General features: G+C 57.1%; 57 protein-coding genes. 24 read left to right on the top strand and 33 right to left on the bottom strand.

Going from position 1 to position 56,124, the window contains the following annotated elements:
• Positions 1-59: 59 nt before the first annotated feature.
• The 6 genes from QRN85_RS23745 to mmsB are packed head-to-tail and all read left to right on the top strand — an operon-like array spanning position 60 to position 7,048.
• Positions 60-1,187, top strand: a complete 1,128-nt coding sequence (locus tag QRN85_RS23745) for an acyl-CoA dehydrogenase family protein (RefSeq protein ID WP_284760395.1) — start codon at positions 60-62, stop codon at positions 1,185-1,187.
• A 50-nt stretch (positions 1,188-1,237) separates the two neighbouring features.
• Positions 1,238-2,473, top strand: coding sequence for a 3-methyl-2-oxobutanoate dehydrogenase (2-methylpropanoyl-transferring) subunit alpha (locus QRN85_RS23740; protein ID WP_113094083.1), 1,236 nt, complete (start codon positions 1,238-1,240; stop codon positions 2,471-2,473).
• 1 nt (position 2,474) lies between these two features.
• Positions 2,475-3,488 carry an alpha-ketoacid dehydrogenase subunit beta gene (locus QRN85_RS23735; RefSeq protein ID WP_062588675.1) on the top strand — a complete coding sequence of 338 codons (1,014 nt, stop codon included), beginning with the start codon at positions 2,475-2,477 and terminating at the stop codon, positions 3,486-3,488.
• Between the two features lie 2 nt (positions 3,489-3,490).
• Positions 3,491-4,735, top strand: a complete 1,245-nt coding sequence (locus tag QRN85_RS23730) for a dihydrolipoamide acetyltransferase family protein (RefSeq protein ID WP_112963040.1) — start codon at positions 3,491-3,493, stop codon at positions 4,733-4,735.
• Positions 4,736-4,742: 7 nt separating this feature from the next.
• The gene (gene lpdA / locus QRN85_RS23725; RefSeq protein WP_113094081.1) at positions 4,743-6,140 is read left to right on the top strand and encodes a dihydrolipoyl dehydrogenase; all 1,398 of its coding nucleotides are present in this window, start codon (positions 4,743-4,745) and stop codon (positions 6,138-6,140) included.
• Between the two features lie 29 nt (positions 6,141-6,169).
• Positions 6,170-7,048 (top strand): 3-hydroxyisobutyrate dehydrogenase, encoded by an 879-nt coding sequence (mmsB, locus tag QRN85_RS23720; RefSeq protein ID WP_113094080.1) that lies wholly within the window; start codon positions 6,170-6,172, stop codon positions 7,046-7,048.
• A gap of 63 nt (positions 7,049-7,111) precedes the next feature.
• Here the strand turns inward: mmsB and QRN85_RS23715 are convergent, their stop codons facing one another.
• The 8 genes from QRN85_RS23715 to rpmB all read right to left on the bottom strand — a co-directional run bounded on the left by QRN85_RS23715 (position 7,112) and on the right by rpmB (position 13,057).
• Complete coding sequence (locus tag QRN85_RS23715) at positions 7,112-7,348, bottom strand: hypothetical protein (RefSeq protein ID WP_062588681.1); 237 nt, start codon at positions 7,346-7,348, stop codon at positions 7,112-7,114.
• Between the two features lie 125 nt (positions 7,349-7,473).
• Positions 7,474-8,163, bottom strand: a complete 690-nt coding sequence (locus QRN85_RS23710; RefSeq protein ID WP_113094079.1) for a TfuA-like protein — start codon at positions 8,161-8,163, stop codon at positions 7,474-7,476.
• Entirely contained in the window at positions 8,163-9,341 is a 1,179-nt protein-coding gene (locus tag QRN85_RS23705) for a YcaO-like family protein (protein WP_113094078.1), read from the bottom strand. The genes QRN85_RS23710 and QRN85_RS23705 overlap by 1 nt, the downstream gene beginning before the upstream one ends.
• A gap of 2 nt (positions 9,342-9,343) precedes the next feature.
• Positions 9,344-9,568, bottom strand: a complete 225-nt coding sequence (locus QRN85_RS23700) for a hypothetical protein (protein WP_062588686.1) — start codon at positions 9,566-9,568, stop codon at positions 9,344-9,346.
• A gap of 12 nt (positions 9,569-9,580) precedes the next feature.
• Entirely contained in the window at positions 9,581-10,546 is a 966-nt protein-coding gene (locus QRN85_RS23695; RefSeq protein ID WP_284760392.1) for a tetratricopeptide repeat protein, read from the bottom strand.
• Positions 10,547-11,397: 851 nt separating this feature from the next.
• Entirely contained in the window at positions 11,398-11,832 is a 435-nt protein-coding gene (locus QRN85_RS23690; RefSeq protein WP_062588690.1) for a helix-turn-helix domain-containing protein, read from the bottom strand.
• 177 nt (positions 11,833-12,009) lie between these two features.
• Positions 12,010-12,660, bottom strand: coding sequence for a queuosine precursor transporter (locus tag QRN85_RS23685; protein WP_113094076.1), 651 nt, complete (start codon positions 12,658-12,660; stop codon positions 12,010-12,012).
• Positions 12,661-12,766: 106 nt separating this feature from the next.
• The gene (rpmB, locus tag QRN85_RS23680; protein ID WP_062588694.1) at positions 12,767-13,057 is read right to left on the bottom strand and encodes a 50S ribosomal protein L28; all 291 of its coding nucleotides are present in this window, start codon (positions 13,055-13,057) and stop codon (positions 12,767-12,769) included.
• Positions 13,058-13,309: 252 nt separating this feature from the next.
• On the opposite strand from rpmB, the gene QRN85_RS23675 reads away from it, so the two are divergent.
• Positions 13,310-14,083: a DUF3108 domain-containing protein gene (locus QRN85_RS23675; protein WP_062588696.1), complete on the top strand. Its 774-nt coding sequence runs from the start codon at positions 13,310-13,312 to the stop codon at positions 14,081-14,083.
• 5 nt (positions 14,084-14,088) lie between these two features.
• Here the strand turns inward: QRN85_RS23675 and QRN85_RS23670 are convergent, their stop codons facing one another.
• Positions 14,089-14,523 carry a cupin domain-containing protein gene (locus QRN85_RS23670; protein WP_062588701.1) on the bottom strand — a complete coding sequence of 145 codons (435 nt, stop codon included), beginning with the start codon at positions 14,521-14,523 and terminating at the stop codon, positions 14,089-14,091.
• The gene (gloB, locus tag QRN85_RS23665; protein ID WP_062588703.1) at positions 14,523-15,293 is read right to left on the bottom strand and encodes a hydroxyacylglutathione hydrolase; all 771 of its coding nucleotides are present in this window, start codon (positions 15,291-15,293) and stop codon (positions 14,523-14,525) included. The genes QRN85_RS23670 and gloB overlap by 1 nt, the downstream gene beginning before the upstream one ends.
• 92 nt (positions 15,294-15,385) lie before the next feature.
• Here gloB and QRN85_RS23660 point away from each other — a divergent pair, with 92 nt between their 5' ends.
• The 3 genes from QRN85_RS23660 (at position 15,386) to QRN85_RS23650 (ending at position 18,265) form a co-directional block, all read left to right on the top strand.
• A complete protein-coding gene (locus tag QRN85_RS23660) occupies positions 15,386-16,147 on the top strand; it encodes a class I SAM-dependent methyltransferase (RefSeq protein ID WP_113094075.1) in 762 nt (253 codons plus the stop codon).
• Between the two features lie 82 nt (positions 16,148-16,229).
• Complete coding sequence (gene hisC, locus QRN85_RS23655) at positions 16,230-17,336, top strand: histidinol-phosphate transaminase (protein ID WP_113094074.1); 1,107 nt, start codon at positions 16,230-16,232, stop codon at positions 17,334-17,336.
• On the top strand, positions 17,336-18,265 hold the full coding sequence (locus QRN85_RS23650) for a prephenate/arogenate dehydrogenase family protein (protein WP_112963030.1): 930 nt from the start codon (positions 17,336-17,338) through the stop codon (positions 18,263-18,265). Before hisC ends, QRN85_RS23650 begins: the two co-directional genes overlap by 1 nt.
• A gap of 59 nt (positions 18,266-18,324) precedes the next feature.
• Here QRN85_RS23650 and QRN85_RS23645 read toward each other — a convergent pair whose 3' ends face one another.
• Positions 18,325-19,326, bottom strand: coding sequence for a DUF2125 domain-containing protein (locus QRN85_RS23645; RefSeq protein WP_113094073.1), 1,002 nt, complete (start codon positions 19,324-19,326; stop codon positions 18,325-18,327).
• Between the two features lie 46 nt (positions 19,327-19,372).
• Here QRN85_RS23645 and QRN85_RS23640 point away from each other — a divergent pair, with 46 nt between their 5' ends.
• The gene (locus QRN85_RS23640) at positions 19,373-19,900 is read left to right on the top strand and encodes a gamma-glutamylcyclotransferase (RefSeq protein ID WP_113094072.1); all 528 of its coding nucleotides are present in this window, start codon (positions 19,373-19,375) and stop codon (positions 19,898-19,900) included.
• 4 nt (positions 19,901-19,904) lie between these two features.
• Here QRN85_RS23640 and QRN85_RS23635 read toward each other — a convergent pair whose 3' ends face one another.
• From QRN85_RS23635 to ftsE, 4 genes are all read right to left on the bottom strand, one after another.
• The gene (locus QRN85_RS23635) at positions 19,905-20,696 is read right to left on the bottom strand and encodes a lysophospholipid acyltransferase family protein (protein ID WP_113094071.1); all 792 of its coding nucleotides are present in this window, start codon (positions 20,694-20,696) and stop codon (positions 19,905-19,907) included.
• Between the two features lie 129 nt (positions 20,697-20,825).
• Positions 20,826-21,521, bottom strand: coding sequence for a YdcF family protein (locus QRN85_RS23630; RefSeq protein WP_112963133.1), 696 nt, complete (start codon positions 21,519-21,521; stop codon positions 20,826-20,828).
• A 75-nt stretch (positions 21,522-21,596) separates the two neighbouring features.
• Positions 21,597-22,601: a cell division protein FtsX gene (locus tag QRN85_RS23625; RefSeq protein WP_113094070.1), complete on the bottom strand. Its 1,005-nt coding sequence runs from the start codon at positions 22,599-22,601 to the stop codon at positions 21,597-21,599.
• Positions 22,594-23,253, bottom strand: a complete 660-nt coding sequence (gene ftsE / locus QRN85_RS23620) for a cell division ATP-binding protein FtsE (protein WP_062588719.1) — start codon at positions 23,251-23,253, stop codon at positions 22,594-22,596. Before ftsE ends, QRN85_RS23625 begins: the two co-directional genes overlap by 8 nt.
• 193 nt (positions 23,254-23,446) lie before the next feature.
• On the opposite strand from ftsE, the gene QRN85_RS23615 reads away from it, so the two are divergent.
• The 3 genes from QRN85_RS23615 to QRN85_RS23605 all read left to right on the top strand — a co-directional run bounded on the left by QRN85_RS23615 (position 23,447) and on the right by QRN85_RS23605 (position 25,251).
• Entirely contained in the window at positions 23,447-24,112 is a 666-nt protein-coding gene (locus QRN85_RS23615; protein WP_113094126.1) for a DUF3426 domain-containing protein, read from the top strand.
• 78 nt (positions 24,113-24,190) lie between these two features.
• Complete coding sequence (gene hpt / locus QRN85_RS23610) at positions 24,191-24,736, top strand: hypoxanthine phosphoribosyltransferase (protein ID WP_062588721.1); 546 nt, start codon at positions 24,191-24,193, stop codon at positions 24,734-24,736.
• 146 nt (positions 24,737-24,882) lie between these two features.
• Positions 24,883-25,251 carry a response regulator gene (locus QRN85_RS23605; protein WP_062588791.1) on the top strand — a complete coding sequence of 123 codons (369 nt, stop codon included), beginning with the start codon at positions 24,883-24,885 and terminating at the stop codon, positions 25,249-25,251.
• Between the two features lie 56 nt (positions 25,252-25,307).
• On the opposite strand, the gene QRN85_RS23600 is transcribed toward QRN85_RS23605, so the two are convergent.
• The 4 genes from QRN85_RS23600 to argH form a co-directional block, all read right to left on the bottom strand.
• Positions 25,308-27,974, bottom strand: a complete 2,667-nt coding sequence (locus QRN85_RS23600) for a TIGR02302 family protein (RefSeq protein WP_284760387.1) — start codon at positions 27,972-27,974, stop codon at positions 25,308-25,310.
• A 179-nt stretch (positions 27,975-28,153) separates the two neighbouring features.
• Positions 28,154-29,422, bottom strand: coding sequence for a diaminopimelate decarboxylase (gene lysA, locus QRN85_RS23595; RefSeq protein WP_062588724.1), 1,269 nt, complete (start codon positions 29,420-29,422; stop codon positions 28,154-28,156).
• Between the two features lie 11 nt (positions 29,423-29,433).
• Entirely contained in the window at positions 29,434-29,631 is a 198-nt protein-coding gene (lptM, locus tag QRN85_RS23590) for an LPS translocon maturation chaperone LptM (protein ID WP_284760385.1), read from the bottom strand.
• Between the two features lie 95 nt (positions 29,632-29,726).
• Entirely contained in the window at positions 29,727-31,127 is a 1,401-nt protein-coding gene (gene argH, locus QRN85_RS23585; protein WP_062588726.1) for an argininosuccinate lyase, read from the bottom strand.
• 24 nt (positions 31,128-31,151) lie between these two features.
• Between argH and tlpA the strand changes: the two genes are divergently transcribed.
• The gene (gene tlpA / locus QRN85_RS23580) at positions 31,152-31,820 is read left to right on the top strand and encodes a thiol:disulfide interchange protein TlpA (protein ID WP_284760382.1); all 669 of its coding nucleotides are present in this window, start codon (positions 31,152-31,154) and stop codon (positions 31,818-31,820) included.
• 9 nt (positions 31,821-31,829) lie between these two features.
• Here the strand turns inward: tlpA and QRN85_RS23575 are convergent, their stop codons facing one another.
• The 7 genes from QRN85_RS23575 to QRN85_RS23545 all read right to left on the bottom strand — a co-directional run bounded on the left by QRN85_RS23575 (position 31,830) and on the right by QRN85_RS23545 (position 37,203).
• Positions 31,830-32,711 carry a 3-hydroxybutyryl-CoA dehydrogenase gene (locus QRN85_RS23575; protein WP_062588730.1) on the bottom strand — a complete coding sequence of 294 codons (882 nt, stop codon included), beginning with the start codon at positions 32,709-32,711 and terminating at the stop codon, positions 31,830-31,832.
• Between the two features lie 121 nt (positions 32,712-32,832).
• Positions 32,833-33,762 (bottom strand): electron transfer flavoprotein subunit alpha/FixB family protein, encoded by a 930-nt coding sequence (locus QRN85_RS23570; RefSeq protein ID WP_284760381.1) that lies wholly within the window; start codon positions 33,760-33,762, stop codon positions 32,833-32,835.
• A gap of 23 nt (positions 33,763-33,785) precedes the next feature.
• Entirely contained in the window at positions 33,786-34,532 is a 747-nt protein-coding gene (locus QRN85_RS23565; RefSeq protein ID WP_062588733.1) for an electron transfer flavoprotein subunit beta/FixA family protein, read from the bottom strand.
• Between the two features lie 229 nt (positions 34,533-34,761).
• Positions 34,762-35,487, bottom strand: coding sequence for a rhomboid family intramembrane serine protease (locus QRN85_RS23560; protein ID WP_284760380.1), 726 nt, complete (start codon positions 35,485-35,487; stop codon positions 34,762-34,764).
• Between the two features lie 20 nt (positions 35,488-35,507).
• Positions 35,508-36,095, bottom strand: a complete 588-nt coding sequence (locus QRN85_RS23555) for a cob(I)yrinic acid a,c-diamide adenosyltransferase (protein WP_112963021.1) — start codon at positions 36,093-36,095, stop codon at positions 35,508-35,510.
• 15 nt (positions 36,096-36,110) lie between these two features.
• Complete coding sequence (locus tag QRN85_RS23550) at positions 36,111-36,308, bottom strand: twin transmembrane helix small protein (RefSeq protein ID WP_062588741.1); 198 nt, start codon at positions 36,306-36,308, stop codon at positions 36,111-36,113.
• 61 nt (positions 36,309-36,369) lie between these two features.
• Positions 36,370-37,203: an SDR family oxidoreductase gene (locus tag QRN85_RS23545; RefSeq protein WP_284760379.1), complete on the bottom strand. Its 834-nt coding sequence runs from the start codon at positions 37,201-37,203 to the stop codon at positions 36,370-36,372.
• A 184-nt stretch (positions 37,204-37,387) separates the two neighbouring features.
• Between QRN85_RS23545 and QRN85_RS23540 the strand changes: the two genes are divergently transcribed.
• The gene (locus QRN85_RS23540; RefSeq protein ID WP_062588744.1) at positions 37,388-38,296 is read left to right on the top strand and encodes a YihY/virulence factor BrkB family protein; all 909 of its coding nucleotides are present in this window, start codon (positions 37,388-37,390) and stop codon (positions 38,294-38,296) included.
• Here QRN85_RS23540 and gluQRS read toward each other — a convergent pair.
• From gluQRS to QRN85_RS23515, 5 genes are all read right to left on the bottom strand, one after another.
• The gene (gene gluQRS / locus QRN85_RS23535) at positions 38,267-39,148 is read right to left on the bottom strand and encodes a tRNA glutamyl-Q(34) synthetase GluQRS (protein ID WP_284760377.1); all 882 of its coding nucleotides are present in this window, start codon (positions 39,146-39,148) and stop codon (positions 38,267-38,269) included. The genes QRN85_RS23540 and gluQRS overlap by 30 nt on opposite strands.
• Positions 39,149-39,255: 107 nt before the next feature.
• A complete protein-coding gene (locus QRN85_RS23530; protein ID WP_284760375.1) occupies positions 39,256-40,272 on the bottom strand; it encodes a LacI family DNA-binding transcriptional regulator in 1,017 nt (338 codons plus the stop codon).
• 64 nt (positions 40,273-40,336) lie between these two features.
• The gene (locus QRN85_RS23525; RefSeq protein WP_062588750.1) at positions 40,337-40,672 is read right to left on the bottom strand and encodes an NIPSNAP family protein; all 336 of its coding nucleotides are present in this window, start codon (positions 40,670-40,672) and stop codon (positions 40,337-40,339) included.
• Positions 40,669-41,556, bottom strand: coding sequence for an NAD(P)-dependent oxidoreductase (locus tag QRN85_RS23520; protein ID WP_284760374.1), 888 nt, complete (start codon positions 41,554-41,556; stop codon positions 40,669-40,671). Before QRN85_RS23520 ends, QRN85_RS23525 begins: the two co-directional genes overlap by 4 nt.
• A gap of 59 nt (positions 41,557-41,615) precedes the next feature.
• Positions 41,616-42,371 (bottom strand): SDR family oxidoreductase, encoded by a 756-nt coding sequence (locus tag QRN85_RS23515; protein ID WP_113094061.1) that lies wholly within the window; start codon positions 42,369-42,371, stop codon positions 41,616-41,618.
• A 94-nt stretch (positions 42,372-42,465) separates the two neighbouring features.
• Between QRN85_RS23515 and QRN85_RS23510 the strand changes: the two genes are divergently transcribed.
• Genes QRN85_RS23510 through QRN85_RS23500 form a run of 3 tightly spaced genes read left to right on the top strand, consistent with a single transcriptional unit; the run spans position 42,466 to position 45,366 of the window.
• Positions 42,466-43,413 (top strand): 2-hydroxyacid dehydrogenase, encoded by a 948-nt coding sequence (locus QRN85_RS23510; protein WP_284760372.1) that lies wholly within the window; start codon positions 42,466-42,468, stop codon positions 43,411-43,413.
• Complete coding sequence (locus QRN85_RS23505) at positions 43,413-44,447, top strand: L-idonate 5-dehydrogenase (protein WP_062588756.1); 1,035 nt, start codon at positions 43,413-43,415, stop codon at positions 44,445-44,447. The genes QRN85_RS23510 and QRN85_RS23505 overlap by 1 nt, the downstream gene beginning before the upstream one ends.
• 28 nt (positions 44,448-44,475) lie before the next feature.
• Positions 44,476-45,366, top strand: coding sequence for an SMP-30/gluconolactonase/LRE family protein (locus QRN85_RS23500; RefSeq protein WP_284760371.1), 891 nt, complete (start codon positions 44,476-44,478; stop codon positions 45,364-45,366).
• Between the two features lie 15 nt (positions 45,367-45,381).
• Here the strand turns inward: QRN85_RS23500 and QRN85_RS23495 are convergent, their stop codons facing one another.
• Positions 45,382-46,377 carry a LacI family DNA-binding transcriptional regulator gene (locus tag QRN85_RS23495; RefSeq protein ID WP_284760370.1) on the bottom strand — a complete coding sequence of 332 codons (996 nt, stop codon included), beginning with the start codon at positions 46,375-46,377 and terminating at the stop codon, positions 45,382-45,384.
• A 146-nt stretch (positions 46,378-46,523) separates the two neighbouring features.
• Here QRN85_RS23495 and QRN85_RS23490 point away from each other — a divergent pair, with 146 nt between their 5' ends.
• The 5 genes from QRN85_RS23490 (at position 46,524) to clpB (ending at position 53,789) form a co-directional block, all read left to right on the top strand.
• On the top strand, positions 46,524-48,017 hold the full coding sequence (locus tag QRN85_RS23490) for a sugar ABC transporter ATP-binding protein (protein WP_284760368.1): 1,494 nt from the start codon (positions 46,524-46,526) through the stop codon (positions 48,015-48,017).
• An 8-nt stretch (positions 48,018-48,025) separates the two neighbouring features.
• Positions 48,026-49,048, top strand: coding sequence for an ABC transporter permease (locus QRN85_RS23485; protein ID WP_113094055.1), 1,023 nt, complete (start codon positions 48,026-48,028; stop codon positions 49,046-49,048).
• Between the two features lie 27 nt (positions 49,049-49,075).
• Positions 49,076-50,164 carry a substrate-binding domain-containing protein gene (locus tag QRN85_RS23480; RefSeq protein WP_112963009.1) on the top strand — a complete coding sequence of 363 codons (1,089 nt, stop codon included), beginning with the start codon at positions 49,076-49,078 and terminating at the stop codon, positions 50,162-50,164.
• A 186-nt stretch (positions 50,165-50,350) separates the two neighbouring features.
• Entirely contained in the window at positions 50,351-50,755 is a 405-nt protein-coding gene (locus QRN85_RS23475; protein WP_062588769.1) for a hypothetical protein, read from the top strand.
• Between the two features lie 415 nt (positions 50,756-51,170).
• The gene (gene clpB / locus QRN85_RS23470; protein ID WP_284760365.1) at positions 51,171-53,789 is read left to right on the top strand and encodes an ATP-dependent chaperone ClpB; all 2,619 of its coding nucleotides are present in this window, start codon (positions 51,171-51,173) and stop codon (positions 53,787-53,789) included.
• 56 nt (positions 53,790-53,845) lie between these two features.
• Here the strand turns inward: clpB and QRN85_RS23465 are convergent, their stop codons facing one another.
• Entirely contained in the window at positions 53,846-55,783 is a 1,938-nt protein-coding gene (locus QRN85_RS23465; RefSeq protein ID WP_284760442.1) for a M23 family metallopeptidase, read from the bottom strand.
• Positions 55,784-56,124 lie beyond the last annotated feature (341 nt).

Below are 56,124 nucleotides of genomic sequence, written 5' to 3'. Positions count from 1 at the left end.
ACTGCATCAGGCAAACGGCGAAGCCCAGATGGCATCGCGGCCTTCGTTAGGGAGGCCGTATGATTCTCAACGAATCTCAGCAGCAAATCAAAGACATGGCTCGTGCCTTTGCGCGTGATCGATTATCGCCGGGCACAGCCGAGCGAGACCGCGAAAGTCGATTTCCCGCAAAGGAATTGCGGGAAATGGGTGAGCTGGGCTTTCTCGGAATGCTGGTTGACGAGGACTATGGTGGATCCGATGTGGGAGCCGTTGCCTATGCGCTGGCTCTCGAGGAAATCGCTGCGGCAGATGGATCGTGCTCAACGATCATGAGCGTGCACAATTCGGTTGGATGCGTGCCCATCCTTAAATTCGGTACGGAAGAGCAGCGAAACCGTTTTCTCCCGAAACTGAGCATCGGCGAATGGATCGGCGGCTTTGCACTGACCGAACCCCATGCGGGATCAGACGCCTCCAACCTTAGGACTCGCGCCATTCGCGATGGCGACGACTACGTGATCAATGGCGCAAAACAATTCATCACGTCCGGCAAGAACGGTGATGTCATCATCGTCTTTGCCGTAACCGACCCACAGGCGGGCAAGAAGGGTATCTCTGCCTTCATTGTTCCCACGAACACACCAGGTTACGAGGTTATAAGGGTCGAGGAAAAACTTGGCCTGCATTCCTCCGATACCTGTCAGCTTGCGTTCACGGACATGCGTGTGCCCGCATCGTTGCGGCTGGGTGACGAGGGTGAGGGATACAGGATCGCGCTGGCCAATCTCGAAGGCGGGCGCATCGGCATAGCCGCCCAGGCGGTTGGCATGGCGCGCGCCGCCTTCGAGGCGGCGAAGGATTATTCCAGTCAGCGAAAAGCATTCGGAAAGGCAATCAGCGAACATCAGGCAGTTGCTTTCCGGCTTGCAGACATGGCCATGCAGATCGAGGCTGCCCGGCAGCTGGTTCTTCACGCCGCAGCCTTGAAAGAGGCAGGCGAGCCCTGCCTTTCGCAGGCATCCATGGCGAAGCTTTTTGCATCTGAAATGGCGGAGCGTGTTTGCTCCGACGCCATCCAGATCCATGGCGGCTACGGCTACATGGCCGATTACCCTGTCGAGCGGATCTATAGAGATGTTCGGATATGCCAGATTTACGAAGGAACGAGCGATGTTCAGCGCATGGTGATTGCGCGCGGCTTGTGATGGTTTCGACCGTTTGAGGAGGCGGATGTTCTGTGGAGGAGCGGAAAGCAATGACGGAAACGACGAGCGGCTTGAGCCTGCATGTGCCGGAACCGGCGGTAAGGCCCGGCGGACAGCCGGATTTTTCCAACGTCAAGATACCTGCAGCCGGTGCCGTGCCACGCCCGGACATTGATGCAGCACCGGAATCCATGCGCGATCTGGCCTATTCGATCATCCGCGTTCTCAACCGTCACGGAGAGGCGGTGGGACCATGGGCGGGCACGCTATCCCATGAGGAGCTGCTGATCGGGCTTCGCAACATGATGCGGCTGAGAGCATTTGATGCCCGCATGGTCATGGCGCAGCGGCAGGGCAAAACCTCGTTCTACATGCAGCATCTGGGTGAAGAAGCGGTCAGTTGCGCCTTTCGGAAGGCTTTGTCGAAGGGTGACATGAACTTCCCCACCTATCGGCAGGCAGGTCTGCTGATCGCGGACGACTATCCGCTCGTGACCATGATGAACCAGATTTTTTCCAACGAGAACGATCCTCTGCACGGTCGGCAAATGCCGGTTCTCCATTCGGCCAAGGACCATGGATTCTTCACCGTTTCTGGCAATCTGGCAACGCAATATGTGCAGGCGGTCGGCTGGGCCATGGCGTCGGCCATCAAGGGCGACACGAAAATTGCTGCCGCATGGATCGGAGATGGCTCCACGGCGGAATCGGATTTTCACTCGGCCCTCGTTTTTGCTTCAACCTACAAAGCGCCGGTCGTTCTGAACATCGTCAACAACCAGTGGGCAATCTCCACCTTTCAGGGAATAGCCCGTGGGGGCTCCGGCACATTCGCAGCCCGAGGCCTTGGCTTCGGCATCCCGGCGCTGCGCGTGGATGGCAATGATTATCTCGCCGTTCATGCGGTGGCGAAATGGGCTGTCGAGCGGGCTCGCCGTAATCTTGGTCCCACACTCGTGGAGTATGTGACGTACCGTGCGGGCGCACATTCCACCTCGGATGATCCCAGCGCATATCGTCCCAAGACCGAGTCCGAGGCATGGCCACTCGGCGATCCCATACTGCGTCTGAAGAACCATCTCATCGTGCTTGGCGCCTGGTCAGAGGAGCGTCACCAGCAGACGGAGGCAGAGATCATGGATGAGGTCATCGAAGCGCAGAAGGAGGCGGAAAGCCACGGCACGCTGCACGCCGGTGGCAAGCCTTCCGTTCGCGATATCTTTGAAGGCGTCTACGCGGAAATGCCTGATCACATTCGCCGACAGCGCCAGAAGGCGGGGTACTGACATGACAAGAATGACGATGATCGAAGCTGTGCGCAGTGCCATGGACGTTTCCATGGGACGCGATGAGAATGTCGTGGTTTTTGGCGAGGATGTTGGTTATTTTGGCGGCGTCTTCCGCGCCACGCAGGGGCTTCAGGCCAAGTACGGACGCACGCGTTGCTTCGACGCGCCCATCAGCGAGTCCGGCATCGTAGGGACGGCAATCGGGATGGCCGCCTATGGTTTGCGCCCATGCATCGAAATCCAGTTCGCGGATTACATGTACCCTGCTTACGACCAGATTACGCAGGAAGCAGCCCGTATCCGCTACCGCTCAAATGGTGATTTTACCTGCCCCATCGTTATCCGAATGCCGACGGGCGGTGGTATTTTCGGTGGACAGACGCACAGCCAGAGCCCCGAGGCGCTTTTTACCCACGTCTGCGGCCTGAAGGTAATCGTTCCGTCCAATCCCTATGATGCCAAGGGATTGCTGATGTCTGCCATAGAGGATCCCGATCCGGTCATGTTTCTGGAGCCGAAGCGGCTTTATAACGGGCCGTTTGATGGTCATCATGATCGGCCTGTCGTGCCATGGTCCAAACATGATCTGGGCGAGGTGCCGGAAGGTCACTACACCATTCCAATTGGCAAGGCAGAAATTCGCCGCCCAGGTACACAGGTTACCATTATTGCCTATGGGACAATGGTGCATGTGGCTTTGGCGGCAGCGGAAGAGACGGGCATCGACGCCGAGGTGATCGATCTGCGCAGCCTGCTTCCACTCGATCTCGATACCATCGTGGCATCTGTTGCAAAGACCGGCCGTTGCCTCATGGTACATGAGGCAACGCTGACCTCCGGCTTTGGAGCGGAGGTCGTTTCACTCGTTCAGGAGCACTGCTTCTATCACCTTGAAGCCCCGATCATCCGGGTTGCCGGATGGGACACGCCTTATCCCCATGCGCAGGAGTGGGACTACTTCCCCGGCCCCGCCCGTGTCGGGCGGGCACTGCTTGAACTGATGGAGGCATGACCATGGCCGAATTTGTTCTGAAAATGCCTGATGTGGGTGAGGGCGTCGCTGAGGCAGAACTTGTGGAATGGCACGTCAAGCCCGGTGATGTCGTTCGGGAAGACATGGTTCTTGCGGCGGTTATGACGGACAAGGCGACCATTGAAATACCCGCACCTGTGGCGGGAACCGTGACATGGATTGCCGTGGATGTTGGGCAAACCGTTGCCGTCAAGGCACCGCTGGTTCGCATCGAGACAGAGGAAATCAGTGGCGAGGCTGCCGAAACGCCTGCTAACGTGACGATGCCTGCTGCCTCAGAAGTCGCCAAAGTGCCAAAGCCCGAAGTTCAGGCCGCGCCACCGCCATTACAGTCAGTGCCGCCAAACGCGCCACTGCAAAAGCCATTGGCCTCTCCGGCTGTGCGGCGGCGGGCATTGGACGCCGGTATCGATCTGCGCCAGCTCGCTGGCAGCGGACCTGCAGGGCGGATCACGCATGATGATATCGAGACTTTTCTGGCGGCAGGGACCCGTGCTCCAACTCCATCCGGGCGCAATCGGAAGACGGCAGTCGAAGAGATCAAAATTACCGGTTTGAGGCGCAGGATCGCGGAAAAGATGGCTCTTTCCGTATCCCGCATTCCCCACATTACCTATGTCGAGGAAATTGACGTCAGCGATCTGGAGGAATTGCGCGCGAAGATGAATGCGGCACGTCGGCCAGAACAGACCAAGCTGACGATCCTGCCCTTCCTCATGCAGGCAATTGTCAAAACGGTGGCCGAGCAACCTGCGATGAATGCGACGTTTGACGACGCTGCCGGTGTGATCAGCAGACATGCCGCCGTCCATATCGGCGTCGCCACACAGACGGGAGCTGGTCTGATCGTGCCTGTCGTTCGACACGCAGAAGAGCGAGGAATCTGGGAATGTGCTGCCGAACTTTCGCGGGTGGCGGAGGCGGCAAGGACAGGAAGTGCGCAGCGGGAGGAACTCTCCGGCTCCACCATTACCGTCAGTTCGCTTGGCGCGCTTGGCGGCATTGCTTCCACGCCACTGATCAACCACCCGGAGGTCGCCATCATAGGTGTGAACAAGATTGTCGTCCGACCGGTTTGGGATGGCAGTCAGTTCGTACCGCGCAAGATGATGAACCTTTCTTCCAGCTTTGATCACCGCATCATCGACGGATGGGATGCTGCGAATTTCATCCAGCGCATCAAGGCACTGCTTGAAACGCCAGCCCTGATTTTCATTGAAAGCTGAGGCCGACATGAAAGAGATATATTGCAAGCTTCTCATCATCGGTGCAGGTCCAGGCGGTTACGTCTGTGCCATCCGCGCTGGCCAGTTGGGCATCGATACCGTCATTGTCGAACAGGAAAAATCCGGCGGTACATGTCTGAACGTGGGCTGCATTCCGTCCAAGGCGCTGATTCATGCCGGGGATGAGTTTTACAAGGTTCGCCAGATGGCGGCGGGCCGCACTCCGCTTGGCATCCGGCTACAGCAGCCCAGCCTTGATCTCGGTGAAACAATGGCCTGGAAGAACGGCATCGTCGGTCGCCTGAACAACGGCATCGCAGCCTTGTTGCAAAAGGCCAAGGTGAAGATGCTGGAGGGGACCGCGCAGTTTCGCGATGGCAAAACCGTACTTGTTGAAACGGAAACGGGCGCGCAGATTGTCAGGGCGGAGAACATCGTCATTGCTACGGGGTCCGCACCCGTAGAACTGCCTGATCTTCCCTTTGGGGGAAATGTTCTGTCTTCGGCAGAGGTATTTTCGCTGGACGAGGTGCCTGAGAGCATGGCTATCGTCGGTGGCGGCTATATAGGGCTGGAGCTTGGCACCGCCTTTGCCAAGATGGGATCACGCGTCACCATCGCTGAGGCAACGCCCCAAATTCTTCCACAATACGACCCCGACCTGGTGAAGCCCGTTGCAAAGCGACTTGGTGAATTGGACATCACGGTCCTGACCAATGCAGTTGCAAGGAGATATGACGCGACCGCCTCTGCACTGGTTGTTTCCGACAGCGATGGCAAAGACATAACGCTAGCCGTCGACAAAGTGCTGGTTACAGTTGGAAGAAGGCCGCGAACCGAAGGCTTTGGTCTAGAGGAGCTTGGCCTTGATATGGCCGGGCGCTTCATCCGTATCGATGAACGCTGCCGCACCTCCATGCGCGGTGTGTTTGCAATAGGCGATATTACGGGCGAGCCGATGCTGGCTCACCGTGCCTCTGCCCAGGGTGAAATGGTGGCAGACATTATTGCCGGTGAAAAACGCATGTGGGACAAGCGTTGTATTCCCACCGTATGTTTTACCGATCCGGAGATCGTCAGTGCCGGAATTTCGCCTGCCGAAGCGCGCGCTCAGGGCATCGACGTTGCTGTCGGGCAATTTCCTTTCAGCGCCAGCGGTCGCGCCATGACAATGGGGGATGAGGCAGGCTTCGTGCGGGTCGTCTCTCGTGTGGATAACCATCTGATCCTCGGCATTCAGGCCGTAGGCGCGGGCGTGTCTGAGCTGTCCAGCACCTTTTCGCTCGCCATCGAGATGGGCGCTCGCCTAGAGGACGTCGCTGGAACGATACATGCCCACCCCACCCGTGGCGAAGCATTTCAGGAAGCTTCGTTCAAGGCGCTCGGCCATGGTTTGCACGGCTAGTTGCAGGGTGACATCAGAAGGAGGCGACAATGACATCCATTGCATTTATCGGGCTCGGCCACATGGGTGCGCCGATGGCAGCAAATCTGGTCAAAGCGGGGCACATTGTGCGTGGCTTCGATCTGGTGCCGGATCTGCTTGAACAGGCAGCCGCAGGCGGTGTCCTACCCTGCCACTCGCTCGAAGATGCGGTCGATGGATGCGATGTCGTCATCACCATGCTGCCTGCCGGCAACCATGTGCTGTCTGTCTGGAGCAGTCTGGTCTCTCTTGTCCCTGCCGGGACGTTGTTGATCGACTGCTCCACGATCGATATCGAAAGCGCCCGTTCAGCGCATGACTTGGCCAGCAACCACGCCTGTCCTTCACTGGATGCTCCGGTTTCCGGCGGAACGGCGGGTGCACAGGCCGCCACGTTGACATTCATGGTCGGCGGGCAATCAGAAAGCTATGCCCGAGCAGAACCGTTGCTGCAGGCAATGGGCAGGCGGATCGTCTTTTGTGGAGGACCGTCCTTGGGGCAGGCGGCAAAAATCTGCAACAACATGATCCTTGGGATATCAATGATAGCCGTCTCGGAAGCCTTTGTTCTCGCCGACAAGCTAGGGCTTTCTCAGCAATCCCTGTTTGATGTTGCCTCTGTGTCATCCGGTCAATGTTGGGCATTGAACAGCTATTGCCCGGTGCCAGGCCCCGTTCCATCTTCACCCGCCAATCGAGATTATCTCCCGGGGTTTGCGGCGGCTCTGATGCTGAAAGACCTGTCTCTGGCACAGGACGCAGCGCGAATGAGCGGTGCAGAAACACCGCTCGGTAGGGAAGCGGCAGCGCTCTATCAAAGATTTCTGGACACGGGAGGAGGCGGGAAGGACTTTTCCGCGATTATTCAGATGCTTGGCAAAGCATAATAGAAACCGGGATAGGGAAGTTATCCCTGTCCCGGCAAAAATTTCTTTTTGAAAAAGGTGGTGTCAGCAATGGCCTGCGCGAACGGAGGCAAGATTGATGATTTCTACATTTGAAAGGTCAACGTCCATCTCGCTTTGCAGTGCGGACTTGAGAGCCTGTTTTGCGACGTCGATATACCAGCTGGCGGAAGGCGCTCCCAGGGAGTCGGCGACACCTTCTGCGTAAGTCAGCATGTTGATGAGAGTGAGAAAGTCCTCCTGGCGTTCATTAATCTGGGCGTCAGTGTTCATGGAAGTCATCGGTAAACTCATCGTATGTTGTTGCGACAAATTCACCCTAACGGCACCGATCCCATTTCGCGCGTTGCAAAACCGTTGCACACGCAGAACTTGATCATGCGGCACACCATTCGCGTTGCGCTTAATTAGTAATACATTTTCCGGAAAAGCGGCGTCGCGTTGAATTGCCATTCCATGTCGACCGCTGGCGCCAGATCACCTTGCATTGCCTGGATCAATTCCAGAGCATCGAGCCTCTTCTGGTCGATCCAACAAATGTCCACAACCGCTTTCAGCCTGTCGAAATCCATGTTCGCCGCCTGGGCGATAGCTTTCCATGTCCGGCGTTTGAAGAATATTTGGCAAGCGGCGTCATTGAGCAAGTTGTACTCCGTTGCGTTCACCATCTGCTTTTGGAGCATCCTGGCGAGGGTGGCCTGTACATTCACCAGTGGAAGGCTTGTGGCTGGATAACCAAGCTCTGCTGGACCATAGGTCAAGGCCACATCTGCATCGTCTACCCGTTTGCAGGAAGCGAAATCCTCAAAGATCCTGCCGATGCCGACCATTCCGAAGGCCGCGCACTCTGCTGCACGCAGGGCGCCCATGCTGGCGGCTCCAAACACGCGAACCTTATTCGAAAGGGCGTATAGGAGCTCCTTATGCCACACGGGCGCTGCCATTGCGAACTGTCCGTCGATGATACCAATGGCGGTTGCTCCATCGGCTAAGGCACGCATGACGTCTCCTTGGCAGGCGGGCGGTCGAAAATCGATATCCGGGGCAGCATAATCTCGAGCGTCTGGCAGGCTCGGTCCAACAAAGATAGTTTTCATCAAAGAGCCTTGGAAAGTGCGCGGCTGCCAAACCGCCGATGCCGATCGCCATCCGGGTTTTCCAACTGAGGGGCGACCACTTTCACGACAGAGGCCGGTAGCCAATCGGGGGCTAGATCGACGGCGAATAGGTCGCAGATGCCACGTTCCTGAAGCCTGCCAAGGACGGCCTGTAACGATTGCTGGGTGGATGTCGAACCGAGAACCGGCAAATCCTTCAAGCCTCTTGTGGCAATGGAATCCATCGCCTCCAGCGTTGCGGTATCTGCGGGCTGCGAAAAAATCTCCGGAAGAAGATCATCTCTGGCGCCGGCAATGAACGTCATTCTGGATTGCACCGCTTCCGTGATTGCTCTCATGGCGGCAATTTCGGGAAGGGTCGAGGCGCCCGCACCTATGGTGATGTCCACATGGCGTATGGATCGTGGATAGCTCCGGTCTCTGGGACCGAGAAGCGCTACGACGCAAGGTATCGCCAAATCCGTCGTAATGTCGAATAGGGATATGTCGAGACCTGCAGCGGTGATCTTGTCCAGGGCTTCCCGCAGTGCCGGGGCACAAGTTGCCGCGGTGTCTATTGCCCCTTTATATCGCTTGGCAGCGGGCGTTACCTGCCACAGCGTCAAGGCATCGCGCTCTACACGCTCCAGCAAGCCATGCAGGACCGCTTCGTCACGTGTATTGCCCGAGGCAAGGCCGTCGGATGATTGCCAGTATCTGGACGATGGCACTGTGCGGTCGAGATGGATTGCCTCATAGGGAAGCCAAACAGCGTCAGCGTCGAGGAGATGGGTGCCGCGAACCCAGCTTGATTCTTCGTCTGGCGCTGGGGGCTTTGAGTGAGACAAAAGCAGGCAATCCAGCGTATCGACAGTCTGCCCCTCTTTTTCGAGCATCAACGGGCTTGTAACGCGCAAAAAGCAAGCGGGATTTGTGGCAACCGCCCGCTCAATTGCCTCCATCGCTGCCGATGTCTTGGCTGCTTCGTCATCGATACCCTTTCCTTGGGCGATCACGATGGCCTTGGCGTTGGGAGCATATGCGCACCAGACGGCGATGCCGATATCATCCAGGCCGGTCTGTCGGGCAAGCCGCGTAATGCCCAACCGCGACAGGAAAGGCGAAACCCGTGAAAAGGTTTCGCCCGCAGAGCACGCTCGATAATTGTCGAGCTGCAAGATCAGTCTTGGCCTTCGTGGATGCCGGTTGCAATAGGCGATGTCGACGAAACCGCAATCGCCAGATTAACACCCTTGGTCAGTGTTACGCCCGAAGCGCGCAGAGATGCCGCAGTCGCCAGCTCGTCGGACAGAGGAGCTTTGATAGCAGTCACGGTTCCCGCCTTCAGATCCGCCAGCCAAAGACCATTTTCGCCTTCAACTCCAAAAACAACTGCCTGTGTCATTAATACTTTCCTTTAAAAACCGGCCCTTATGAGCCCTTCGCGATACATTTCAGTCTGCCACGGTTCTTTGTGAGGAACGACCGCCAGCCAACGCTCCAAATCAAAACTTGGATTGTCTTCGAAGACCTTTGCTCGATAAACGCGAGCTTTGTCAATGTCTCCCATCATCCCACAACATGCTGCAGCCAGACGGGCGGCCAGGCGCTTGCTGGACATGCGGCCAATGTAATCCAGTGCCTGCTGATATTCCTCGAGAAAGTAACTGGCTCCTGCCGCAGTCCAGAAATAAATGTCTGGCGATATCGGGTTGAGAGAGATGGCTTGCTTGATCTTGACGATCGCACTCTTTGGGTCACTGTTATGGATGAGGCTGTCAGCATGGCTGCATAGGACATCGGCATATTGCGGGCTCAGGCTTTCAGCCTCAGCCAGCGCGGCGAGGCTTTCGTCGATTTGCCCCATGAAAAGACGGCTTACGCCGAGCTCCTTGAAGCCGCTGGCAGATCCACCATTTTGCTTGATAGCGTTGTCCGCAAAATACTCGGCTTTCTTGAGCAGATCGTCGTCTCCTCGCGCTGTCAGTATCCACTCCATGGTAAGTGTACGTGACATGCCCGCCAGCGCTTCTGGCAGGTCGTTGCCGTGGTCCAGGGCCTCTTTGAAATATTTCCTTGCGCGGCGGGTTCCGGGCAGGCTGATGCTGGAAAGGGATTGCAATCCCTTGAGATAGAGAAAATAGGCTTCAGGTCTTCGCGAGAAATCACCCACGGCGCTTTGATGCGATCCAATTCGAGACATCAGTTGGTTTTGAATGGCCTGAGCAATAGTAGTGCGGTGTGAAGCAATTGAGACAGGCGAAAGCTCGAAGCGCTCTGCCCAGATGACCTCTTCGGTTGGCGTGAAAATCAGTTGTACGAAGAGATGGGTTTCGTTTCGCCGGCTGTCGAGTGCATAAACGACATTGTGCTTCTCCAGCACGGAAGCCTTGTCTTTCGATGCCTGTATTCGCTCCGAAGTATATGGTGCCACCACCGAGACAAAACGACTGCTGCAAAGTCCAATCGTCAGGTCTTCGATCAGCGCGTTTGCGACCGATCCCTCCCGGCTCGCCTCTTTCGACGTGTGCGGCGGAAGAAGCGCGATACGGGGCTGCGTGGAATGGTTTACATCATTCCTTCCAGCGGCGGCTGGCGCAGAACTGGCGACGACTGCGGGAACCGCTTCACCGGACTTTTTTGTTCCCAGTTCGGCTGATAGCAGGTTCCTGATTTCATGATCTTGAGGGTCGGCTTCCAGCAGAAGGACCGCAGCCCGCCTGAGGTCGGCATTGGCCTGTGGCCTTAAAACGGGGTCTACCGCCAACGCCAGGAATTGCCCTCGAAGACCACTTAGAAGTCGAAGGCGAACATCTCTGGCCCAGGTATCCAGAGCAGTCTTTCCGCCCCCGAGTGAGGGAAGAAATTGCATGGCGACCGCACTGCAGGCCGCTTGAAAACGTTCCAGTGGCGACGCAAGACCGTTGAACTCGAGATCGCAATGCAGAACCTCCCTGTTCAACGAGAGGCTCATGGCTTCAACCGAGATGATAGGCGCCGCAATCTCTTGAGTCGCCTGCGCGAAACGACGCAGAGTCGAGCGCAGATTCGTGGCCGCAGCGTCACGGTTTCCCGGCCACAGGAGCTTGGCGATATCGCGTCGTGCGACCGGTTTTCCCACATCGTACAGATACGCGCAAATCAGCAAGGACTGGGAAGGAACGTTTATAACGTTGCCGTTTTCGTCCTCGAGATTGCATCTACCCAGTGTTGCCAGTCGCAGTGGCATGTCGATCAGTGCGCGCTAGAGGCGGAGGCTTCGGCGTCCTTCTGCGTCTCGACGGCGCTGCTGTTGCCGAGCGATTGAACGAGCTCAAGCACGCGGCGTCGTACACGGGCGTCTTCGATGGCCGAAAATGCCCTTGCAAGCAACACACCCTCTTTCGAGTTCATGAATTGCGACAGGACGCTCGGAGCAGCGAGCGCTCTGTCTTCGGAGGCTTCTGGACCTCCTTCGAAGAAGTAGGAGATATGAACGTCCAGCAACTCGGAGATGTGCTGGAGACGGCTGGCGCCGACCCTGTTCGTGCCTTTTTCGTATTTCTGGACCTGCTGGAAAGTGATTCCCAGCCCGTCTCCGAGCTTTTCCTGGCTCAAGCCAAGCATGACGCGACGCATACGAATGCGCGACCCTACATGTATGTCGGTCGAATTGGGTGATTTCTTCATGATGCGGATGCCCCCTGGGACGTGAACTCTACGTATGATTGCCAGAAATTTTCTTGATCGCAACTGGTCGACAAAGAAAATACAGATAAATTCGAGATGTAGCTTAATATTGGGCAGAAGCTGCCAACTCGTTCATTTCAACTTTACAAGTTAAATGTCCGACTCTGCAGATAGACTTTACCGTCGCGCCTGACGCTGAATAGCTGCAGGCGGGATTGGTTGCAGTATGTTCATCAAGGCGCCGTATGGCAGCAGCAGCACAAAACCCACGAATACCTTGACCGACAGGTCACCCAGTGCCCAGGACACCCAACGCGGCGCTTCGCTGGTGAAAATGCCGAAAATTGGCGCATGTTCGATAGCGAATGGATCATTGGCGCCAAGAACGCTGAAAGATGCTGCGAAGGCCAAGGAGAAGAAAAGGGCGGTATCGACGACCGAGCCGAGCATCGATCCCGCCAACGGGGCCTGCCACCAGGTTTGACGACGCAGCCGATTGAAAACGAAGATATCCAGCAGCTGGCCGATCAGATAAGCCGTTCCCGAGGCAATCGCGATCCTTGGAATGGACGTCCAGAAGGAAAGCGTCACACCAACGACGAAGCCTGCCAGAACAACCCTTCGGGCGACGGCCGGACCGAATTGCCGGTTGGTCAGATCTGTGATGAGGAACGCGACGGGATAGGTGAATGCACCCCATGTCAGAAGATCGCCAAGATTGATGCCGAACAATGTGCCAGCGAGTGGATGCTGAACGAGAATGTTCGATGCGACGACGATGAGGGTCATCAGGCCAATATAGGCCAGTGTAGAGCGGAGGTAGGGCATTTTTTTATCCTGGGTGATGCCACCAGTTAGAGCCAAAAACAAGCGAAAGGCTTGAGCGGCAATTGCCAGTCAAGCCTTTCGAAAGTGCATGTTGTTGTAGCAGCGATTAAGCGGCTTCAACAGTCTTCTTTGCGATCTGACGACGCAGCAGACGTGCGCGCATCGAGAGATCATTCTCGCTGGACTTCAGTAGGAACGCGTCGAGACCGCCGCGATGCTCAACGGAGCGCAGAGCAGCTGCAGAAACGCGCAGACGGAAGCGCTGGCCGAGGGAATCAGAAATCAACGTTACCTGGCACAGGTTCGGGAGGAACCGGCGCTTGGTTCTGTTGTTGGCGTGGCTGACGTTATTGCCCGTCTGGACGCCCTTGCCGGTCAATTCGCATACACGGGACATGGGTACACCTATTTGTTATCGTCTGTTTCACCAGTGGCCCGCTACCCGGCAAAATCCGGTGAGCAATCCAACTGGCAATGATTGGAAAGTTGCGGTTCTATAGTCAGACAGGAACTTGCAGTCAAGCCGCCCGCTCTTTTTTGTGAGCGATTTCGCCGGTTTTCCACGTTACTCCGCTTTTTTATTGCCATAACTCGGCGTATATCATCGCGGCAGTGGACGGCATTTCCTGTCCGTCGAGGTGTTAACGCAATGAACGTCATAGCACAAAGGTTTTTCGCAGGTATCGCTCTTACGCTGGGAAGTCTTTCCCCGGCCTTTGCAGCAGAATCGCAGCACGATAGTGAATACAGCATCAATCTGGGCCTTCTGCCCATCGCGAGGGCTAATTTCTCGACTCGCATGGAAGGCTCGACCTACTCGATATCGGGTTCTTTCAGCTCGGCGGGAATAGCCAGCGTGCTGAAGGACATCTCAGGCAAGACGATTGTGTCCGGCGCCAAGCGTGGCAATCGTCTGCAGGCGAACGAGTATTCACTCGTCTACAAGGACGGCAAGAAGACGCGGACCTATGATGTGCAGTATCGAAACGGCAACGTCACGTCCACGACCGTAAAGCCTGAGCCGAAGTCGCGCCCGGACAATTGGGTGGATGTGAAGGATCGGGACCTGCGTTCGGTCCTTGACCCCATCTCTGGCCTGATCTTCCCGGTAGGCGGTCGTATCTGCCCCAGTCGGCTGCCAATCTATGACGGCGAGTCGCGGCTGGATCTGGTCTTGAGCTCAGGCGGTACCAAACCCTTCGCCACCAACGGATTTACTGGCGATGCGATTGTGTGCAACGCGCGCTACGTGCCCAAATCCGGCTTCCGCAAAGGACGCAAGGACATCGAGTATCTGAAATCCATTTCCATGGAAATCTGGTTCGCCAAGGCCAATAACATGGATGTGTATGCGCCGGTCTATGCGCGCATTCCGACCAAGGTGGGCCAGGTCTACATCACGGCAACCAAATATGGTGGCTAGCGTCGTCAGCCCGGTGACCAGCCGGGCGGAGCCATGACGAAACTTTCGAAGACAAAGCCCGGAGCCACGGTGCAGCCCACCAGCGTAAAGTCACCGAGGCTCTCTGCAGCTTGCCAGTGATTGGCTGGGACAACCGCCTGCGGTCTTTGGCCATCGAGAAGGAAAGGACCGAGCTTAATTGTCTCAACGCCCTTTCCATCCGCGCTCAGGTGAAGCGCCAGCGGTGCGCCCGCATAATAGTGCCACGCTTCCGCCGCATCGATCACACGGTGCCAGTGCGACCGCTCACCCTTTTTCAGCAGATAGTAGATTGCGGTCGAATGGCCGCGGCCATCTTCCGGCCCGTCACGAAAGGTCTGACGATAGTAGCCGCCTTCAGGGTGCGGCTCCAGTTGCAATTCGGCGATGATGGCATCGGCGGATAGGTCTGCATATTGCATCAAAACTGATCCTTGCGGGCTCTGATTTCCGCAAAGACCTCAGCATCCGAGGCATCGGGGAGACCCAATTGCTTGCGGATATTGGCATCGGCAACGCGCATGTAGGGATTTGTCTGCTTTTCGAGCCCGATGGTGGTGGGTATCGTGAACTCGCCCTTGCTTCTCATATCCTCAACCGCACGCGCACGTTCAGTCAATGCGGAATTCTCAGGATCAACGGTAACCGCGAAGCGGGCATTGGCGAGCGTATATTCGTGCCCGAAATAGACTCTGGTTTCGTCAGGCAAGGCCATCAGCTTCTGAAATGAGTGCCACATGTCAGCTGCTGGGCGCTCAAAAAGACGGCCGCAGCCCATGGCGAACAGGGTGTCGGCAGCAAAAAGCAATGCGTCATCGGGAAAATAGTAACAAATATGTCCGGCAGTGTGGCCGGGCGTTGCTATGACCTGAACACGCCGCCCGGCCAGTTGAAACTCATCGCCGTCCATTGCGGATTTGTCCAATCCGGGAATGGCAATGGCCTCGTCGTGGGGGCCGTGAATTTCGCAGCCGTATTTTTCCTTCAAGGCGAGATTGGCTTCAACATGGTCCATGTGGTGATGCGTGGTAAGGATATGGGTAAGCTTCCACCCACGGCGCTCGAGCGCAGCGATGATGGGGGCCTCCTCCGGAGCGTCGATAGAAACGGTGATCCCTGTCTCGCCGTCGTGTAGCAGGACGCCGAAGTTGTCACTGCGACAAGAAAATACCTCTATTTCCAACGGTTTCATATTCCTCTCCATCTTGGACTTCCAAACCAAAGGCGCCTCTTATGTAAACCCACCCGCCTTGAAGTCCAACGGGGGACTGCTACATTCTGCTGATGAACACCGATATTGTCGATCTGCGCGAATTCTACCATTCTCCGCTTGGCCGCTCTGCCGAGCAGGCGATCACAATGGCGCTTTCAACGCTCTGGCCTTCCTTGCCCGATGAGCGTCTGGTCGGCATCGGTTATGCCGTGCCATTTCTCGACCGGTTTCGTCACGATACGGAAAGAACCTTCGCCTTCATGCCAGCGGGGCAGGGGGCGGTTAACTGGCCGGCGGGGGAACGCTCCGCCACAGCCCTCGTGTTTGATGAGGAATTACCTCTCCCGGATTCCTCCATAGATCGCATACTGATGGTTCACTCTCTCGAATTTGCAGAAAATCCTCGGGAGACACTCAAGGAATTGTGGCGTGTGCTTGCGCCAGGTGGACGTCTGGTCATCGTGGTGCCGAACAGACGTGGCGTGTGGGCCAGAATGGAGCACACGCCCTTCGGATCAGGGCGGCCATACTCGCGCGGCCAGTTGACGACCCTTCTCAGGGAAACAAATTTTACGCCGGGCGCTTCTGCGGAAGCCCTTTTCTTCCCGCCATCGAAGGTTCGATCGGTGTTGAAGTTCCGACGCTATCTGGAAAGCACCGGCAGAAGACTTTGGCCCGTCTTTTCGGGCGTTATCATCGTTGAGGCGCAAAAGCGTTTGTATCAGGGCCTGCCTGTCACTCAACGGGCATCACGACGGGTGTTCGTGCCGGTTCTTGCGCCGCACGGAGTGCCCACGACCCGGACATCAAGCGAACCGCTAAAGCCGCGCTGACACTCGACAAATCTTGCGTTCCGGTCTAATGCCCCAGGCATTATTTTGCTGGGTCCTCCGGCGTTTTTCAGAAGGTGATGAAATGAGTGCAGAGCCGAACCAACCTGTTCCACGTCCGGGCATTCTGGATATCGCTGCTTATGTTCCCGGCAAGGAACATGCAGAGGGGGTAGCGAAGGTTTACAAGCTCTCCTCCAATGAAACACCGCTTGGCCCAAGCCCGAAAGCCATCGAAGCCTTCAAAGCCGCAGCGTCAAATCTGGAAATCTACCCGGACGGTCAGGCTATGGCCTTGCGCCACGCCATTGCCGATGTCCATGGCTTGAATGTCGCCAATATCATGTGTGGCAATGGCTCTGACGAGCTGCTGGGCCTTTTGTGCCATGTTTACCTGGGCGCTGGTGATGAGGCGATCATTACCGAACATGGCTTTCTGGTCTACAGGATCCAGATCATGGGCGCGGGCGCCCAGCCTGTCACCGTCAAAGAGAAGGATTGTGCCGTCGATGTCGATGCCATCCTCGCGGCGGTAACAAGCAAGACGAAAATGGTATTCATTGCCAATCCTGGCAATCCAACGGGTAGCTATGTACCCGTTGCAGAAATACGCCGTCTGCAGGCTGGCCTGCCCAAGCATGTCATCCTTGTGCTGGATGCTGCCTATGCGGAATATGTCCGCAAGAACGACTATGAGGCTGGCCTCGAGCTCGTCTCAGGCAACGCCAATGTCGTCATGACGAGAACCTTTTCAAAAGTTTATGGGCTTGCTGCGCTGCGTGTTGGCTGGATGTACGGCCCTGCGGCCATTATCGATGCTCTGAACCGAGTGCGCGGTCCTTTCAACATGAATGCGCCCGCCATTGCTGCCGGTGCGGCCGCGATTCGCGATCAGGCATTCATGCAGAACGCGGTGGCGCATAACCTTGAATGGCTGGAGAAGCTCACAGAGGCATTCACGGCGCTCGGCCTCGTTGTGACACCATCGGTGACCAATTTCCTTCTCATTCATTTCCCCGATGTCGACGGCAAGCGAGCCGCAGATGCGGATGAGTTTCTGACCCGCCGGGGTTACATTCTGCGCGCTGTACGCGGATACGGTTTTGCGAATGCATTGCGCATGACGGTGGGCTCGCAGGAAGCCAACCTTGGCGTTATCGCCGCTCTGAAAGACTTTATGGAGCAAGCTTGATGGGCAGCGTATTGTTTGACCGTATTGCGCTCATCGGCATTGGCCTGATCGGCTCTTCCATCGCGCGTGACATAAAGGACGCCGGTCTGGCGCGTGACGTCGTTATTTCGACGCGCAGTCCCGAAACGTTGAAGCGGGCCGAGGAGCTGGAGCTTGGAACAGCCTACACCATATCGGCTGCGGAGGCGGTAAGGGACGCAGATCTCGTCATCATTTCGGTGCCTGTCGGCGCTTCCGGCAGCGTTGCGGAGCAGATAGCTCCCAATCTAAAACCCGGCGCGATCGTGACCGATGTTGGCTCCACGAAAGCCTCGGTTATTGCGCAGATGGCACCTCATATGCCTGATAGCGTTCATTTCATCCCGGGGCACCCCCTGGCAGGTACGGAAAAGTCCGGCCCCGACGCTGGCTTTTCAGGGTTGTTTCGTGATCGCTGGTGCATCTTCACGCCCTTGGCCGACACTGATCCAGACGCCCTTGCGAGATTGAAGGCGTTCTGGGAGCAGCTCGGCTCACGAATCGATGAAATGGACGCCGAGCATCATGACAAGGTTCTGGCGATCGTTTCACATCTTCCGCATATCATCGCCTACAACATAGTCGGTACGGCTGACGATCTTGGTACGGTGACCGAATCGGAAGTCATCAAATATTCCGCATCCGGCTTTCGAGATTTTACCCGTCTGGCTGCGTCCGACCCAACCATGTGGCGGGACGTATGTTTGCACAACAAGGATGCCATTCTTGAAATGCTGGCCAGGTTTTCCGAGGACCTTGCCTATCTGCAACGGGCGATACGGTGGGGAGAGGGCGACAAGCTGTTCGAGCTCTTCACACGCACGCGTGCCATCCGTCGTTCAATCGTGGAAGCCGGGCAGGATGTGGATGCACCTGACTTTGGCCGTCACACGCTGGATGCCAAGAAATAGGCTCTCTGATCTTTTCGGTGGCGCGTCGGCAACGGTGCGCCACCGCTCGCTCGTAGCCCTCAGATCGGGGGAATTTTCCCGAGCGGTATGAAGCCGCTGACCGTTGCCCGGCCACGGTCGACAACCAGATCGACAGACGCTCTGTCTCCTCCGCCAGCAAGGGCACGAAGCAGTTTACGGGCGGTGTCTATGGTCGATTGGAGTTGCGGCAGCGCCTGCTTGGCATTGTCTGCCCAATCGCCCAGTTTTTCGATTTCCAGCTTGAACTGACCTGACAGGTAGCCCTGCTCGTCAAAGGAGAACGGACCCGTCAGCCGCATGGTACGTCCGTCGCCGATATCCAGCATCAAGCGGCGCAACTCTCCGCTGGCGCCGTAGAGGCCGGAACGATCGCTGCCATCGATCATGCCTGCCTTGCCTGCAAGCGTCAGATCGGCAATGGCATTCAGCCTTGGCAAGAGTTGCGGCCAATCCTTGATGACGGTGGAGGCATCCGTCAGGGTGACTGCGCCATCAAGATCGGCACCGTTCTGGCGCAGGTGAACTTCCGTTTTCGCAGCATCGAAATTGATCGTCTGGGCCGTGACGGCGGAAACCGCCGAAGCTTTCAGCCCGTCAATCACGAGCGATGTCCGGTCGATGCCTTTCAGCTTGGTGACAAGGCTGGATTGCAGGTTCGCCCATTGCGCGGACACGCTGAGGCCATGGCCGGTCTGTATTGTCGCTGGCGAGTCCAGTTCCCAGACGATGTGGCCTGGAGCATAGATCTGTGCGGCAGACCGCAACGCACCGAAGGATGCCGACATGTCGTTGGCGGTATTCTTGACATCCACCTTGGAGCAGAAAAGACCGATACGGAACGGGTAGCCCCTGAAGGCAATGTCCGAGCACTCGCCCGTCACGCCTGCCGCGCCACCGGGGGCAAGAGTCCGTATGACGGTTTCCTGCAGGCGCTGCGCCGCATAAAACCAGCCTGCCGTGTAGATGGCGGCGACCGCAATGATCCCGACACCGAGAAAAAGGAATTTTCTGCTGGTTCGGGATTGGCTTGACGCTGCCATGATGATCTCCAATGGTAGACACAGGTGATTTGGTGTGGCTTGCGATATGGACGATTTTTGGGTCTTTGGCTATGGCTCGTTGATGTGGAACCCCGGCTTCCCGTTTGAGGAGCGCCAGCAGGCGCGTCTTTACGGATACCGGCGGTCTTTATGCATACGGTCTAATCTCTACCGTGGTACGGAAGAAAATCCCGGTCTGGTGCTGGGGCTGGAGCGTGGTGGCTCTTGCCTGGGGGTTGCCTTCCGGGTTGCGCAGGAAAACCGTGCGCCAGTGCTTGATTATCTGCGGGAACGCGAATTGGTCAGCAATGTCTACAAAGAGCGCGTGCTCTCCGTAGGACTGGCCGACGGAAGACGACAGATGGCGCTGACTTACGTCGCGGACCGTCAACACCCTCAATATATTGGCGATCTCGCCCTTGAAGAGGCGGCCATGATCGTCAGCAATGCGTCGGGGCGTTCGGGGCCTAATGTCGATTATGTCTTCAACACCGTCGCGCATTTGCAGGACATGGGAATTCGCGACGCGCTGCTGGAGCGTGTGGCCTCCAATGTCAGGAAACAGGCGGGCTAAGCGTTCAGGCTGATTGGTTTTGCCGGAGTTCCGCCAGTCGCTTGGCAGCCGATGGGGGCATCGGAAGGTCAGGGTTATCGCGGGCGGTGTCAAGAAGAAGCTCGTCACTCGCTTTTTCGGTGACTGCAATCAACTGCTTGAAAAACACATCCGGGTCTAATCCTGGCTCTATCGGAGGAAGGATGCGAACCGTGAAATGGCCAGGATAGCGCATCGTCGTGTGACGCGGCCAGAAAAGTCCGGGGTGCATCGCAACCGGCACGACAGGTACCTTCAGGTCGCGGTACAGCCTTGCAATGCCATAACGATATTCAGGTTCGGCACCGGGCGGTCGGCGCGTCCCTTCCGGGTAGATGATCAGTTCCCGTCCCTTTGCCATTTCTTCGCGAGCGCGATCCATGACCTTCAGCATGACCTTTCCGCGTGCGGCACGGTTGACGGGGATCATACGCTGCTTTGCGACATACCAGCCAAACAGCGGTATCCACATTAACTCCCGCTTCAATATGTAGACCGGGTCCTTGAGGTTGGGAAGGAGCGCATAGGTATCCCAGAATGATTGGTGCTTGGGTGCGAAAATGCAGCCAGTTTCCGGAATGTTTTCCAGACCTTCTATGGTGAAAGTCGTGCCGACGATCTTTTCCATCAGCCAGTGATTGGATCGAGCCCAGGCCTTTGGAATCTCAAACGCCAGCTTACGCGGCACCAGGAAATAGATTGGCGTCAGCACAATCATCCTGACGATGAGATTGAGATAGAAGAGCGTGTTGAAAAGAATGGAACGCAGTCTGAGCATAGAAAAGGCTTCCCCCGGCGCATCCGTTTCAGCGGAAGAAAGCGAAATCCGATGTCGTGCGCAGGGCTGAACGCCTACACGAAAACAGGGTATCTCAGCAAGACCAATCCAGCGTGCGATGTGCTATAGTCAGTTGGACTGAGGCCCGCTTCTCAGGCCATTGCCCTTGCCCAAGCCGGTCAGATCCCGGGTGGCCGCGGCTACGAACTTGATGTACTCGGAAATCATCGTCCGCACGACGTCCGGATTCGCAAACCAGTTGGTGCGGGCGAGATCCGAATTGATCACGGGGTAGGCGATGAATTGCGTTTCCGGGCTGGAACTGCGCAACTCGTGCAGGCTTCGGTGCATGTGGTAGTTGTTGGTGACGACAACGACAGAAGCGTAGCCCCTGTCCTTTATCCACTTAGCGGCCTCGCTGGCATTCCCGATCGTGTCCACGGCCTGATAGCCCATGTCCACACAGCAGGCGAAAAGATCGGCCGAGCTCTGCGTCATCTTGCGAATCTGGGCACGCGTCGTCGATGGATTGACCCCTGAAATCAGCAAGCGCTTGCCGACACCGTCGCGCAGCAATCCGACAGCCTGATCGATCCGAAGATAGCCGCCCGTCAGCACGATAATACCATCTGCCTTGGTTGCTGAAGGGGGACGCATAGAGGCAACCGAGTCTGCAAACCAGAGAAAACCTCCGAACACAGCGCCCGCAATCACCATGCAGATCAGGATCGTCGCCCTGACGAACCGACGCAAACGCCCCTTGCGCGAAAACCAGCGGTTTCGCGGCGTCGGAGTCAAATCGTCATCCGGGTCTGTACGACTCATTGCCATGAGTTATCCGTAAGCTTGGATCAAGGCAAGAAACAGGTAGCTTCTTTCCGCTGGCGGTATCTGCCGTCATCAGACACCCTCACTCTTTGACGGGTCGGAGCGTACGCGATCAATATCGTCAATCGTCCGGATCACTGTCATTCGAGCCGTGACCGTCGTCAGCAAAGCAATGATCAGCATGGTGGCGAAAATGCCGATATAGCCCTCCAGACCAACAGAGAAGGTGCCAAAAAGAGCGCTAGCCTGATCGCTCTGCGGTGTTGCCAGTGAACGGGACTGCCAGAAACCCGCAGCAAGAAACACAAGGGCAGCCAGCGCACTCCCGGCTCCGGAACCTTTGAGGCTGATTTTCAAGAAGTGTTTTTGAAACTCCCGTGCCACAAAACTGCTCTCGGCACCGACGAAATGCAGGACTTCCACGATATGACGATTGCCGGACAGGGCACCGCGTGTCGCAAAAATCACGGTAAGCACCATGGCGCTGAAGACCAGTATCAAGACGCCAAGGCCGATCATGACAGTCGTATGGGCCATCGAGACGAGGCGGTCCACCCAGGTGCGGTGGTCATCCAGGAATGCCTGCGGAATTTCCGTTTTCAGCATGGCACGCATCGCTTCGAAGTCAGGTGGATTGTTTTCGTCGATCGTGATGATGACGAGCCTGGGCACCGGGAGTTCCGACAGATCGAGGCCTGCGCCGAGCCACGGCTCAAGCAGACGGCTCGTGGCGGCGTCATCCATGATCGTTCCCTCGCGCGTGCCCACGAAAGAAAGCGCAAGATTGCGTGCCTTGTTGAGTGCGGCATTCATGTCGAGGCCGTCTTCCGGCTTGATCTGAATGGTGATCTCGCGCGAAATCTGGCTCTGCCAACTGGAGGCCGTGGCACGCACCATGCTCACGGCACCCAGCGTCAGGCAGGCAAGAAATGCCATGATCGCGATAACGACGATCAGCGCATTTCCCTGAATGTTGGAAGGCGGCAAGATGGGCGCCATTGGCCGAATGCGCATCTGCGGCATCTTCGGCGCGGCCATTTGCGAGGGCTTGAGGGCTTTACGGCTCATCTCATTCATAAACGTCGAGCCGCCCTTCCGTCAAAATCATCCGTCGTGCGTCAACCTGATCCATCAGGCCGAAGTCATGGGTGGCGATGACCACTGCAGTGCCAAGGCGGTTCAACTCAAGAAACAGGTTCAGCAACCGCTTTGCCATCGGAGGGTCGACGTTACCCGTCGGCTCGTCCGCGAGAAGAATTTCCGGCTGATCCATCAGAGCTCTGGCAATCGCCGCGCGCTGTTTTTCACCACCGGAGAGAATGGGCGGCAGCACGTTGATTCGCTCACCAAGGCCGACCCATTTCAAAAGCTCGATGACATCGTTGCGATAGGCGCTCTCTTCCTTGCCGCGTACACGAAGCGGAAGCGCCACATTTTCATAGGTTGTGAGATGATCGAGAAGCCGAAAATCCTGAAACACGATGCCGACGCGGCGGCGCAGCAGCGGCAATTCGCTGCGGGGAATGCGGGAGACATCGCGGCTGAACATGCGGATATGCCCGCGTGTGGGCTGCAGCGACATCAGCAGCAGGCGCAGAAGCGTCGTCTTGCCAGCACCCGATGGTCCTGTGAGGAACTGAAACGAACCCTTTGGGATATCGAACGTCATATCCCGCAGAATCTCCGGACCCATTCCGTACCGCAAGCCCACATTTTCGAAATGGATCAACGAATTTCCAGTCTTTTGCTTTCGTGGCGATTTGTCTGCATCGTCGCTATGGCCTCATCAACCCGGGTCGCTTCCGGGGCCTTTTCCAGCGTCTTTGCAAAGCATTAACCAATTAAATTTACGACTAGGCAGGATTTCATTCAATGCCCAGTTTTTATCGGGCCGAAAAACTGACTGAGGGAACTTCATGGGTATGTTCCGTTCAACTCGCCGGCAGGCGGCACTCGATTTGGATCTGTTGATGCCGGAAGCGCCACTTCGCCAGACCTGGCGAACGCGCAACGGTGACGACATCCTAGATGCCGACTTTGTCACGATAAAGGAAACGCCGTTTTGTGACCATGGAAACGACAATAGAGACGTGAATTATCAACAGAAGGCGTCAAAACCGGCTTCTGCCCTCGGCGTTCTCTTCGCCTTCGTGCACTGGTTAGACCGAAAGCTTTCGACGCTTTCGGTGGATGGGTATTCTGCGATCGTGGCAGCTGCGGTTGTGCTGGTGTTTTTTCTCTCCGGTGGATTTGCAGCACTGCAGGAAAAATCGGCAGTCGCATCACCTGTTGCGCCGCTTAGCATTACGCATGTTACGGTTACGCCTCAGGATGCCGGAGGCATGGAAGTCCTGCTGATCAACGGCATTGTCGAAAACAACAGCAATGATCCGCAGGCGCTACCAGCAATCCGGGCCGATCTTTTTGCGAGCAAGGGCGAGAAGGTGGCAAGTATGCTGATCGAGCCTCCCGTGCAGGACATAAAGGCAGGCCTTAGCCACGGTTTTTCTGCAAGACTGCGGCATCCCGGTGGAAAAACGCCCGAAATCAAGCTTTCTTTTGCTGAAACGGGTGTTTCCGAACGCTGACTGTGCTACCGGACGCCCTTCGTTTCGTTTCGGCGGGTCGTGTTGACGATCCGATGCCGGATTGGCGCAGGAGAAGACATGCCCGTCGTTCGTGGAAAAAATATTGAGCCCCTCTACACCGCAGAGCAGATTGCCGAGCGCAACCGCGACCTCGCCAAGCGGATCGCGAGCGGGCCGACGAACGACCTGCTCGTTATCGCGGTATTGAAAGGCTCTTTCATCTTCGCCGCCGATCTAATTCGTGCCCTGCATGACAGTGGACTGGCGCCGGAAGTCGAATTCATCACGCTTTCCAGCTATGGCACCGGCACCGTTTCCCAGGGCGTCAGAATCGTCAAGGATATCGATAGCGATGTCAAAGACCGTGACGTGCTGTTGATTGACGACATTCTCGAATCCGGCCGAACGCTTCTGTTTGCGAAAGAACTGCTCTACGAGCGCGGTGCGCGCAACGTTTCCATTGCCGTTCTGCTGGATAAGAAGGTGAAGCGCAAGGAACAGCTAGAAGCAGACTATGTCGGCTTTGAATGCCCTGATTACTTCGTGGTCGGTTATGGAATGGATGTGGCTTACGCATTCCGCGAGCTGCCCTTTGTCGGCGTCGTCACCGGAGATGCCGACTGAGCTGGGCGTCCTGCCTGTAAGACAGAGGCAGGATATGGCCATGCATTGTTAACCATGCTGCCCGTATGCGCTGCGCCATTTACCTCTTGCAAAGGGAAATGACCGAGTTTGTTGCTCGCTGGAATGAATACCAGGAGCGATGGAAAATGGCGAAAATATTAATCACAGAAGACGAAGACGCGTTGCGCACCTTTGTGGCGCGTGCGTTGCGTCTGGACGGGCACGAAACTCACGAAGCCGCTGACGGCGAGCAGGGATTCGAGAAGCTGAACGAGCACACGTTCGACCTTCTTCTCTCCGACATCCGTATGCCTGTCATGGACGGCATCGAGCTGGCGCACCGAGCTTCCTCTCAATTTCCGAATCTCAAGATTTTGCTGATGACGGGTTATGCCGAGCAGCGCGAGCGGGCAGATGACTTGATGGAAAAGATCATCGATGTCGTGCCAAAACCCTTTGCGCTGCCTGATATCCGCAAAGCCGTGGCGCGTGCGCTGGCAACTGCAGCGGCCTGACAGGCCAAGGGGCAAAACGCGGGCGGCTCACCGCCCGTTTTTTATTACGTTCAAATCTACTGAATATCCAGCAACCGTTCCAGATACCGGCGTTCGACTTCACCGGGCGGGTTGTTTCCGAGTTTCTCACGGATGGCTTCAAGAATTTCGCGGGCGCGCTGGACATCGATTTCGTCGGGCACTCTGACCTGATTGTCTCCAAAATCAGGGCCGCTGCTTTCGCGTGGCCGTCCCAGCGGGTCGCGACCGTTCTGCCCACCTTGACCCATCATCCCTTGCTGGCCTTGCCCCGGCTGCTGACCCTGCTGCCGCATGGCCTGCATGATCTGGCCCATCATGTCCTGGGCGCCTTGGCGCAATGCGTTCAGCGCGTTGCCTTGCCCTTCAACGGCCTGCTCGCCCTGGCTTTGACCGAGTGCCTGACCGGCACCCTTCATCTCCTGCTCCGCCTTGCCGAAGTTCTGGCCGGGGTCCATCCCAAGATCGCGCAGACCCTTTTGTAGCTCGCCGAGTTGCTTTCCAAGGCCGTCCTGCTGTTCGCGAAGGTTTTTCAGCGCTTCCCGCAACTGTTGCGCTGTCATCTGATCTGTTGGGTTCTGACCGTTTTGACCCTGCTGCTGCGGGTTCTGCTGGCCGGGTGGTTGTTGGCCATTTTCACCCATCTGTTGGTCGCCGCCCTGTTGACCCTGCTGCGGGTCGCCGCGCTGCATTCTGTCGCGAAGGGCCTGATCGAGCTTGAAGGTTTCATCCATCAGCTTCTGTTGTTGCTGCATGATGTCTCCCAGCTTGTCGATCTGCTGGCGAAGCTGGCTGTTCTGCTGCTGCTGTTGACCCTGTTGGCCACGTTGCGGACGCCCGGCCTGAAGATTGTTCATCATTCGCTGAAGTTGCGACAGCATCTCCTGGGCCGCATCCCGATTACCGGAGCGGGCGAGGTTCTCGATCTGGTTCATCATGTTCTCCAGATCGCGTTGCCGCAGAACGTTCTGCGCCTGCTGATTCATGTTTGCCTGGGGGGCGTTCTGCATCCGCTGTGCAAGCTCTTTCATGAACTCGTTCATCGCCTCGCGAAGCTCTTGCATAAGCTTGGCAATTTCCTCGTCCGGTGCCTTCCGTTCCAAGGCTTCCGAAAGCGCGGTCTGGGCGTCGCGCAGGCGCTGCTCAGCTTGCGACAGATCGCCATCCTCTATGCCAAGCGCGATTTCCCAAAGGTAATCGGACGTGTTTTTCAGCAGCTCCTCATTGTAGGCGAGCTTCATTCGGGCTTGTGCCGATTGCAGCAGAAGATAATGCGTCGTGTTTGGGATCGTATCTTCCGGACGCAAAGACACCGCCTCATTATAGGCGATTGCCTTGGGCATTTGGCGTGTGTCGAGCGAGAAAATCTGTCGTTGCTCGACAACGGATGCGGCCAGCGGTTCAGAGAAGTTGCGTCCGGGAAGTATCATTTCCTGTGACGGACTGCGGCCGGTTTGGCCCGCGCCATCCGTGGCAACCAGAGTGATGCGCACTCTTTTGCCTGCCATCGGGTGTTCAGTGAGGTTCCTGCTGGTTACAGCTTTCATATCACGCGGATTTTGCCTTGGCAGATCCAGCTTGAATTCCGGCGGTGGATAGAGCGGCGTCGCGCCTTCCTTGACGCCGACAGGTTCAATAACGGCATGAGCTTCGCGAAGGCCATAGTCGTCCTTCGCCGTAAATCCAATTTCGAGCGCTCCGTTGACCGCGCGGCGCGGCAGCTTGTCAAAGGCAATGGTCGGTGCCGTGTCCGGGATGACATTGAACTGCCATTGTTGCCCGTTGGCCTCGATTGTTCCGCTTTCGGCAACCTCCATGGAAAATGTCCTTGGCGGCAGCGGCTTATCTTGACGCTGGTCTGAATTTGCGACCGTTTCCTCAGCTTCGTCCTTCTCGCCTTCAGCACTCAGCTTCTGGAGTTGCCCGGCCTCGTGGGGCTCGAAGGTTACTTCTTCATTTCCATCGCCACCTGTCATCCTGATCGTCAACCGCGATGATTGCGGCATGGAAATGGCTTCGCTTCCGGTCGCATTGTTGCCGGTTAGGAAAATGGGAGCGCGCCCGGTATAGGACGGGGGGGTGACCCAGGCATCCAGCCGGATATCGGGATTTGCGGGTCCGCCGGTGGGGTGATTGCGGAAAGCATCTGCAATACCGCCTGCGCCATTGGAAAAAGAAAAGCCAAAAGCCGTGACGAGCAGTAGCGCTGGAAGCGCCCGCAAGGCCATGCGGTCGTGAGAGGCGATATCTGGTCTTGGAAGACCGGCATCGAGCGCGGCAATCTTCTCGGCCATGCGCAGCTGGTGCTCTTTCCAGAGAGCCCGTGCAAACGGCGTTTCGAATGCCGGTTCGTCCTCCTGCACGCCAACTGGCTGGTGCGGTAGTCCGTTGCGTGCTTCCAACAGGCGGGATGCTTCTTCTTTCGTCGGCCACTTCACGCGCGTCATCGGCAAAAGAGACGTGATGAAGGAGAAGATGAGGACAAATACGACGGCAAGGCGAAGAATGTCCGGCATATGACGGAAAATGCCAAACAATGCGATCGCTAGAAAAATTGCGGCCAATGACAGGGGCAGCAGCGTTCTGGGCGCCAAGCGTTCAGCGAAGAGCACGAGCTTTGCAAAAAGACGTTTGCCCGCCACGCGCCGAGCAAGTTCAGGTCTATTGCTGAAAGCGCCTTTATCGCCTTGCCTGGATGTGGTCATCAATCCGTTCTCCCGGTTCTGGCCACCCGATTTCGCCATGCCCGCGACAGCGTTCCAATTGGCGATCAAATTCAGTGCACGGCAGTTAGGATAGCATTCTTTATGGCGAAGACGAGGGCAAGCACCCGCCAACCCTCGTTTTTACCTCGGTTTCGCTCAATTGTGATCAGCAGACCCGATCATTCCAGCCAGGCTGGGACAGAATCCAGTGCTATCAGTTGCTCATATGTGCCACGCGGACGAACGACGTGGAACTGGTTACCCTTGACCAGAACCTCCGGGACAAGAAGCCGGGAATTATAGGTACCGGCCTGGACGGCGCCATAGGCCCCTGCGGAACTTACCGCGATCAGGTCCCCAGGCTGTGGCGCGGCCATTTCGCGGTCCAGTGCCAGATAATCGCCCGTTTCGCAGACCGGCCCAACGACATCCGCCTTGATGCGAGGGCAGTCGGCCGCGGGCTGAACCACAGGGCGAATGCCGTGATAGGCTTCGTAAAGCGTCGGGCGAATGAGGTCGTTCATCGCGCCGTCAACAATCACGAAAGTCTTGTCTCCGCTGTCTTTGACGTAGATGACCTCAGTGACAAGTATCCCGGCATTCCCCACGATGAGGCGGCCTGGCTCCGTGACGATCTTGCAATCAAGGCTCTTCAGTTCGTTCTTGACGATGTGGGCGTAGGCATCGGGAAGGGGCGGAGGATTGTTGTCATCACGGTAAGGAATGCCCAAGCCGCCGCCGATGTCCACATGGCTGATCGTGTGACCGTCGCCACGCAATGCTTCCACCAGCTCACGCAGCAGGCGGAAGGCGTCTTCAAACGGCTGCAGTTCCGTAATCTGGCTGCCGATATGCATATCGATGCCGCTTACATGAATTCCCGGCAGCGTGGCGGCGTGTTTGTACACGGCGCGGGCGCGTTCGTATGAAATGCCGAACTTGTTTTCCTTTTTGCCCGTCGAAATCTTGGCATGGGTGCCAGCATCCACGTCCGGGTTGATGCGGAATGAAACATGCGCCTTCTTGCCTGCCTTGACGGCGCGAAGATTGAGGACTTCCAGTTCAGGCTCGGACTCGATGTTGAAGCAGTAGATACCTGCCTCAAGGGCAAAATCCATCTCGGCAACGGTCTTGCCAACACCGGAAAACATGATGCGGCTTGCAGGGACGCCCGCCGCCAGCGCACGACGCAATTCACCGCCGGAGACAACATCGATGCCGGCCCCGAGCTTTGCCAAGGTTGCCAGCACGGCCTGATTGGAATTCGCCTTCATCGCGTAGCAGACCATCGAATCTACATCGGCGAAAGCCTCACTGAACACCTTGTAGTGGCGCTCAAGCGTCGCGGTGGAATAAACGTAGAAAGGCGTGCCCACGGCCTTGGCAATTTCAGGCACGGGAACGTTTTCAGCGTGAAGCACGCCGTCGATATACTGGAAATGGTTCACAGTTGCGGACCTTAAAGAAGCTTGTCGAGAACGAATGGCCGCTCAGGCGTGGGCTGCACCGTGCCGTTGGTGGAGCGGATATTGCGCTGCTCCTTCGGCGTGCTGGGCGGATCGATGTCGCCTTTGCGGCCGCAGCCTGAAAGTGCAAGGCCGACGGCGAGCGTCATGCCGACTGGAACGATGAATGTACGCAAGATTTTTGAAAGCATGGGCCCGTCCAAAGGAAATTTCTGCATTCCTGATACCGAAAAACAGGGCGCTTGTGCACCCTGTTTCTTGTGATGCTGACCGAACGCCAGACTGATCAGTTCCGCGCGCGCCACCAAGCGATCTGCTTGCGGACTTCAGATGGCGCCGTGCCGCCAAAGCTTGTGCGGCTGGCAACCGATGCCTCAACCGAAAGCACATCGAAAATGCCTTCGGTGATGGCCGGGTTGATGGCCTGCAGGTCCTCCAGCGACAGATCGGCCAGATCGCAGCCTTTCTTCTCGGCAAGAGCCACAGCGTGGCCGGTCGCGTGGTGCGCGTCACGGAAAGGCAGGCCTGCCTCGCGGACAAGCCAGTCTGCGAGATCGGTGGCCGTCGAATAGCCGGAACCTGCGGCGTCGCGCATCTTGTCAACGCGGACTTCCAGATCGCGGATCATTCCAGTCATGGCAGCGATGGCAAGTTCCAGGCTTTCAGCGGAATCAAATACCTGTTCCTTGTCTTCCTGCATGTCCTTGGAATAGGCCAGGGGCAGTCCCTTCATGATGGTAAGAAGGGCGATCAGCGAACCGTTGATACGACCTGTCTTGGCGCGCACCAATTCTGCCGCATCCGGGTTCTTCTTCTGCGGCATGATCGAGGAACCGGTCGAAAATGCATCCGACAGGCGGATAAAGCCGAATTGTGGTGTCGACCAGATGACAATTTCTTCAGCCAGGCGCGACAGATGCGTGGCGCAAATGGACGCAATCGACAGAAACTCCAGTGCAAAGTCACGGTCCGATACCGTATCGATGGAATTGCGCGTCGGCTCGCGGAAACCCAGCGCCTTTGCGGTCATGTGCCGGTCGATGGGATAGCCGGTGCCTGCCAGTGCTGCGGCGCCGATCGGGCTTTCATCCATATGTTCGATGGCGTGTCGCACGCGGGCGCGGTCTCGGCCAAACATTTCAACATAGGCCATGCAGTGGTGACCGAAGGTGACCGGCTGGGCCGTTTGCAAATGGGTGAAGCCCGGCATGACCGTGTCGGCGTGCTCTTCGGCGCGGTCTAGAAACGCGGCAATCAAGGCCGTCAGCATCTGCTCGGTCTTTTGGAGTTCTTCTTTCACCCATAGGCGAAAGTCGAGCGCGACCTGGTCGTTGCGCGAGCGGGCCGTATGAAGGCGTCCCGCTGCCGGGCCGATCAGATCAGCCAGACGTGCCTCGATATTCATGTGGATGTCTTCGAGCTTGCGAGAGAATTCAAAGGATCCGCTTTCGATTTCTGACAGGATCGTGTTCAGGCCCGTGATGATCTTGTCTTTATCTTCGCCGGAAATGATGGCTTTTGAAGCCAGCATGGTCGCATGTGCTATTGAGCCGCGGATGTCCTGCGCATAAAGCTTCTTGTCGAAGCCGATCGAGGCATTTATTTCTTCCATGATGGCAGAAGGACCGGAAGCGAAACGTCCGCCCCACATCTGGTTGGAGGATTTTTGTTCGATGCCGTCAGCCATTATTCGCCTGCCCTGGAGTATTCAATGACAGAAAAAAGGCCGTTCAGGCTTCCTTCCGCCAGACTTGTTGCAATTGCTGCCATCGCCGGACTTGTTTGCGGCGCGGGCGTTGTAACGATCAGGCATATTTGGTCTGAAGGTCAGGTTCAAGGGGCTGGGGTTGCGCAGGCCGGTTTATGTGAAGGTACCGCAAGCCGGATCGCCTCGCTCAAGCCTCTGCTGAAAGGCCAGGTCGCAGCAATGTCGGCCAATGAACGGCCTCGCATTGTACCGCTGTCATTCAAGGGGCCGGATGGCGCTGCGATGAGCGAAGCCAGTTTTACCGGCAAGACTGTGCTTCTCAATCTCTGGGCCACCTGGTGCGTTCCGTGTCGCGAGGAAATGCCCGCACTCAACGCCCTTGAAAGAGAAAAGGGTGATGACCGCTTTGAGGTCGTTACCGTCAATATCGACACCGGCGATGACGCCAAACCTCAGACTTTCATGGGTGAATACGGCATAGACGCGCTGAAGCTTTACCGCGACAGCTCGATGGGCGTCTTCAACGCGCTCAAGAAGGAAGGACTTGCCTTCGGTTTGCCGGCAACGCTCTTGATCGATGACAAGGGTTGCCTGCTTGCCTCCATGAACGGCCCGGCAGCCTGGGACAGTCCCGATGCCAAGGCGCTCGTGGATTTTGCCAAAGCGAAATAAGTGGAAGCTTTACCGTGTCGGAACAGGCGTTTCGCCACGGTAATCGTAGAAGCCGCGACCAGACTTACGACCGAGCCATCCCGCTTCGACATATTTTACCAAGAGCGGGCAGGGGCGATATTTGCTGTCCGCCAAACCATCATGAAGAACCTGCATGATCGACAGGCAGGTATCCAGACCGATGAAGTCGGCCAGCTGCAATGGTCCCATCGGGTGGTTCGCACCCAGCTTCATGGCGGTATCGATGGCTTCAACCGATCCAACGCCCTCATACAATGTGTAGATCGCCTCGTTGATCATCGGCAGAAGAATGCGGTTGACGATGAAGGCCGGAAAGTCCTCGGCAACGGTGATTGCCTTGTCGAGCGTGCGTACATATTCTTTCGCACTCTCGAAAGTCGGCTCGTCTGTGGCGATACCGCGCACCAGCTCCACCAGCTTCATGACTGGCACCGGGTTCATGAAATGTATGCCCATGAACTGTTCAGGGCGGTCAGTTGCCGATGCCAAGCGGGTGATCGATAGCGAGGACGTGTTGGTCGCAAGAAGCGCTTCGGGTTTGAGGACCGGGCAGATCTGGGCATAGATCTTGCGCTTGGTTTCCTCATGTTCGGTTGCCGCTTCGATGACCAGATCCATTGCGGCGAGATCGTTGATGTCGGAAGACCCACCAATGCGAGCCAAGGCGGCCTTGCGGTCCTCGTCCTGCATCTTGCCGTTGCTGACCTGGCGGGCAAGATTGCCGTTGATCGTCGCAAGACCTGCTTCGATGCGATCCTTGGCGAGATCGTAGATATGGACCTTGTAGCCAGCGACAGCAGAAACATGCGCGATACCGCAGCCCATCTGACCGGCTCCAATAATACCGATATTCTTGATTGGCGCGGCCATGATGTGTCTCTCCTGTGGGCATGTGCTGGGATGCGTCGCAACTTTTGCGGATGTTACGCATATTACCGGAAAACAAAAGCGGCGCGTTTATAAAAACGCGCCGCTTTACCAATTGTTATGATCAGAGCGCTTTTTCGAGCTCAGGCAGGGCGTCGAAAAGGTCCGCAACGAGGCCATAATCGGCAACCTGGAAGATCGGGGCCTCTTCGTCCTTGTTGATGGCGACGATGACCTTCGAATCCTTCATGCCAGCAAGGTGCTGGATGGCGCCGGAAATGCCTGCGGCGATGTAGAGCTGCGGTGCAACCACCTTGCCCGTCTGACCAACCTGCCAGTCGTTCGGGGCATAACCGGCATCAACAGCCGCGCGTGACGCACCCACAGCTGCACCCAGCTTGTCTGCAACAGGCAGAATGACTTCCTTGAACTTCTCGGAAGAACCGAGCGCACGGCCACCCGAAATGATGATCTTGGCAGATGTCAGTTCCGGACGGTCAGACGACGCCAGGGCATCCGAGACGAAGGAGGACAATGCCGGGTTTTCAGCCGCGGCCAATGTTTCAACCGAAGCGGAGCCTCCAGCCTGCGCCGGGGCGAAGGTGGATGTGCGAACGGTGATGACCTTCTTGGCGTCGCTTGCCTGCACGGTCTGGATCGCATTGCCAGCATAGATCGGGCGCTTGAAGGTATCGGCGGAGATGACTTCGATGATCTCCGAAACCTGTGCGACATCAAGGAGTGCTGCGACGCGCGGCAGAACGTTCTTGGCCGATGCCGTCGCTGGCGCGATGATGACATCGTAAGCGCTGCTCAGCGACACGATCAGCGCTGCCAGCGGCTCTGCCAGCTGGTTGGCATAGGCAGCGTCGTCTGCAAGGAGCACCTTGGAAACACCCGCAAGCTTTGCCGCTTCATCGGCGGCTGGCTTGGCGTTGGATCCGGCAACCAGAACCGTCACGTCGCCACCGATCTGGGTCGCTGCGGTCAGTGTCTTTGCCGTCTGGTCGGAAAGGGTTGCGTTGTCGTGTTCTGCCAGAAGAAGAATGGCCATGTTAAAATCTCCCTTTCGCTTCCTTAGATGACGCCATCGGCTTTGAGCTTCGATACCAGTTCGGCAACCGAACCGACCTTGACGCCCGCCTTGCGGCCCGCAGGCTCTTCAGTCTTCAGAACCTTGAGGCGAGGTGCGATATCGACGCCGAAATCGGCAGGCGTCTTCTTGTCGAGCGGCTTTTTCTTTGCCTTCATGATGTTGGGCAAGGACGCATAGCGCGGCTCGTTCAAACGCAGGTCTGTCGTAACGACGGCGGGCAGCTTCAGCTCTACCGTCTGCAAACCGCCATCGACTTCACGGGTTACGGCGACCTTGCCGTCCGATGTCTCGACCTTGGACGCGAATGTACCCTGACCCCAGCCCAGCAATGCTGCCAGCATCTGGCCGGTCTGGTTGCTGTCATCGTCGATTGCCTGCTTGCCGACAATAACGAGACCCGGCGCTTCGGCTTCCACGACACCCTTCAGAAGCTTGGCAACGGCCAGCGGTTCCACGGCTTCGTCCGTCTCGATGAGGACGGCGCGATCCGCTCCCATGGCGAGCGCCGTGCGCAGCGTTTCTTCCGCCTTGGCTGGACCGATGGAGACGACGACGATCTCTTCAGCCTTGCCGGCTTCCTTGAGGCGAAGCGCTTCTTCCACGGAAATCTCGTCGAAAGGGTTCATCGACATCTTGACGTTGGCAAGCTCAACGCCGGAACCATCCGACTTCACGCGGATTTTGACGTTATAGTCCACCACACGCTTCACAGGGACAAGGATCTTCATCGATAACCTTCCTTCAACTCCTGACCATAAAGCGCAACGCTGAACGGTCCTCCTGATAATCAAGTTGCCACATGGATACGCATTTTTGCCGTAAGTTCAACGGAGCAATGCTCATGATCTCATGCGGTTCGGGGATATCTTACGTTAACGTGAACGTAAATATCAATCCTCTCTGCAATCTCCACCGAATGTCGGAGCGATGCCGTTCCGTTTGCGACACGTTACCGTCTTACGCTTGTCCATCCTTCAACTGAACGGCCTGCGGCGTGACGATGGTCCTGTCAAAGAGCGGAACGCCCGGACGCCGCAGGAAGAAGGTCAAGGTTCCACCTGCGATAATCCCTCCGACATGCGCACCCCAGGATACGCGTTCTTCCAGTCCCAGCCAGAACATGGCGAACTGTTGAGCGATCCACAGAACCAAAGGAATGAAAGCGGGTAGGGGGACGGGAATTCGCATGAAGACCAGAACCCATATCCTGACCTTTGGATGCAGGAGCAGGTAAGCAGCAACAACGCCTGATACCGCACCGGATGCCCCGATCAGCGGTGCTTCCGAGGCGGGGGAAACGTAACCGTGGAACAGCGCGCCAGCTATGGCGCAGGCAATGTAAAACAATGCGAAGCGTAGATGGCCGAAGGCATCTTCGACATTGTCCCCGAAGACCCACAGAAACAGCATGTTTGAGGCGAGATGCCAGAACCCCAGATGCAGGAATGCGTAGGTGACGACGGTAACCTGATCCGGAACGATTTGCAGAACAGGGTCCAAATGCGCGTAATCGAAAACAACGGCCGGTATGAAACCCAGGCCCAGAACCGCAGCGTTTGAAACCTCCAGCGATGAGAAGCTGGAGAACAGCCATATGCACAGATTGACCGTTATAATGGCCAAAGTCACATATTGCACCTTGATGTGCTTGAGCGAATTGGCGTCGTGGATGGGGATGAACATGTAACGACGCCTTGCGATGACTAGCGGTTCTGACCGGGAACCCAGAGAATGTCGGATGTGCCGGAATTCGCGGTATTGTTTGCAAAGCGTGCGGCCACGAAAAGAAAATCGGAAAGGCGGTTGATGTATTTCAACGCGGCAGGGCTGACAGCCTCGCCCTCAATTCCTGCAAGCTCGACCATCTGCCGTTCAGCGCGCCGCGAGACCGTACGGGCAAGGTGCAGATAGGCGGCGGCAGCCGTGCCGCCGGGCAGAACGAAGGACTTAAGAGGCGACAAATCTGCATTCAGCGCGTCGATTTCATGTTCCAGCCGGGTAACCTGCGTCTCAATGATCCGCAACGGTTCATAGGACAAAGCCTCGCCGGTATCGGGAGTGGCGAGATCCGCACCGAGATCGAAAAGGTCGTTTTGGATGCGAAAGAGCATGGCATCCAGTTCGACCATGTTCGTCGTGTGAAGCCTGACAATACCGATGACGGAGTTTGTTTCGTCCACGGTTCCGTAGCTTTCTACGCGCAGATCATGCTTGGGGCGCCTTGGCCCGGCAACAAGCGCGGTGGTGCCGTCGTCGCCCGTTCGGGTGTAGATCTTGTTCAACTTTACCATGGAATATTCCGCTTCTTAACGCCCGCCGCCAGTCAGCCACAGGGTCAACATGATGAGTATGATAGCGATGGCCTGCAGCAACAGCCGCAGTTGCATGAGCTTGTTGGACTTGTTCGCATCCGTGCCCTTGAGCATGTTGAACAGCCCGCGTATCAACACGAGCACGACCAGCCCCATGACTATGGCTGCAAGAACCGTTGTAAAACTGGACATGCGCTATCCTCTTGAATGCTCTGATTTGCGAAGCGTTGTAGCTGATTGAATCGACACAGCGCTAGTCGAACTTGCGCAGCAGACGGTAAAACACATCAGCTGGCAAAAACCGTTTGAGAATTGTCGCCTGTATCGCTGGCGTGGTGATGATGTAATGCGCCCTTGGACGACGTGCGACGAGAGCGTGCTTCAATTTTTCGTATACTGCTTCAGGCCCCAGCTTGTGCTTGTTTTTACCGGCGCTACCATCCAGTCGGGCAAGTTGACGCTTGTATTCCTTCGCGTGTGCCGAGTTTTCCACGTCGATATTGTCCTTGATGTGGGAAAGGGCGGTTGCGGTAAACCTGGATTCAATCGGCCCCGGTTCGATCATGCTGACATATATTCCACTTCCCTGAAGCTCCATTCGCAGTGTTATCCCAAGACCTTCGAGAGCAAACTTGGATGCCGTGTAGGCCCCGCGATAGCGATAGGGAACGAGACCCAGTATGGAGGAGCAATGGACGATCCGGCCATGGCCCTGCCTCCGCATGAAGGGAATGACGCGGCAGGTCAGGTCATGCCAGCCAAAGAGGTTCGTTTCGAATTGCGCTCGCAGGACTTCGACAGAAAGATCCTCCACCGCGCCAGGCTGGCCATAGGCCCCATTGTTGAAAAGCGCATCGATGCGCCCGCCGGTTCGGGCGGCAACCTCATCCACCAATGCGGATATCGTCTCCGGTACGGTGTAGTCCATCAAAAGGACTTCGATGCCAGCCTGTTCCAGCAGGGCCATGTCCTCGGTCCGTCTGACGGTCGCAAAAACCCGCCACCCGTCCCGATGCAGCGCTTGTGCACAATGGGCGCCGATGCCTGAAGAACAGCCGGTTACAATGATCACCGGTTTTTCGGACATGAGTGTATTCCCTTAAGGCGACAATGGTTGAAAATAGCTGCGGAATAGGCAGCATGAATTTCCGTAGTGCACAATTCTTCTTTTGAAAGTGGAACCCGTGCACGGTCTTGTGCGCTGTACAATCATGATCGACTTCCCATATCTGAGCATGGGTTGCAAATGAAATGCCGATTGAGGAGGTGACATGGTTGCCGCGTTGGACATCGTCCGAAAAGTCGCCTTCGATGCCTATTTCCATTTTGCCGAAGATGACGGCTGGGCCATGGCAAGCCATGTGGCACTGTCGATTCTGCTTGCCCTGTTTCCATTCTTGATTTTCGGTACGGCTCTCGCCGGTTTTCTTGGGGCAGACCAGTTTGCAGAAACCGCCGTCCACATCATTTTCGACACGTGGCCTGCAGCCATCGCCGCGCCGCTCGCTGCGCAGGTGCAACAGGTCCTCACTATTCCTCGTGGCGGCCTTCTGACGATTTCGGTGCTCGCTGCCGCCTATTTCGCGTCCAATGGCGTGGAAGCACTCAGAATTTCGCTCAACCGTGCCTATCGTGTGAGCGAAACACGCTGGTGGTACGTCACGCGCCTGCTCAGTCTTTTCTACGTCATAATAGCGGTCACCACCTTTGCTGCCATCAGCATCGTGCTGGTTGCCGTGCCTGTTGCGCTGTCCTTTGCCGAAACGCGTTTTCCGCTGCTGAAGGATTTTCTGGAGACCGTTTCCAATCTGGGCCTTTACGGCACGATCATCGTGCTTGCCGTCGGGCTGATCGCCGCGCATCTCTGGTTGCCCGCAGGCAGAAGACGCATATGGGATGTGCTGCCAGGCATCGTGCTGACTCTGCTGTTCTGGGTCATAGGAGCGGCAATCTTTGCCTATTATCTCGCCACCTTCGCCAATTATGCCGCAACCTATGCCGGTCTGGCCTCGGTCATGATCGTGCTTGTCTTTCTCTATATGGTCGGCGTCATTTTCATGCTGGGTGCAGAGGTCAATGCTGCCTTGATGAAGTATCGCATTCGGCATGTCATCAAGGTCGGCATTCACAATGGCAGCCTGCGGGAAGCGCTAGACGCCGAGGAGGCGGCGGATATCTGAGGGCGTGTCGCCACGTGCGCGCAGCGCCTCCAGGGCGGTACTGCCAATACTCTTTGAAAGCTTCTTTCCGTCCTCATCCAGAACCAATCTGTGGTGATGGTATTGCGGGGCGGACAGGTCGAGGAGCTCCTGCAGCAGCCGATGAACGGATGTCGCCGCGAACAAATCCATACCCCGGACCACGTGAGTGACGGATTGCAGCGCATCATCCAGTACGACGGACAGATGATAGCTGGAAGGGGCGTCCGGCCGGGACAAAACGATATCTCCCCATGCGGTGGGGTCGGCCTCGACGAATGTTTCAGCCCCGCTTCCGCCTTCGTGCCAGTGCAAAGAACGTTCAACTCTGCCCACAGTTTTCGCCATGTCCAGGCGCCAGGCGTGCTGCGCGCCTGAAGAAAGAAGCTGAGCAATCTGCGCCGCAGGTCGCTCTTTATCGATCGGCGGATAGAGTGGAGCACCATCGGGATCGCGAGGCCAAACCTTTCCGTCCACTTCATACTGCCTGACAAACGCTTTTATTTCGCTGCGGCTCATGAAGGCCGGATAGGCCAGTTCCGCGTCGATCAGGCGCTGGAGTGCAAGCCGATACTCGTCGAAATGCTCTGACTGACGCCGCACGGAATGTTCCCAGGATAGGCCCAGCCATGCAAGGTCGTCGTAGATACACCGTTCAAATTCCGGCGTGCATCGGGCAAGATCGATGTCCTCGATGCGCAGTAGAAAACGTCCCGCCGAGGCCGCAGCCATGTCGTGATTGAGAATTGCTGAAAGAGCATGGCCGAGATGCAGCCTGCCATTGGGGCTGGGCGCAAAACGGAACACTGGCTTTTGGCGGACATGCGAGGACATATTTCGTCTTCTGCCACGATTTTCAATACTTCGCCAAGAGACTGGCAGCCAATCGAGTCAAGGAAAGAAACATGCTCGCACTGGCACGGGCGGAGTTGCGCGCGTGGTCAGGGCGTTGATTGGCGACACAGCAATATGGGATTGATGGCAATGGTCGTGGCTTCTTTCTGCGTACCATCGCGCACGTCCAGAATGAGTGCAGCCGCCTGCCTTCCGATTTCCCGAGGCATCGGGTCGATGGTGGTAAGGGAGGGAACGCAGATGCCGGCAATCTCGTAGTCACCGAAGCCTGCAACAGCGATCTGTCCGGGAACATCGATGCCGCGCCTCTGGCATTCGGTCAACGCCCCGAAAGCGGAGAGGTCGGACACGCAGATCACGGCCTGTGTATCCGGCAGTGTTTGCAGAAGGCGCCCCATTGCATCGGCACCTTCCTTCATGGAAATGGGTGGGGTGCCGGCAGCAATCAGCCTGTCAGCTTGCAGTCCATGGTTGCGCATGGCCTCAATGAACCCGGCGCGGCGATCCGTTCCACGGGTATCGCGATCAGCATCGCCCCCGATGAAGGCGATGCGGGTAATGCCGACCGAAACAAAATGATCAACCATCGAACGTACGGCACCTGCGTTCGAGAAACCTACGACATGGCCAACGGGATTTTCGGGGAGGTCCCAGGTCTCGATGACGGGTATGTCGGCATTCTCAAGAAGCCGCCGGGCGCGAGGTGTGTGTCTGCCACCGGTCACGACGATCGCTTCCGGGCGGCGGCGAAGCAACTGCTCGATCAGTCGCTCCTCCTCCTGAATGTCGTAGTCCGTATAGCCCAGCAGGATCTGCAGGCCGCGTGGCTTCAACCCTTCCGACAGCCCGCGTACGGTATCGGCGAAGTTGGCGTTGTTGATCGACGGTATCGTGACGGCCACGAAATCCGTCCGCTGCGAACGCAGGTTCGATGCGGTACTGTCGAAGACATATCCAAGTTTGTCCGCGGCTTCGAGGATCGTGCTGCGCGTGGCATGGCTGACGGATGTATCATGCTTGAAAGCCCGGCTTACCGTCATGGAAGAAACGCCCGCGAGGCGGGCGACATCGGCCATGGTGGGTACTTTGCGGAATGGGCTCATATTCGGTTGTTACCGTTATCTTTTTCGAAAATCCAGCCTTGCTAACATAGCTCCACAGGCAAGCTTACAAAGGCTCGAATTCATGCGCCGATGTGACGTGATGATGGATTGTGCCGGTGAAAAAGCGCGCCAGTACGGCTTCGGTTGCCGCTCTTGCCTCGGTGCGGACCGGGCTCGCGAGCGCTGCCTCTACAGCTTTCAGATCCGGATAGTTGATAGCCAGGATCATCGGATATTCCGGGGCTCCGTCATCGCGGCTTTCTGCGAAGGTGACACGCACCGAAAGGGCGCCGGGGAATGCCCGCCATTTTGGCAGGATTTCAGCGAGGACTGCGGCTCTGAAAGCTTCGGTCTGACCTTGTTTGATCGTGCCGTCGAACAATGCATAGCGGGTTATCATCGGGCAAGCTCCTTGGTTGGTCCCTTGAAATATTCCATAAGCGCGGCCTGATCTTCGCCGCCCAAACCAGCGGCGGTCAGCATCCGGTGAATCTCGGCGCAGATTGCAGTCAGCGGCATGGAGGTGTTGCTGAGCCGCGCCAAATCCTGGGCGGCATTCAGGTCTTTCACCATGTTGTCGATACGGCCGGTGCGGCGATAATCACGCGCGGTGAAGCGCGGCATATATTCCTGAAGCAAGGCGCTGTCGGCCCGTCCACCCTCCAACGCCTGTGGAATCTTGGCAACGTCGACGCCAGCCGCCTCGGCAAGTGCCGTTGCCTCTGCGACCGCAAGAAAACCGAGGCCGCATAGCACCTGATTGATCATCTTGGTGGTTTGCCCCGCGCCCGGCCCGCCCATATGCGTCTGGTTGCTGGCCAGCCCACCCAGAATGGCTTGCGCTTCCTGCACGTCAGCTTCCGCGCCGCCCTGCATCAGGGTCAACTGCCCGGTTGCTGCTTTTGGAATTCCACCGGAAAGTGGGCTGTCCACCCAGCGCAAGCCGACTGCCGCACTCTCCGCCGCAAGTGACTTCGTCGACTCCGGGTCTACGGAAGACATATCGATGATGAGGGTGCCGGGGCGTGCACCTTGCGAGACACCTTCAGGTCCGAAAACGGCGGCGCGTACAATAGCAGCGGAATTGAGCGAGAGGATAACCGCTCTGGCCTTTCCTGCGGCTTCGGCGGCGGAGGATGCGGCTACAGCTCCTTTGGAAACAAGGGCGTCCACCTTCTCCCTGTCGCGATCATAGACGACGAGATGCGTTTCCGTTTCAACGAGACGTGCACCGATTGCGCCGCCCATTGCGCCTGCGCCGATCAGGGCGATCGTATCTTTCATAGCCGTTTTCCTCCTCCAGTGGCCTCTAAAGGTTGCCACGCCCCTTTTGGATGCTCAACTTACAGGGATGCGGTAATCCCGCCATCGACATAGAGAATGTGCCCATTGACGAAGCTGGACGCGTCAGACGCAAGAAAGATGCAGGCGCCTTGCAGTTCCTCGACCTTGCCCCAACGTCCTGCGGGGGTGCGTTTCTCAAGCCATGCCGAGAAGGTCGGATCGGCAACCAGTGCGGCGTTGAGCGGCGTATCGAAGTAACCGGGAGCAATGGCGTTGCAGTTCAGCCCGTGCTTTGCCCAGTCGGTTGCCATGCCCTTGGTGAGGTTTCCGACCGCGCCCTTTGTCGCCGTATAGGGCGCAATCGACGGCCGCGCGAGACTGGTCTGAACGCTGGCAATGTTGATGATCTTGCCGCGTCCGCGACCGATCATGTGGCGCGCGACGGCTTGCCCGACATGGAAGACGCTGGCGATATTTGTCTGCAGCAGTCGCTCGAACGCGTCGGCGGGAAACTCTTCAAGGGGAGCACGGTGCTGCATTCCGGCGTTGTTGACGAGAATGTCGATGGGCTTGCCGGATGCCTCATATGCGTCGACCGCTCGCCGCACGGCTTCGTGGTCCGTCGCGTCGAAAGCAAGAATGTCCGCATCGCCTATGCGCGCAGCCGCCTGGCTCAGCTTCGCCTCATCCCGACCGTTCAAAACAATCGCCGCTCCGGCGGCTTTAAGCCCCTCGGCAAGCGCAAAGCCGATCCCCTGAGATGAGCCGGTAATGAGTGCGCGTTTGTTTTTAAGGTCGAACAGGTTCGTTGCCACGGTTTTCTTCCTTCAGTTTCACTCTCGACAAGCGTTTGTTGATTTGTATATGTTATCGATAACAATCGAAAGTCAAGCTTCGTGAGGAGAGACGATGACCAAGCCCGACATATTGCAGATTGGCCCTTATCCGGATTGGGATCAACATCCACTCGATGCGGCGTTTACGATGCATCGGTATTTTGAGGCGTTCGAGAAATCAGATTTTCTCGCAAAGGTAGGGCCAAAAATCCGCGGGATCGCGACGCGCGGCGAACTTGGTGCCAACGCCGCCATCATCAACGCCTGCCCGGGCCTCGAAGTCATATCCGTCTATGGGGTGGGCTTTGATGCGGTCGATCTCGCACTGTGCCGGGAGCGGGGCATAAGGGTCACCAACACACCCGATGTTCTGACGGGTGACGTTGCGGATCTCGGGGTGGCAATGATGCTTGCCCAATCGCGCGGAATGATCGGCGCGGAAAACTGGGTCAGGGACGGCTCCTGGTCCACAAAAGGACTATATCCCTTGCAGCGAAGGGTCTGGGGCCGCAGGGCAGGAGTGCTCGGTCTTGGCCGCATTGGCTTCGAAATCGCCAAGCGCCTTGCTGCCTTCGGCATGGAGATCGCCTATAGCAGCACATCGCGCAAGGATCATGCGCGGGATTGGGCGTTCATCGCAGATCCTGTCGAGCTTGCTTCCCGGTCCGACTTCCTCTTCGTGAGCCTTGCTGCCTCTGCGGCAACCCGTCATATCGTGGGTAAGGAGGTCATCGAGGCGCTGGGCCCTGAGGGTATGTTGATCAATATCAGTCGTGCTTCGAACATTGATGAGGACGCGCTTCTCGACGCACTGGAGAAGGGCAGGCTGGGTGCCGCTGCACTCGACGTGTTTGAGGGCGAGCCGAAACTTAATCCGCGCTTTCTGTCCTTGCCGAACGTGCTCCTTCAACCTCATCATGGCAGCGGGACCATTGAAACGCGCAAGGCCATGGGCCAATTGCTTCGTGATAATCTTTCGGCGCATTTTGCCGGTAAACCTCTTCTCAGTCAGGTGCTCTGATGAAAGCCATCGTTATTCATGCAGCCGGTGATCTCAGGATCGAAGATCGCCCCGTGGAACAGCCAAAAGCGGGGCAGCTCAGGCTACGTCTCGCGACGGGCGGCATCTGCGGCTCTGATCTGCACTATTACAATCACGGGGGCTTTGGAGCCGTGCGGCTACGGGAGCCCATGATTCTTGGCCATGAAGTATCCGCCCATGTGGAGATGATCGGGCCGGGCGTTTCCGGTTTCGAGGTCGGCCAGCTCGTCGCCGTCTCCCCATCGCGGCCTTGCGGCCATTGCCGCTATTGTGCGGAGGGCTTGCAAAATCAGTGCCTTGATATGCGTTTCTATGGCAGTGCAATGCCGTTTCCGCATATTCAGGGCGCTTTCCGCCAAACCCTTATTGCCGATGCTTTCCAGTGTGTCGATGCCACCGGCCTGTCTGCGGGCGAGGCCGCGATGGCAGAGCCGCTGGCGGTGACCTTGCACGCCACCACGCGTGCAGGAAGCCTTCTTGGCAAAAGAGTACTTGTTACGGGCTGTGGTCCGATTGGCGTTTTGTCGATCCTTTCGGCACGCCGGGCGGGCGCTGCTGAGATCGTTGCGACAGATCTTTCTGATTTCACGCTGTCTCTGGCAGCCAAGGTTGGAGCCGACCGTGTGATCAATACGGCCAAGGAGCCGGAAGCCCTTGCGCAATATTCGGCCAACAAGGGAAGCTTCGATGTTCTCTATGAATGCACAGGCGTTGCCGCAGCGCTCGCGGGTGCAATTCCGGCCATCAGGCCGCGTGGAATTATCCTGCAGCTTGGGCTTGGCGGCGACATGACCCTGCCGATCATGGCAATCACCGCAAAAGAGCTGGAATTGCGCGGCTCATTCCGCTTTCATGCAGAATTTGCGATCGGTGTCGAACTGATGCGCAAGGGATTGATCGATGTCAGGCCGCTTATTACGCATACGGTGCCGCTTAACGAGGCAGAATCGGGCTTCAAGCTTGCATCGGACAGAAGTCAGGCCATGAAGACACAGATAGACTTTTCGGCGTAAAGCCGGTGACTTCGGAGGATTTTCAACAATGTCGTTTTTTGAAGTCATCGACCCGGTGTTTGCCACCTATGTATTGGGCAATGCACCGCTGAAGCGTTTGGCGACCGGTTTCGACTGGGTGGAAGGGCCGGTGTGGTTCGGGGATGCCGGCTGCCTGTTGTTTTCCGATATTCCCAACAACCGCATTGTCCGGTGGAACGAAGAGGGTGTTACGACATACCGCCAGCCTTCAAACTTTGCCAATGGTCATACGCGGGATCAGCAGGGGCGGCTGGTCAGCTGCGAGCACGGGACACGCAGGGTGACCCGCACCGAGTGGGATGGCAAGGTCACGGTTATCGCTGACAGCTATCAAGGCAAGCGGCTCAACAGTCCGAACGATGTCATCGTCGCAGCTGATGGCGCAATCTGGTTCACTGATCCTCACTACGGCATCATGACGGACTACGAAGGAACGAAGTCGGAGCAGGAACTGGACTGCTACGTCTACCGCGTCTCGGCGGATGGCAATATCGAGGCCGTCATTACCGATATGAAGGCACCCAACGGGCTGGCCTTCAGCCCCGATGGGAAACGATTGTACGTCGCCGATACAGGGCGGATGTTTTCTTCTGATCCGCAGCATATCCGTGTCTTCGACATGGTGGACGGTCTGCCCGTCAACGGCCGGATTTTCCACACGATCACTGCAGGATGCGCAGATGGGATCCGTTTGGATAGCGACGGCAATGTTTGGTCTTCCGCAGCCGACGGAGTGCACTGCATTGCGCCGGACGGACATCTGATGGGCAAGATTCTCGTGCCGGAAACGGTGTCCAACATCTGCTTTGGCGGCCACGCCAAGAACAGGCTATTCATTACAGCAACCACCAGCCTCTATTCCGTCATCCTCAATCGACGCGGAGTGCAGGTGCCCTGAGATGTAGCGCGAACGCTAGACGGTCTCGCCGTGGACAAGGCGTGTCGATACGACATTGACTGCCTGTACGGCTTCGCCCTTCAGCCGCGCGACCAGTGCTTCCGCTGCAGCTTTGCCGATGCCCGTCGTCGGCACCACCGTCGTGGTCAGGCGTTTGTCCAGAATGGACGCCGCCTCCATTCCACCCCAACCGGCTATGCCGATATCATCCGGCACATTAAGGCCATGCGCTCGACAGAAAGCGAGTCCGCCGATCGCCATCTCATCATTGTGAAAATAGACGACGTCAAACTCGTTGCCGCGGCTGAGTAACATCTCCAGGCCGTAGTAACCCGCATAAAAGCCAGGCGCGTCGTGAAGCATTTCAGCATCCACCAATGGATGGCCCGCCTTTGCGAGGGCATCCCGAAACCCTTCAAACCGTGCCTGGCCCATCACGTCGCTGCGGGCGAACGCTCCGATATAGCCCGCCTTTCGACGGCCCCGTGACAACACATGCCGTGCCATCTCCGCACCGCAATCGGCGTGGGAAAAGCCAACGGCCATATCGATAGGGCTCGTGGTCAGATCCCAGATTTCCACGACAGGCATGGATGCTGCGCGCAGGAGGTCTATCGTACCAGGCGTATGATGACTGCCGGAAAGAATGAGACCCGCCGGCCGCCAGCTGACCACCTGGCGTATCCACTCTTCCTCATCGGTTGCTGAATGGTCGCTCGCGCCAATAATCAATTGATATCCGAGGCGTCCAAGCGCGCGATCCACACCATCCAGCACGTGACCGAACAGTCCGGATGTCAGACGTGGCACGCACATGCCGACCAGTGTCCCCGCGTGGTCTGAACCGAAGGCGGCGGCAAGCCGGTTCGGTACGTATCCCATTTGCTCCGCAATCCCCAGGACTTTTTCCCGCGTCTGGTCGGAGAAGCCGGACCCGTCTCTGAGAACTCGGCTGACCGTCATCTTGGAGACGCCAGCGGCCTTGGCGATGTCTTCCAGATTGGCTTTCATGTGTCTTTTCAATGTCCTTTTCGCACCGGCATCTAATATACATGTTATCGATAACTTTTCTCTTGACATAGCCGGGCGTCAGAATAATTTATTTACGTTACCGGTAAAGCAGGCGCAAGATCTGTCCGGATTGGGAGGAGACAATCATGCAACAGTCCACAGACGGACTGCTGTTCGATCGCATCGTGAAAGTCTTTGGAGGCACGCAAGCCCTCAAGGGCGTTTCGCTGAAGGTCGAGCGTGGCGAAATCGTTGCCCTTCTGGGCGAAAATGGTGCTGGCAAGTCAACGCTGATCAAGGTGCTTGGTGGCATCCACCGTGCCGATGAGGGCGGCGTCTTCATTGATGGCGTTCCCTACGCTCATGAAGCCGGAAAGGCCGGTGGTCAGAAGGTCGCCTTCATCCATCAGGATCTCGGACTGATAGAGTGGATGAGCGTTGCCGAGAATATCGCGCTATCGCTAGGCTACGTGAAAAAGGGTCGTCGCATCGAGTGGACCGCGACGGAGGCGGCTGCCGATAAGGCTCTTTCGCTGGTCGAGGCTGATTTTTCAGCGACAGCCCGCGTGTCCAGCCTCACCCGCACGCAGAAATCCCTGGTTGCCATCGCACGAGCCCTTGCTGCCGATTGCGACTACCTCGTTCTTGATGAGCCCACGGCCAGCCTTCCTGCCGATGAGGTAGAGAGACTGTTTGCAGCCCTTCGTCCGCTAAAGGCACGCGGCGTCGGAATGATCTATGTCAGCCATCGCCTCGATGAGATTTTCCGGATTGCCGATCGGGTTGCCGTGCTTCGAGACGGCCAGTTGGTCGGCATGCGGGCGATTGAACATACCACGCCTGAGGAGCTGGTTGGTCTCATCGTCGGGCGCAAGGCGCGCGAAATTGCCAGGCCCGCAGTTCTGTCTGGATCATCCATCCTCAAGGTAGAAGGATTGGCAACCGGCGCGGTGGGGCCGGTGAATTTTGAAATTCGCCGTGGAGAACTGCTCGGTCTCGCGGGGTTAAGTGGTGCAGGCCATGAGGATGTCGGTCGTGCATTGTTCGGTCTCATTCCCCATTCGGGCAGCATCCTATTGAACGGGATGAAGCCGGATCTGCGCAATGCTGGAGCGGCCATGCGTTCCGGCATCGGACTCGTCGCACGTGATCGCGTTGCGGAAAGTGTCGCGCCAGGCCTCACAATCCGAGAAAACGCCTTCATAAACCCGGCGGCTACCGGTCGACGCCTGATGAGTTTCCTGTCTCCCCGAGCGGAGGATGAAATCGCCCATGGACTTGGCCGCCGCGTCGGGCTGTCGCCGAATGATCCGACACTGGCGATAGAGGCCTTGTCCGGCGGCAATCAGCAAAAGGTCGTCGTGGGACGCTGGCTTGATTCCGGACGCCAGTTGCTGATTACGGAAGACCCGACGGCAGGTGTCGATGTCGGTGCGAAGGCTGAAATCTACCATCTGCTATTTGAGGCGCTTGCAAGTGGCATGGGCGTCCTCGTGGTGTCCACCGATTTCGAGGAGACCGCCAATATTTGCCACCGTGCGATTGTGTTCAGTCGTGGCCTGCCTGTGGCCGAACTGAGCGGCGTCGAACTTTCAACCGAATCATTGATCCAGGCCGCATCGGCCGGTGAAGCCGCCTGAGGACAGCCATGCCCGGTATTCAATCCAACGCAGTTGAACCCACCAAAGACGAGCTGAGAGGTCTTTCATTCAGCCGAAAGCTGGTTCGCCTCATTCCGACCTATGGTCTTGTGATCCTGATGTTCGGCCTGATCGTCCTCTTCTCGATCCTGCTGCCGACCACTTTTCCGACCTTGCTCAACGTCCGCGCCATCCTCTCCGACAAGGCGATTATCGCGATGCTCTCGCTTGCGGCCATGATCCCCATGGTTGCCGGGCGCATCGACCTGACGGTCGGCTACGGTATCGTTCTCTGGCACATTCTGGCCATCAGCTTGCAGACGCTCTACGGGCTTCCCTGGCCAGTTGCCGTTGCTATCGTTCTCGTCCTCGGCGTCCTCATCGGGGCCCTTAACGGGCTATTGGTCGAGGTTGCGCGGATCGACAGTTTCATAGCGACGCTTGGAACAGGCACGATCCTTTATGCCATTGCACTCTGGCATACCGGCGGCCGTCAGATGGTGGGTGCGCTGCCAGATGCCTTTTACGCCATCAACGGCACCTTCGTCGCAGGCCTGCCGATCACCGCCATCTATGTCCTTGTCATCACGCTGTTGCTCTGGATCGCGCTCGAATACACGCCAATCGGTCGGTATCTCTATGCGATTGGCGCCAATCAAAGGGCAGCAGAGCTCAATGGCATTCCAACGCGCAAATTCGTTATCGGCGCATTTGTCGCGTCCGGCCTGATGACCGCGCTTGCGGGTGTGCTTCTGGCGTCCAAGTTGCGTATCGGGCAGGCATCCGTCGGCCTTGAATTTCTCTTGCCCGCACTTGTGGGTGCCTTTCTAGGCTCTACAACCATCAAGCCCGGACGCGTCAATGTGTGGGGCACAATCGTCGGCGTGATGATCCTCGCCGTTGGCATATCCGGCATCCAGCAGTTCGGCGGCAGTTTCTGGGTTGAACCGCTGTTTAACGGCACGACCTTGCTGATCGCCATTGGCATTGCCGGATATGCGCAGAGGAAAAAAGGCGCGAAGTCTAAATAGTTCGTTCAGCTACATCGGGAGGAAACCATGCTGAAAAGAGCACTAGCCGTATCGATCCTGGCACTGGCGGCCGCCATGCCAGCCCACGCCGACGCGATTTCTGACGCGATGGCGCAGGTCCAGAAATATGCAGGTGAGAAAACGACCTGGGATGGGCCGACCAGCGGTCCGGTCGCCGCGACGGGCAAGAAAATCGTCGTGCTGGCCGCCGACATGAAAAACGGCGGCATCCTGGGCGTAACGAATGGCATACAAGAGGCTGCGGCCAAGATCGGTTGGCAGGTGACGGTTCTTGATGGCGCTGGTTCCGTGCAGAGCCGTGCCGGAGCGTTCGGGCAGGCATTTGCGCTGAAGCCCGACGGTATCATCATCAACGGCTTCGATGCGGTCGAGCAGCAGGCTGCGTTGAAGCAGGCTTGCGACGCCGGCATTCCGATGGTGAGCTGGCACGCAGGTCCGGTGATTGGGCCTGACCCGGCCAATTGCCTTTTCGCCAATGTTTCCACCGATGCCATGGAAGTCTCCGCCGCTGCCGCGAAATGGGCCTTTGCTGACGCAGGTGGAAAGCCGGGTGTCGTGATCTTCACCGACTCGACCTATGCCATCGCCATTGCCAAGGCCGACAAGATAAAGGAAACAATCGAAAAGCTCGGCGGAACGGTGCTCGAATATGTGGATACGCCAATTGCGGACACCTCGAACCGTATGCCAACGCTGACGACCTCGCTGTTGCAAAAGTATGGTGCGAAATGGACTCATACGCTGGCAATCAATGATATCTATTTCGACTTCATGGGGCCAAGCCTCGCCGCAGCCGGTATCGCGGGCGATGGGGCGCCCAAGGCGGTCGCTGCCGGTGACGGATCGGAATCGGCCTATCAGCGCATTCGCTCAGGCCAATACCAATCGGTGACGGTGGCAGAGCCCCTGAACCTGCAGGGTTGGCAGCTTGTAGACGAATTGAACCGAGCAGTCAGCAAGGCGAAATGGTCCGGCTATACGTCACCACTGCACGTGGTTACCAAGGCCAATATCAGCTCCGACGGTGGCGACAAGAATATCTTTGATCCCGGCAATGGCTACCGGGTTCAGTATGCGAAGATCTGGGGCAAATAGGCCGATGTCTTCAAATGGCTGGCGTGGATCTTATCTGCGCCAGCCATTTTCTCTTTCTTCATCTACATTCACACGGCTCCTGTGATCCCGGTCCATCTGCTTCGTACGGTATCGGGCGATGAATCTCTGGAACCGCCGCAAGCGCGCGGTGTTTCCTCCGCACATTCATCACGCGAAGGAACTGCAATGCCCGATATCAAATCCCCCGCCGTACAATCGCTGGAGAGTGAACAGAGCGAACCTCGCGTCGATCAGGATGATCTCCGCGATGGTTTGGAAGACACGTTTCCTGCCTCCGACCCAGTCTCGGCCACCGGCACGACAACATCCGGCGCAGGTGCTGACGCAGCAGAGCCCGTTGCCAAATCGGATGCACCACGAGTGGACGAGGCCCTGGAATCCATCCTCGCTCATCGAAATGATCCCTACAGCGGACCTAAGGAAAACATTGTTGCGGTCAGGCAAGAGGTTTCAAGCCTGGGCTACAGAACCGCAGACGACCTTCGCCGTCGTGTGCGAGAAAACCCCATGCGAGCTTTGGGCCTTGGAGCCATTTTCGGCTATTTGGTCGCAACGACGCTGACGCGTTGAACCTTGAAAAAGCGACTGGCGAAAACAATCTTTTTCGCCGGTTGCTGCCGCATCTCCAGCTCTCATGGACTTGCCGAGCAATGGGGCACCATTCCCGCATCCGCGCAAGAGCGGTGCCTTATAACAATCTAGTTTTGATAAAATACATCTTCGGCGAGAAGCCGACATTTTCTGACAAAAAATGCTATTAAAAATCTATCGGGCCGCTCCGGGTCCTCTTTAAACCAGCAAAATTCCATACCATATCAAGTTCATCAGAATGCCATGTCAGACACGAGCTCTGACCTGTCATTCAAGGCGATGCTGGCATGATTGAGTGTCGGTCGTCGCAGCGGGGCTTGCCGCTTCAGGGAGCCTCAACCCCAGCAATCCAAACTGTGCCGAGATCGGGCAGGGCGGTAAGAGGAGTTTGACTATGAACATTGAGAAATATTCCGAACGAGTTCGCGGTTTTCTGCAATCGGCACAGACCTATGCGTTGAATGAAAACCACCAGCAATTTGCGGCTGAGCATGTCTTGAAAGTGCTGCTGGATGACGACCAGGGCATGGCTGCGGCCCTTATCGAGCGTGCGGGCGGCAATGCAAAGGAAGCGCGCCTTGCCAATGATGCTGCCTTGGCGAAATTGCCAAAGGTTTCCGGCGGCAATGGCGGCCTGTCGCTCACCGGCCCGCTCGCCAAGGTGTTTTCGACCGCTGAAGATCTTTCCAAGAAGGCCGGAGATAGTTTCGTCACGGTGGAGCGTTTGCTGCAGGCCATGGCGATTGAAACATCTGCCTCGACCTCAGCTTCGCTCAAGAAGGCAGGCGTAACCGCTCAGGCGCTGAACCAGGTCATCAATGATATCCGCAAGGGTCGTACCGCCGATAGCGCCAATGCCGAACAGGGCTTTGATGCGTTGAAGAAGTATGCGCGTGACCTGACGGCGGAAGCGCAGGACGGCAAGCTGGACCCTGTCATCGGCCGCGACGACGAAATTCGCCGCACCATTCAGGTTCTGTCGCGCCGTACCAAGAACAATCCCGTACTGATCGGTGAACCTGGCGTCGGCAAAACGGCGATCGCAGAAGGCCTTGCCCTGCGCATCATCAATGGTGACGTACCGGAAAGCCTGAAAGACAAGAAGCTGATGGCGCTCGACATGGGCGCGCTGATTGCCGGTGCGAAGTACCGGGGTGAGTTCGAAGAGCGCCTAAAGGCTGTCCTGAACGAAGTCCAGGCGGAAGCCGGTGGCATCATTCTCTTCATCGACGAGATGCATACGCTTGTCGGCGCTGGCAAGGCAGATGGAGCAATGGACGCGTCCAACCTGTTGAAGCCCGCTCTTGCTCGTGGTGAGTTGCATTGCGTTGGCGCAACCACGCTGGACGAGTACCGCAAGCATGTCGAAAAGGATCCCGCGCTGGCGCGTCGTTTCCAGCCCGTTCTGGTCAATGAGCCGACGGTCGAAGACACGATTTCGATTCTGCGTGGTCTGAAGGAGAAGTACGAGCAGCACCATAAGGTGCGGATCGCGGACTCCGCACTCGTGGCTGCGGCCATGCTGTCCAACCGCTACATAACCGACCGTTTCCTGCCCGACAAAGCCATCGATCTGATGGACGAGGCTGCGTCGCGCCTGCGCATGCAGGTGGACAGCAAGCCGGAAGAACTGGATGAGCTTGATCGTCGCATCATCCAGCTCAAGATTGAGCGTGAAGCATTGAAGCAGGAAACCGATGCGTCCTCTGCGGATCGGCTGAAGAAGCTCGAGGATGAGCTCGCTGATACGGAAGAAAAGGCAGACGCGCTGACGGCACGCTGGCAGGCAGAAAAGCAGAAGCTTGGCCATGCGGCGGACCTGAAGAAGCAGCTCGACGAAGCCCGCAACGAGTTGGCGACAGCCCAGCGTAACGGTCAGTTCCAGCGGGCAGGCGAGTTGACCTATGGCATCATTCCCGGGCTTGAAAAGGAGCTTGCTGCGGCGGAAGCACGCGACAGCAGCGGCGCTGCCTCCATGGTGCAGGAAGTGGTGTCGGCGGATAACATTGCCCATGTTGTGTCACGATGGACCGGTATTCCGGTGGATCGGATGCTCGAAGGCCAGCGCGAGAAGCTGCTGCGCATGGAAGATGAGCTTGCCAGATCCGTCGTCGGCCAGGGCGAAGCGGTGCAGGCAGTGTCAAAAGCAGTCAGGCGCGCCCGCGCTGGTCTGCAGGATCCGAACCGACCGATCGGCTCCTTCATCTTCCTTGGCCCGACCGGCGTCGGCAAGACAGAACTGACCAAGGCTTTGGCGCGGTTTCTGTTCGATGATGAAACGGCGATGGTGCGCCTCGACATGTCGGAATACATGGAGAAGCATTCAGTCGCCCGGCTGATCGGCGCGCCTCCTGGCTATGTCGGTTACGAGGAAGGCGGTGCGTTGACGGAAGCCGTGCGTCGTCGCCCCTACCAGGTCGTTCTGTTCGACGAGATCGAAAAAGCGCATCCGGATGTCTTCAACATTCTGCTGCAGGTGTTGGATGATGGCCGTTTGACAGACGGTCAGGGCCGCACTGTCGATTTCAAGAACACCATCATCATCATGACCTCGAACCTCGGTTCCGAGTTCCTGACGCAGATGGGCGACAATGACGATGTGGATTCTGTCCGAGAGTTGGTGATGGAACGGGTCCGTGGACACTTCCGGCCGGAATTCCTCAACCGTATCGACGACATCATCCTGTTCCATCGCCTGCATCGCAATGAAATGGGTGCCATTGTCGATATCCAGTTGCAGCGTCTTCTGTCGCTCCTCAGCGATCGCAAGATCGAGTTGGAACTTGATGAAGATGCCCGTATCTGGCTTGCCGACAAGGGGTACGATCCTGCCTATGGCGCTCGTCCGCTGAAGCGCATCATCCAGAAAAGCGTTCAGGACCGTCTTGCCGAGATGATCCTGGGCGGTGAAATTCCGGATGGTTCGCGCGTCAAGGTTACATCGGGCTCCGATCGGCTGCTATTCAAGGTCAAGCCGTTGCGACCAGACGTCGAAACCGCTGACGCAGCATGATGAAACAAAAAAGGGCTCCCGCGAGGGAGCCCTTTTTCTTTGCGAGCGGAAAATGTTTAGCGGCTTGCGACCTGGTCCGGCTTGCTTTCGATATTCAGCAAAGTGTCGATGCGCCGTCTTTCATCCGAAAATCTGGCCAGCGCCACGCCCGAAAGGGACTTCCCACCCGGGAGGCGCACCTTCATTGCATCGACCTTCGTGCCGTTGACGATCAACTCGTAATGCAGGTGAGCGCCGGTCGATAGGCCAGTCGATCCGACATAACCGATAACCTGACCCTGTGTGACGCGAGCCCCCTCGGTCACACCCTTGGCAATCGCATTCTGGTGATTATACGAAGATACATAGCCATTCGCATGGCGGATCAGCGTCTGATTGCCGTAGCCGGATGCCCATCCAGCCTTTTCGACCACCCCATTACCGGTGGCAATGATCGGCGTTCCCCGTGGTGCGGCCCAGTCTGTTCCCGTATGCATGCGGCTGAACCGCAAGACAGGGTGGCGGCGCATACCGAAGCCGGACGTCATGCGCCCGTTCGGCACAGGATTGCGGATCAGGAACTGGCGAATACTCTTACCCTGGCCGTCAAAATAATCGACGCTTCCATCATCGGGGTTCTGGAAGCGGTAGAAACGGGTTTCATTGTCGCCGAACTTGGCATTCACATAGAGAAGCTCGGACTGGTCGGTCGCTTTCCCATCAGGCCCCTCGACCGAGAAAAAAGCTTCCAGCGAATCCGTGGGCTTCAGCTGAGCCTGGAAATCGACGCTGCTGGCCAGAAGCTTTACGATCTGCGACACCATGGACTGGTTCATGCCGTAGGTCAGAGCCGCCCGATATACCCCGTCATAGACGCGTGGGAGATCGCGGTTCGCAGTCAAAGGCGCGTTGCTGCTGTCGAAAGCGGTGGCGACGGCGTCAAGCTGAGGAGGCTCAGCCGCCTTGACGAACTGCTTGTGATCATCGGTTGCTACTGTCACGACGTGGCGTGCCTTGCGATAAAGGCTCGCGCGAACAACATCGCTTTTGTCATCACTCTGCAGAATTCCGATGCGCAACACGTCGCCGGCCTGCACTTCGGCTGATCCATTCTCTGCGCTCAGCGCGCCTGCCGTCTGCTTGGCTTGCTGCTTGGAATAACCGGCGCCAAAGAGCGCTTCTTCCATTGTCTGCGCCTGGCGAACAGGAATGACATCATCCGCATATTCCGGCGCATCCACTGTCGCTGCCTGCGGCGTGGATACCGACATGTTCTGTTCCACCACGCGGGCTGAGAGGCCAGCAGTCACATCGACGTCCTCAGTCGCCTCAAATCGACGCGGATCGATGTAATAGAGTGCGGAAAGCTGCTCATTTCCATCTGTCAGGATAGAGCCATTGGAGCGAACGGCCTCTTCCACCTCGTCGAAGCTCATTCCGCCAGCATAAGCAAATGGGCTGTTTTTTGTCGGAAAGGCCGTTGTCTTCAGGCTGACCTCCGACTCTACCTCCGATCCATAGATCGTACCCGTCTTGCTCGCTGCGGGAGAAGCGTCCTCATTCGTCGCAAAAATGTTGAGCGGATCAAATGGCGGATAGTCGTCCTGATTATTGTAATTTGCGGCCAGAGCGATCTTCACGTGCGAGAATGGGACCTTGCGGACAACTTCCTTATCGCCATCGTGGATAACGGTCGACACTTCCATCACAGACCTGTCTGAAGGCCGTGCTGCAATATTTGGTGCTAGCAGTCTTGTGCCGCGCCTGACGGTTTCCGATGCGTCCTGTTCCATATCGGCGCGCGCGAAAGCCTCTGCCGGGATTGCGAGCTGCTGTCGGCCATCCAGAGCCGCGAAAAGCGCGACGCCCATGAGAATGGACGATGTAATGCCAGTCAGAAAAGTTCCACTAAGCCAACGCAAAGAAATCTCGCGACGGTCTGGAGCACGGCGACCCTCTGCCAGAATAGGCGGCTCTGACCCAAGCGAGCGGACCATGTCTCGATCCGTCATCATGCCTGTCGCGACCATTCGTTCATTTGATCTCCAGAAACCCTATGGCGAAGGTGTGCAACTTTAAAACACGGGAGTCAAACAGGGGAGCAATTCCCCTTACTACTCTCCCCGTGTTTCTACGTCGAAGCACTTCCTCTCCGTCCAGATATGGATATCTCATGTCGAAAACGTGGCGCGTGTTCTATTCTAATAAGGCGAGGGCACCGAACGAGCCTTCATATAAGCCGAAGGGGCGTTATTTTGGACCCGGTTTCGTGCCTAATGGAAATACCTCAGCATAATCAGTAACTTACATAAAATCTGTATTTTTTTGGATTGTCAGTGTTGACTTGTTTGAGGGG

The sequence above is a fragment of the Agrobacterium sp. fls2-241-TYG-188a genome (assembly GCF_030209845.1).
This window is presented reverse-complemented; position numbering and strand designations above follow the sequence as displayed.

Bases quoted from the DNA above. Each gene is read 5' to 3' on its own strand.
- QRN85_RS23670 (WP_062588701.1), bottom strand. From the start codon at position 14,523: ATGCAATATGCAGACCTATCCGCCGATGCCATCATCGCCGAATTGCAA.
- QRN85_RS23690 (WP_062588690.1), bottom strand. From the start codon at position 11,832: ATGAAGAAATCACCCAATTCGACCGACATACATGTAGGGTCGCGCATT.
- QRN85_RS23605 (WP_062588791.1), top strand. From the start codon at position 24,883: ATGGCGAAAATATTAATCACAGAAGACGAAGACGCGTTGCGCACCTTT.
- QRN85_RS23550 (WP_062588741.1), bottom strand. From the start codon at position 36,308: ATGTCCAGTTTTACAACGGTTCTTGCAGCCATAGTCATGGGGCTGGTC.
- QRN85_RS23700 (WP_062588686.1), bottom strand. From the start codon at position 9,568: ATGACACAGGCAGTTGTTTTTGGAGTTGAAGGCGAAAATGGTCTTTGG.
- QRN85_RS23710 (WP_113094079.1), bottom strand. From the start codon at position 8,163: ATGAAAACTATCTTTGTTGGACCGAGCCTGCCAGACGCTCGAGATTAT.
- QRN85_RS23560 (WP_284760380.1), bottom strand. From the start codon at position 35,487: ATGTTCATCCCCATCCACGACGCCAATTCGCTCAAGCACATCAAGGTG.
- mmsB (WP_113094080.1), top strand. From the start codon at position 6,170: ATGACATCCATTGCATTTATCGGGCTCGGCCACATGGGTGCGCCGATG.
- QRN85_RS23625 (WP_113094070.1), bottom strand. From the start codon at position 22,601: ATGAATGAGATGAGCCGTAAAGCCCTCAAGCCCTCGCAAATGGCCGCG.
- rpmB (WP_062588694.1), bottom strand. From the start codon at position 13,057: ATGTCCCGTGTATGCGAATTGACCGGCAAGGGCGTCCAGACGGGCAAT.
- QRN85_RS23520 (WP_284760374.1), bottom strand. From the start codon at position 41,556: ATGAAAGATACGATCGCCCTGATCGGCGCAGGCGCAATGGGCGGCGCA.
- QRN85_RS23525 (WP_062588750.1), bottom strand. From the start codon at position 40,672: ATGATAACCCGCTATGCATTGTTCGACGGCACGATCAAACAAGGTCAG.
- QRN85_RS23645 (WP_113094073.1), bottom strand. From the start codon at position 19,326: ATGGCAGCGTCAAGCCAATCCCGAACCAGCAGAAAATTCCTTTTTCTC.
- QRN85_RS23555 (WP_112963021.1), bottom strand. From the start codon at position 36,095: ATGGTAAAGTTGAACAAGATCTACACCCGAACGGGCGACGACGGCACC.
- QRN85_RS23500 (WP_284760371.1), top strand. From the start codon at position 44,476: ATGTCGTTTTTTGAAGTCATCGACCCGGTGTTTGCCACCTATGTATTG.
- argH (WP_062588726.1), bottom strand. From the start codon at position 31,127: ATGGCTGACGGCATCGAACAAAAATCCTCCAACCAGATGTGGGGCGGA.
- QRN85_RS23545 (WP_284760379.1), bottom strand. From the start codon at position 37,203: ATGTCCGAAAAACCGGTGATCATTGTAACCGGCTGTTCTTCAGGCATC.
- QRN85_RS23530 (WP_284760375.1), bottom strand. From the start codon at position 40,272: ATGAGCCCATTCCGCAAAGTACCCACCATGGCCGATGTCGCCCGCCTC.
- QRN85_RS23635 (WP_113094071.1), bottom strand. From the start codon at position 20,696: ATGCTCAGACTGCGTTCCATTCTTTTCAACACGCTCTTCTATCTCAAT.
- QRN85_RS23475 (WP_062588769.1), top strand. From the start codon at position 50,351: ATGCCCGATATCAAATCCCCCGCCGTACAATCGCTGGAGAGTGAACAG.
- QRN85_RS23465 (WP_284760442.1), bottom strand. From the start codon at position 55,783: ATGATGACGGATCGAGACATGGTCCGCTCGCTTGGGTCAGAGCCGCCT.
- gluQRS (WP_284760377.1), bottom strand. From the start codon at position 39,148: ATGTCCTCGCATGTCCGCCAAAAGCCAGTGTTCCGTTTTGCGCCCAGC.
- QRN85_RS23600 (WP_284760387.1), bottom strand. From the start codon at position 27,974: ATGACCACATCCAGGCAAGGCGATAAAGGCGCTTTCAGCAATAGACCT.
- QRN85_RS23480 (WP_112963009.1), top strand. From the start codon at position 49,076: ATGCTGAAAAGAGCACTAGCCGTATCGATCCTGGCACTGGCGGCCGCC.
- QRN85_RS23505 (WP_062588756.1), top strand. From the start codon at position 43,413: ATGAAAGCCATCGTTATTCATGCAGCCGGTGATCTCAGGATCGAAGAT.
- QRN85_RS23715 (WP_062588681.1), bottom strand. From the start codon at position 7,348: ATGACTTCCATGAACACTGACGCCCAGATTAATGAACGCCAGGAGGAC.
- lpdA (WP_113094081.1), top strand. From the start codon at position 4,743: ATGAAAGAGATATATTGCAAGCTTCTCATCATCGGTGCAGGTCCAGGC.
- QRN85_RS23640 (WP_113094072.1), top strand. From the start codon at position 19,373: ATGGACGATTTTTGGGTCTTTGGCTATGGCTCGTTGATGTGGAACCCC.
- QRN85_RS23630 (WP_112963133.1), bottom strand. From the start codon at position 21,521: ATGAGTCGTACAGACCCGGATGACGATTTGACTCCGACGCCGCGAAAC.
- QRN85_RS23650 (WP_112963030.1), top strand. From the start codon at position 17,336: ATGGGCAGCGTATTGTTTGACCGTATTGCGCTCATCGGCATTGGCCTG.
- QRN85_RS23565 (WP_062588733.1), bottom strand. From the start codon at position 34,532: ATGAAGATCCTTGTCCCTGTGAAGCGTGTGGTGGACTATAACGTCAAA.
- lptM (WP_284760385.1), bottom strand. From the start codon at position 29,631: ATGCTTTCAAAAATCTTGCGTACATTCATCGTTCCAGTCGGCATGACG.
- QRN85_RS23660 (WP_113094075.1), top strand. From the start codon at position 15,386: ATGAACACCGATATTGTCGATCTGCGCGAATTCTACCATTCTCCGCTT.
- hisC (WP_113094074.1), top strand. From the start codon at position 16,230: ATGAGTGCAGAGCCGAACCAACCTGTTCCACGTCCGGGCATTCTGGAT.
- QRN85_RS23685 (WP_113094076.1), bottom strand. From the start codon at position 12,660: ATGCCCTACCTCCGCTCTACACTGGCCTATATTGGCCTGATGACCCTC.
- tlpA (WP_284760382.1), top strand. From the start codon at position 31,152: ATGACAGAAAAAAGGCCGTTCAGGCTTCCTTCCGCCAGACTTGTTGCA.
- QRN85_RS23540 (WP_062588744.1), top strand. From the start codon at position 37,388: ATGGTTGCCGCGTTGGACATCGTCCGAAAAGTCGCCTTCGATGCCTAT.
- QRN85_RS23730 (WP_112963040.1), top strand. From the start codon at position 3,491: ATGGCCGAATTTGTTCTGAAAATGCCTGATGTGGGTGAGGGCGTCGCT.
- QRN85_RS23485 (WP_113094055.1), top strand. From the start codon at position 48,026: ATGCCCGGTATTCAATCCAACGCAGTTGAACCCACCAAAGACGAGCTG.
- clpB (WP_284760365.1), top strand. From the start codon at position 51,171: ATGAACATTGAGAAATATTCCGAACGAGTTCGCGGTTTTCTGCAATCG.
- QRN85_RS23615 (WP_113094126.1), top strand. From the start codon at position 23,447: ATGTTCCGTTCAACTCGCCGGCAGGCGGCACTCGATTTGGATCTGTTG.
- QRN85_RS23740 (WP_113094083.1), top strand. From the start codon at position 1,238: ATGACGGAAACGACGAGCGGCTTGAGCCTGCATGTGCCGGAACCGGCG.
- QRN85_RS23575 (WP_062588730.1), bottom strand. From the start codon at position 32,711: ATGGCCGCGCCAATCAAGAATATCGGTATTATTGGAGCCGGTCAGATG.
- QRN85_RS23675 (WP_062588696.1), top strand. From the start codon at position 13,310: ATGAACGTCATAGCACAAAGGTTTTTCGCAGGTATCGCTCTTACGCTG.
- QRN85_RS23570 (WP_284760381.1), bottom strand. From the start codon at position 33,762: ATGGCCATTCTTCTTCTGGCAGAACACGACAACGCAACCCTTTCCGAC.
- QRN85_RS23745 (WP_284760395.1), top strand. From the start codon at position 60: ATGATTCTCAACGAATCTCAGCAGCAAATCAAAGACATGGCTCGTGCC.
- gloB (WP_062588703.1), bottom strand. From the start codon at position 15,293: ATGAAACCGTTGGAAATAGAGGTATTTTCTTGTCGCAGTGACAACTTC.
- hpt (WP_062588721.1), top strand. From the start codon at position 24,191: ATGCCCGTCGTTCGTGGAAAAAATATTGAGCCCCTCTACACCGCAGAG.
- QRN85_RS23510 (WP_284760372.1), top strand. From the start codon at position 42,466: ATGACCAAGCCCGACATATTGCAGATTGGCCCTTATCCGGATTGGGAT.
- QRN85_RS23490 (WP_284760368.1), top strand. From the start codon at position 46,524: ATGCAACAGTCCACAGACGGACTGCTGTTCGATCGCATCGTGAAAGTC.
- QRN85_RS23495 (WP_284760370.1), bottom strand. From the start codon at position 46,377: ATGAAAGCCAATCTGGAAGACATCGCCAAGGCCGCTGGCGTCTCCAAG.
- QRN85_RS23735 (WP_062588675.1), top strand. From the start codon at position 2,475: ATGACAAGAATGACGATGATCGAAGCTGTGCGCAGTGCCATGGACGTT.